This is a genomic window from Aeromonas sp. QDB39 (assembly GCF_027707585.1).
Lineage (GTDB): Bacteria > Pseudomonadota > Gammaproteobacteria > Enterobacterales > Aeromonadaceae > Aeromonas > Aeromonas hydrophila.
The window spans coordinates 1-41696 of record NZ_JAPCIV010000041.1; the positions used below are offsets into that span (position 1 = coordinate 1).

The 41696-nt window shown below is 63.0% G+C and carries 39 protein-coding genes, 1 pseudogene and 1 riboswitch; of the genes and pseudogenes, 26 read left to right on the top strand and 14 right to left on the bottom strand.

Annotated features, from left to right (window positions below; genetic code table 11):
* Positions 1-171: 171 nt before the first annotated feature.
* Together PG899_RS19890 and PG899_RS19895 are read right to left on the bottom strand one after the other, a co-directional pair.
* Positions 172-933 carry a COG4705 family protein gene (locus PG899_RS19890; protein WP_077096215.1) on the bottom strand — a complete coding sequence of 254 codons (762 nt, stop codon included), beginning with the start codon at positions 931-933 and terminating at the stop codon, positions 172-174.
* 132 nt (positions 934-1065) lie between these two features.
* Positions 1066-1965, bottom strand: a complete 900-nt coding sequence (locus PG899_RS19895) for a DMT family transporter (protein ID WP_017408562.1) — start codon at positions 1963-1965, stop codon at positions 1066-1068.
* Positions 1966-2068: 103 nt separating this feature from the next.
* On the opposite strand from PG899_RS19895, the gene PG899_RS19900 reads away from it, so the two are divergent.
* The gene (locus tag PG899_RS19900) at positions 2069-2890 is read left to right on the top strand and encodes an AraC family transcriptional regulator (protein WP_077096214.1); all 822 of its coding nucleotides are present in this window, start codon (positions 2069-2071) and stop codon (positions 2888-2890) included.
* Positions 2891-2938: 48 nt separating this feature from the next.
* On the opposite strand, the gene exaC is transcribed toward PG899_RS19900, so the two are convergent.
* Positions 2939-4456: an acetaldehyde dehydrogenase ExaC gene (gene exaC, locus PG899_RS19905; protein WP_077096213.1), complete on the bottom strand. Its 1518-nt coding sequence runs from the start codon at positions 4454-4456 to the stop codon at positions 2939-2941.
* Positions 4457-4692: 236 nt separating this feature from the next.
* On the opposite strand from exaC, the gene PG899_RS19910 reads away from it, so the two are divergent.
* From PG899_RS19910 to PG899_RS19985, 16 genes and pseudogenes are all read left to right on the top strand, one after another.
* Entirely contained in the window at positions 4693-6369 is a 1677-nt protein-coding gene (locus PG899_RS19910) for a sigma-54-dependent Fis family transcriptional regulator (protein ID WP_077096212.1), read from the top strand.
* An 86-nt stretch (positions 6370-6455) separates the two neighbouring features.
* The gene (locus PG899_RS19915) at positions 6456-7631 is read left to right on the top strand and encodes an acyl-CoA dehydrogenase (protein WP_077096211.1); all 1176 of its coding nucleotides are present in this window, start codon (positions 6456-6458) and stop codon (positions 7629-7631) included.
* The gene (locus PG899_RS19920) at positions 7631-8785 is read left to right on the top strand and encodes a CaiB/BaiF CoA transferase family protein (RefSeq protein ID WP_077096210.1); all 1155 of its coding nucleotides are present in this window, start codon (positions 7631-7633) and stop codon (positions 8783-8785) included. The genes PG899_RS19915 and PG899_RS19920 overlap by 1 nt, the downstream gene beginning before the upstream one ends.
* Positions 8786-8911: 126 nt before the next feature.
* On the top strand, positions 8912-9322 hold the full coding sequence (locus tag PG899_RS19925) for a VOC family protein (protein WP_179101406.1): 411 nt from the start codon (positions 8912-8914) through the stop codon (positions 9320-9322).
* 102 nt (positions 9323-9424) lie between these two features.
* The gene (gene phoB, locus PG899_RS19930) at positions 9425-10114 is read left to right on the top strand and encodes a phosphate regulon transcriptional regulator PhoB (RefSeq protein WP_005298527.1); all 690 of its coding nucleotides are present in this window, start codon (positions 9425-9427) and stop codon (positions 10112-10114) included.
* Between the two features lie 8 nt (positions 10115-10122).
* Positions 10123-11418: a phosphate regulon sensor histidine kinase PhoR gene (gene phoR, locus PG899_RS19935; RefSeq protein ID WP_077096208.1), complete on the top strand. Its 1296-nt coding sequence runs from the start codon at positions 10123-10125 to the stop codon at positions 11416-11418.
* A 376-nt stretch (positions 11419-11794) separates the two neighbouring features.
* Complete coding sequence (locus PG899_RS19940; RefSeq protein ID WP_017408555.1) at positions 11795-12769, top strand: PstS family phosphate ABC transporter substrate-binding protein; 975 nt, start codon at positions 11795-11797, stop codon at positions 12767-12769.
* A gap of 163 nt (positions 12770-12932) precedes the next feature.
* Complete coding sequence (locus tag PG899_RS19945; RefSeq protein WP_077096207.1) at positions 12933-13739, top strand: M48 family metallopeptidase; 807 nt, start codon at positions 12933-12935, stop codon at positions 13737-13739.
* Positions 13727-14233 carry a GNAT family N-acetyltransferase gene (locus tag PG899_RS19950; protein ID WP_011705172.1) on the top strand — a complete coding sequence of 169 codons (507 nt, stop codon included), beginning with the start codon at positions 13727-13729 and terminating at the stop codon, positions 14231-14233. Before PG899_RS19945 ends, PG899_RS19950 begins: the two co-directional genes overlap by 13 nt.
* A 109-nt stretch (positions 14234-14342) precedes the next feature.
* Positions 14343-15245, top strand: coding sequence for an ROK family protein (locus PG899_RS19955; RefSeq protein WP_017408554.1), 903 nt, complete (start codon positions 14343-14345; stop codon positions 15243-15245).
* 42 nt (positions 15246-15287) lie between these two features.
* Positions 15288-16013: a copper homeostasis protein CutC gene (locus tag PG899_RS19960; RefSeq protein WP_016349927.1), complete on the top strand. Its 726-nt coding sequence runs from the start codon at positions 15288-15290 to the stop codon at positions 16011-16013.
* Positions 16014-16042: 29 nt separating this feature from the next.
* Positions 16043-16141, top strand: a pseudogene (locus tag PG899_RS19965) (copper homeostasis protein CutC); the annotation flags it as partial.
* 200 nt (positions 16142-16341) lie between these two features.
* Complete coding sequence (locus PG899_RS19970; protein ID WP_005298548.1) at positions 16342-16953, top strand: FKBP-type peptidyl-prolyl cis-trans isomerase; 612 nt, start codon at positions 16342-16344, stop codon at positions 16951-16953.
* 129 nt (positions 16954-17082) lie between these two features.
* Positions 17083-17964 carry an ABC transporter ATP-binding protein gene (locus PG899_RS19975; RefSeq protein ID WP_077096205.1) on the top strand — a complete coding sequence of 294 codons (882 nt, stop codon included), beginning with the start codon at positions 17083-17085 and terminating at the stop codon, positions 17962-17964.
* 73 nt (positions 17965-18037) lie between these two features.
* Positions 18038-19051 carry an ABC transporter permease gene (locus tag PG899_RS19980; RefSeq protein WP_077096204.1) on the top strand — a complete coding sequence of 338 codons (1014 nt, stop codon included), beginning with the start codon at positions 18038-18040 and terminating at the stop codon, positions 19049-19051.
* A complete protein-coding gene (locus tag PG899_RS19985; RefSeq protein ID WP_029303666.1) occupies positions 19036-19362 on the top strand; it encodes a DUF2845 domain-containing protein in 327 nt (108 codons plus the stop codon). Before PG899_RS19980 ends, PG899_RS19985 begins: the two co-directional genes overlap by 16 nt.
* Positions 19363-19418: 56 nt before the next feature.
* Here the strand turns inward: PG899_RS19985 and PG899_RS19990 are convergent, their stop codons facing one another.
* A complete protein-coding gene (locus tag PG899_RS19990; protein ID WP_143238988.1) occupies positions 19419-19634 on the bottom strand; it encodes a DUF1107 domain-containing protein in 216 nt (71 codons plus the stop codon).
* A 188-nt stretch (positions 19635-19822) separates the two neighbouring features.
* On the opposite strand from PG899_RS19990, the gene yfcD reads away from it, so the two are divergent.
* The gene (gene yfcD / locus PG899_RS19995) at positions 19823-20326 is read left to right on the top strand and encodes an NUDIX hydrolase YfcD (protein WP_016349932.1); all 504 of its coding nucleotides are present in this window, start codon (positions 19823-19825) and stop codon (positions 20324-20326) included.
* Between the two features lie 62 nt (positions 20327-20388).
* Here yfcD and PG899_RS20000 read toward each other — a convergent pair whose 3' ends face one another.
* The gene (locus tag PG899_RS20000; protein ID WP_029301530.1) at positions 20389-21315 is read right to left on the bottom strand and encodes a phenylacetate--CoA ligase family protein; all 927 of its coding nucleotides are present in this window, start codon (positions 21313-21315) and stop codon (positions 20389-20391) included.
* A 126-nt stretch (positions 21316-21441) separates the two neighbouring features.
* On the opposite strand from PG899_RS20000, the gene PG899_RS20005 reads away from it, so the two are divergent.
* Positions 21442-21915 carry a peroxiredoxin gene (locus PG899_RS20005; protein ID WP_077096202.1) on the top strand — a complete coding sequence of 158 codons (474 nt, stop codon included), beginning with the start codon at positions 21442-21444 and terminating at the stop codon, positions 21913-21915.
* A 124-nt stretch (positions 21916-22039) separates the two neighbouring features.
* Positions 22040-23008 carry a calcium/sodium antiporter gene (locus tag PG899_RS20010; RefSeq protein ID WP_039216106.1) on the top strand — a complete coding sequence of 323 codons (969 nt, stop codon included), beginning with the start codon at positions 22040-22042 and terminating at the stop codon, positions 23006-23008.
* 66 nt (positions 23009-23074) lie between these two features.
* On the opposite strand, the gene PG899_RS20015 is transcribed toward PG899_RS20010, so the two are convergent.
* Positions 23075-24226, bottom strand: coding sequence for a type III PLP-dependent enzyme (locus PG899_RS20015; RefSeq protein ID WP_011705184.1), 1152 nt, complete (start codon positions 24224-24226; stop codon positions 23075-23077).
* 497 nt (positions 24227-24723) lie between these two features.
* Positions 24724-24834: riboswitch (glycine riboswitch) on the top strand.
* 249 nt (positions 24835-25083) lie between these two features.
* On the opposite strand from PG899_RS20015, the gene PG899_RS20020 reads away from it, so the two are divergent.
* On the top strand, positions 25084-26460 hold the full coding sequence (locus tag PG899_RS20020) for an alanine/glycine:cation symporter family protein (RefSeq protein ID WP_077096201.1): 1377 nt from the start codon (positions 25084-25086) through the stop codon (positions 26458-26460).
* A 108-nt stretch (positions 26461-26568) separates the two neighbouring features.
* On the opposite strand, the gene PG899_RS20025 is transcribed toward PG899_RS20020, so the two are convergent.
* Complete coding sequence (locus tag PG899_RS20025) at positions 26569-27270, bottom strand: lipoyl protein ligase domain-containing protein (protein WP_077096200.1); 702 nt, start codon at positions 27268-27270, stop codon at positions 26569-26571.
* A 99-nt stretch (positions 27271-27369) separates the two neighbouring features.
* A complete protein-coding gene (locus PG899_RS20030; protein WP_077096199.1) occupies positions 27370-28767 on the bottom strand; it encodes a nucleobase:cation symporter-2 family protein in 1398 nt (465 codons plus the stop codon).
* A 246-nt stretch (positions 28768-29013) separates the two neighbouring features.
* Between PG899_RS20030 and PG899_RS20035 the strand changes: the two genes are divergently transcribed.
* A complete protein-coding gene (locus PG899_RS20035) occupies positions 29014-30153 on the top strand; it encodes a GGDEF domain-containing protein (RefSeq protein WP_077096198.1) in 1140 nt (379 codons plus the stop codon).
* 34 nt (positions 30154-30187) lie between these two features.
* Here PG899_RS20035 and PG899_RS20040 read toward each other — a convergent pair whose 3' ends face one another.
* Both PG899_RS20040 and PG899_RS20045 read right to left on the bottom strand, forming a co-directional pair.
* Positions 30188-30436, bottom strand: a complete 249-nt coding sequence (locus tag PG899_RS20040; protein ID WP_077096197.1) for a YciN family protein — start codon at positions 30434-30436, stop codon at positions 30188-30190.
* A 150-nt stretch (positions 30437-30586) separates the two neighbouring features.
* Positions 30587-31966: an MATE family efflux transporter gene (locus tag PG899_RS20045; RefSeq protein ID WP_039215328.1), complete on the bottom strand. Its 1380-nt coding sequence runs from the start codon at positions 31964-31966 to the stop codon at positions 30587-30589.
* A gap of 120 nt (positions 31967-32086) precedes the next feature.
* Between PG899_RS20045 and PG899_RS20050 the strand changes: the two genes are divergently transcribed.
* On the top strand, positions 32087-32944 hold the full coding sequence (locus tag PG899_RS20050; RefSeq protein ID WP_179101405.1) for a helix-turn-helix transcriptional regulator: 858 nt from the start codon (positions 32087-32089) through the stop codon (positions 32942-32944).
* A gap of 68 nt (positions 32945-33012) precedes the next feature.
* The gene (locus PG899_RS20055; protein WP_011705191.1) at positions 33013-34707 is read left to right on the top strand and encodes an NAD-dependent malic enzyme; all 1695 of its coding nucleotides are present in this window, start codon (positions 33013-33015) and stop codon (positions 34705-34707) included.
* A 140-nt stretch (positions 34708-34847) separates the two neighbouring features.
* Here the strand turns inward: PG899_RS20055 and PG899_RS20060 are convergent, their stop codons facing one another.
* The 4 genes from PG899_RS20060 to PG899_RS20075 all read right to left on the bottom strand — a co-directional run bounded on the left by PG899_RS20060 (position 34848) and on the right by PG899_RS20075 (position 39475).
* A complete protein-coding gene (locus PG899_RS20060; protein WP_270697597.1) occupies positions 34848-35903 on the bottom strand; it encodes an OmpA family protein in 1056 nt (351 codons plus the stop codon).
* Positions 35904-36114: 211 nt separating this feature from the next.
* The gene (gene ompA / locus PG899_RS20065; protein WP_016349943.1) at positions 36115-37116 is read right to left on the bottom strand and encodes a porin OmpA; all 1002 of its coding nucleotides are present in this window, start codon (positions 37114-37116) and stop codon (positions 36115-36117) included.
* 431 nt (positions 37117-37547) lie between these two features.
* Positions 37548-38570, bottom strand: a complete 1023-nt coding sequence (locus PG899_RS20070; RefSeq protein ID WP_077098288.1) for an OmpA family protein — start codon at positions 38568-38570, stop codon at positions 37548-37550.
* A gap of 308 nt (positions 38571-38878) precedes the next feature.
* Positions 38879-39475, bottom strand: coding sequence for a hypothetical protein (locus tag PG899_RS20075; RefSeq protein WP_077098286.1), 597 nt, complete (start codon positions 39473-39475; stop codon positions 38879-38881).
* Between the two features lie 258 nt (positions 39476-39733).
* Here PG899_RS20075 and PG899_RS20080 point away from each other — a divergent pair, with 258 nt between their 5' ends.
* Both PG899_RS20080 and PG899_RS20085 read left to right on the top strand, forming a co-directional pair.
* A complete protein-coding gene (locus tag PG899_RS20080; RefSeq protein ID WP_005298604.1) occupies positions 39734-40000 on the top strand; it encodes a helix-turn-helix domain-containing protein in 267 nt (88 codons plus the stop codon).
* Between the two features lie 205 nt (positions 40001-40205).
* A complete protein-coding gene (locus PG899_RS20085; RefSeq protein WP_011705197.1) occupies positions 40206-41567 on the top strand; it encodes a sodium-dependent transporter in 1362 nt (453 codons plus the stop codon).
* Positions 41568-41696: the final 129 nt, after the last annotated feature.

The window sequence follows — 41696 nt, forward strand, 5'->3', positions numbered from 1 at the left end:
TGGGAGTCACATGGAAGATCAGATCCTGGAAAACGGGAAAAGTTCCGTTCAGACCGCTATTTGTGTATAAGAGTCAGGGCCAAAGGCCCCTGGTAGTGATGTGCTGATGGCATCCTAAAATATATTATTGATGAACTGAGTTCTGGCATGAATTTATTCACATCGTATCTTTCAACCACCTTTAGGCATTCGCTGCGGCAGTGACTGATAAATGACCAGCATGATGATGCAGGCAAAAAAAACCAAACTGGTACTAGTGACACCAAATCCTAGGCCTCCATGCTTTTCAGATTGTGATAGCCAGTCACCTATTGAAGCACCAAGTGGACGAGTCAGTACATAAACGATCCAAAATGCTAACACGGTATTCATTCTGAACCAATAATGAGCGATTGCGATGACTGCGATCAGCGATCCGAAAAGCAATGTGGCATTCATATACCCCATGTTCAGTCCCTCTGATACCCAGTCGCCTGCAGCTGTACCCAATGCGAAGGTTACGAGAATGGCTGCCCAGTAAAATAGTTCGCGTTTGCGGGTATCGATAGAACGGATGGACAAGGTTTTTTCTTGTGCATACCAAACCCGGAAGGTGGCCAATAGCACAACCGTAAACACACTGGTAGATATTGCCAATGGTACTCCAACCTGGTCGGTCAGATTATCCGTCACCAAGGTGCCGAAAATACTCACGAGCACAACAGCTAGCCAATATTTCCAGGGGGCATAGCCGGTTGCTCGAACTTGTATCAAGAGTGTCACGATGAGGAGGACCCCCATCAGCAAGGAGGTAACCGTTAAACCCAGGTGCAGGTTAAAGATCAAGAAGTCTGCAGCAGTCTCCCCAACAGTCGTCGACATCATTTTGATCAACCAGAATGTCAAGGTGACCTCTGGCACTTTGTTGAGCAAGTTGACGGTGTTTGTACCCATAAAGCACCTGCTGATGGTTAAGTGTCCGTTTATTGTTCTTGAATCTACTTCGGTATCCTTAAGATACAGTTAAGGGAGCTTGCGCTCCCTTTTTGTTGCCATTTGAGTTCAAAATCCGGTGCTGCCGGCCGCTCAGGCCTCTTCCAGTAGGGCCGGGCGGGCCTTCGGTTTGAACTGGGAGAGCATGACCCCTGCCAGGATGAGACCACCCCCCAGCAGGTGATAGCCGTGAATGGGTTCCCCCAGGCTGATGACGGCGATCAGCGCCGTGCACAGCGGCATCAGGTTCATGAACACCGAGGTGCGCTCCGCCCCCATGCAGGCGAGACCGCGCATCCAGCAGTAGGCGGCGAAGAGGGAGGAGGCGATGCCGGCAAACAGCACCAGGCCCCAGCCTTCGGCCGGCACCGCCAGCGACTCGGCGCAGAGGGCCACCGGGACCAGCAGCAAGACCGCCAGCAGGATCTGCAGGTAGAGATTGAGCCAGGGGCCGAACGGCAGCTGCCAGCGGCGGATCAACAGGCCATAGAGGGCGTAGCTGGCGGAGCCGAGCAGCATCAGGCCGTCGCCCTGATTGATGCCGTCGTGCAGCAGCGCCAGCGGCTGACCCAGGCTCAGCAGCCAGAATACCCCGAACAGGGAGATACTCATGCCGAGCAGCGCCTGTTTGCCCGGCCGCTGACCGAAGAAGAGCGCGCTCTGCAGCAGGGTCAGCAGCGGGATGAGCGAGCCGATGACCCCCATGTTGGTGGCCGAGGTGGTGTGGGCGGCGTAGTAGGCGAGGCACTGGTAGAGCACCATGCCAAGGGCCGCCAGCACCAGCAGTTTGCCGAGCCAGGGGCGGATCTCGCCACGGCGGCGCCACAGCTGCGGCAGGCAGAAGGGGGTCAGTGCCAGTGCGGCGATCACCCAGCGGTAGAAGGAGATGGCCGCGGGATCCAGCACATCGGCGGCGGCCTTGGACACCACGGTATTGGTGGCCCAGATCAGCACGGCGAGCAGCGGAAACATCAGCGGGTAGAAGATACGCATCAAAGACTCCTTATTATCGAGGTGACCAGTCTACCCTTGTCTTTCTGATATCAAGTAACGTAAAACTGACAAATCATCCCGCGCAAAGGACAATCCGCTCGCCATGGCCATACGTCACTACCATCCGACGGACCTGCATCTGCCAGAGCCCAATCCGCTCTATCTGCGCTACCAGCAGATCCAGGCCGAGAGCGCATGTGCACCCCACAGCCATCCCTGGGGCCAGCTCAGCCTCATCAGTCTGGGGGTGATGGAGATAGTGCTGGACGATCACCGGCTGGTGGCGCCGGCCGATTACCTCATCTGGGTGCCGGCGGATCTGGAACACGCCTCCTACAACCAGCAGGCCCTCGACTACACCTCCATCTACGTCAATCACGCCCTGGCGGCGCGGCTGCCGGCCGAGCCCAGGCTGCTGCAGATGACCCCGTTGATCCGCGCCATCCTGGCCGATTTTTGCGATCGCAAGCTGGGCCACATGGCGGATGAGTGGGACGTGCGTCAGGCCGAGCTGCTGGTGGAGAAGCTGACCCGCACCCGCTGCCAGGACAGCTACCTGCCCATGAGCCAGGACAAGCTGCTGGCCCCCATGCTGGCGGCGCTCTACAGCGACCCTGCCGACCCGCGCACCCTGGCCCAGTGGGCCGAGCAGCTGCACACCACCGAGCGCACCCTGGCCAGGCGCTGTGTGCGGGAATTGGGGATGAACTTCGGCCAGTGGCGGGCCCGCCTCAAGCTGCTCAAGGCGCTGGCCTGGCTCAAGGGAGAGCTGCCAGTGCAGGAGATTGGCTGGCGGCTCGGTTACGGCTCCACCTCGGCCTTCATCGCCATGTTCAACCGGGAGCTGGGCTGCTCGCCCCAGCGCTATCGCCAGCAGCTGGGCATCGGCGCCGGGCAGGCGGCGCTCTTGCTGCGACCACTCTAAGCAATGAAAAGGGCGCCTGCAGGCGCCCTTGTTGATCATGGGAGGGGCTTAGAAGAAGCCGAGCGGGTTGATGTCGTGGCTCACCAGCAGGTTCTTGGTGTTCTGGTAGTGGTCCAGCATCATCTTGTGGGTCTCACGGCCGATCCCTGACTTCTTGTAGCCGCCAAAGGCCGCGTGCGCCGGGTAGGCGTGGTAGCAGTTGACCCAGACCCGGCCGGCCTGGATGCCGCGTCCCATGCGCCAGGCCAGGTTGCTGTCGCGGGTCCACAGGCCCGCCCCCAGCCCGTACTGGGTGTCGTTGGCAATCGCCAGCGCCTCCGCCTCGTCCTTGAAGGTGGTGACCCCGAGCGCCGGCCCGAAGATCTCCTCCTGGAACACCCGCATCTTGTTCTGACCCGAGAAGATGGTGGGCTGGATGTAGAAGCCCCCCTCCAGCCCGCTCACCCTGGCCGGGCCACCGCCGATCAGCATCTTGGCCCCTTCGCCGCGACCTATCTCCATGTAGCTCAAGATCTTGTCGAATTGCTCGCGCGACGCCTGGGCACCGACCTGGGTGGCGGTGTCGAGGGGGTTGCCCTGGACGATGGTGCGGGCGCGGGCCAGCACCTTGTCCATGAAGTCGTCATAGATGCTGGCCTGCACCAGGGCGCGGGAGGGGCAGGTGCACACCTCGCCCTGGTTGAAGAAGGTCATCAGCATCCCTTCCACCGCCTTGTCGATGTAGCTGCTCTCGTGCTGCATCACGTCGGCGAAGTAGATGTTGGGGGACTTGCCGCCCAGCTCCACGGTGGAGGGGATCAGCTTGTCGGCGGCGCAGCGCAGTATATGGGCGCCCACCTCGGTGGAGCCGGTGAAGGCGAGCTTCTGGATCCGGTCGCTGGTGGCGAGCGCCTGGCCCGCCTCGGCGCCGAAGCCGTTGACCACGTTGACCACCCCGGCAGGCAGGATGTCCTTGATGAGATCCATCATCAGCATGATGGTGACCGGGGTCTGCTCGGCGGGCTTGAGCACGCTGCAGCAGCCGGCCGCCAGCACCGGGGCCAGCTTCCAGGCCGCCATCAGCAGCGGGAAGTTCCACGGAATGATCTGGCCGACCACCCCGATGGGCTCCTTGAAGTGGTAGCTGACGGTGTTCTGGTCCAGCTCAGCGGCCGAGCCCTCCTGGGCGCGGATGCAGCCGGCGAAGTAGCGGAAGTGATCCACCACCAGCGGCAAGTCGGCGGCCAGGGTCTCGCGCACCGCCTTGCCGTTCTCCCAGGTCTCGGCGATGGCGAGCACCTCGATGTTCTGTTCGATGCGATCGGCGATGCGCAGCAGCAGGTTGCTGCGCTCGGTGACGCTGGTCTTGCTCCAGCTGGCGAACGCCTTGTGGGCGGCGTCCAGCGCCAGCTCGATGTCGGCGGCGTCGGAGCGGGCCACTTCGCAGAACACCTTGCCGTCCACCGGCGAGATGTTTTCAAAGTAGCGGCCGGCGCGCGGCGCCACCCACTCGCCACCGATGAAGTTGTCGTAACGGGACTTGAAGCTGACCAGGGCACCTGCCTGACCGGGAGCGGTATAAATCATCTCATCATCCTTTATGTGTGTGGTCCTGACCGGGCTGGCGGGCAACCCGGTTGCTGCTGTGTATCGCAAGGGACGTGCCAGAGGGTCTGACCAGCACAGGAAAAGTTACAAAAACGTTATCAAACGGGGTGCGGCAGCGTATCTTGGTTAACCAATGACCAGGGCGAAGGTGAGGAAACTGTGCCGATTCTGGACAGTGACCGTGACAGTCGTGCCGTTTGTGAACAGGAGGCGTGATGAGCGAATTATCTCAATCCAGTGCCAGCCCGATCGAGCGTTCCTGGCAGCGCTGCCTGCATCAGGGGTTGAGCCGCCGGCAGAGCGCCGAGCTGGACTTGCTGCCCCAGGGGGAGCTGTCGGCCCGCCAGGAGCAGCACAGGGTGCTGATCGCCAGCTTCCAGCGCTTTGTGTTGCCGCTGTTTGGCCAGTTGCTGGCAGGGCGCCCCTGTCGGTTGCTGCTGTGCGACGGCGAGGGCGCCATCCTGGCCGCCAGCGGTGACGACGGCTTCGCCCGCCACGCCGAGCGCATTTTTTTGCGCAGCGGTGCCCGCTGGGGGGAGGCGAGCAAGGGCACCAACGCCATCGGCACTGCGCTGGCCGAGCAGAGCGAGGTACAGGTGCTCGGCAATCAGCACTTCTTCGCCCAGCACAGCTTTCTCAGCTGCAGCGCCTGCCCGTTGCTCGGGCCAGACGGGCAACTGCTCGGGGTGCTCGACATCTCCACCGATGCGGCCCATCACGATGGCGACATGCTGGGCACGGTGCGGCTGTTGGCCATGACCCTGGAAAACGCGCTGCTGGCGCGCCAGCCGGGCTGGCTGGTGGATCTCGAGCCCCAGAGTCTCTGGTCCGCCCGCCTGCTGCTGGGGGAGGAGGGCGAGCTGCTCGGGGCCAACCGGGCCGGTCGGCTCTGGCTCGGCCAGCACCCCTTCGACGGCAAGCAACTGCTGCGGGATCGGCGCGGCTTGCGGCTGGTACCGGAAGCTCATCCCGTGGCGACCCAGCCCGGCTTGCCGGCCGATGCCGGCGGCTCGCACGGCCAGCAGGTGCCGCTCAAGATGCTGGAGCGCGGCATCTCGCTGCTCATCGAGGGGGAGACCGGCAGCGGCAAGGAACATCTGGTGCGCGAACTGCACGGGCAGTCGAGCCGGCGGGCGCAACCGCTGGTGTGCGTCAACTGCGGCGCCCTGCCGGCGGAGCTGGTAGAGGCCGAGCTGTTCGGTTACATCGGAGGGGCCTTCAGCGGTGCTCGCAGCCAGGGCAGCCAGGGGTATCTGCGCGCCGCCCACGGCGGCATCCTGATGCTGGACGAGATCGGCGAGCTGCCGCTGCAGGCCCAGACCCGGTTGCTCAGAGTGCTGCAGGAGCGCGCCGTCACCCCGGTCGGCAGCCACAGACCTGAGGCGGTGGATTTCTGGCTGGTCAGCGCCAGCCATCGGGATCTGGCGGCCATGGTGGCGTCCGGCACCTTTCGTGAGGATCTCTACTACCGCATCTGCGGCTGGCGCCAGCAGCTGGCGCCGCTGCGCGACTGGCCGACCCGCGAGCGGCAGGCGCTGGTTCGGCGGCTGCTGGCCGAGATGGATCCTGCCCTGCACCTGACCGATGAGGCCGAGCGCCAACTGCTGGCCCACCCGCTGCCCGGCAACGTGCGCCAGCTCAAGCAGGCACTGGAAGTGGCCTGCGTGTTGGCGGAAGGGCAGGGCTGGATTGAGCCTGCCCACCTGCATCTGCCGATCGTGGCCGTGGCGCCGGCCGCTACCACGGCGGTGGCGGGCAGCACATTGCGCCAGCAGAACCGGCAACGGGTGCAGCAGACCCTGACGGAGTGCGATGGCAACGTGAGCGAGGCGGCGCGCCGCCTCGGCATCAGCCGTACCACCCTCTATCGGGCGCTGCGGGAGGCAGGCTGAGGTGTTTGTTACCCGAGCTTTTTCGTGGTTAAGATGGGCCCACAAGAGACCCTTTGATGATTCTTTTGCATGGCATGGAGTGCTTTATGACGCGTACCCGATTTGATTGGCAAGACCCCTTCTTTCTCGACAGCCAGCTCGGCGAAGAGGAGCGGCTCATCCGCGACGCCACCCGCGATTACTGTCAGGCGCGGCTGATGCCCCGTGTGCTGGAGGCCAACCGCCGCGAGCAGTTTGACCGCATCATCATGAACGAGCTGGGGGAGCTGGGGCTGCTCGGCGCCACCCTGCCGGAGCAGTACGGCTGCGCCGGGGTCAATCACGTGGCCTACGGCCTCATCGCCCGGGAGGTGGAGCGGGTCGACAGTGGCTATCGCTCGGCCATGAGCGTGCAGTCGTCCCTGGTGATGCACCCGATCCACGCCTATGGCGACGAGGCGCAGCGCCAGCGCTGGCTGCCGGGGCTGGCCCGGGGCGAACTGGTGGGCTGCTTCGGCCTCACCGAGCCGGACGCGGGCTCGGACCCTGGCTCCATGAAGAGCCGCGCCGAGCGGGTCGACGGCGGCTATTTGCTGACCGGCAACAAGATGTGGATCACCAACTCCCCCATCGCCGATCTGTTCGTGGTATGGGCCAAGCTGGATGGCGAGATCACCGGCTTCGTGCTGGAGAAGGGGATGGCCGGGCTCTCCGCCCCCAAGATCGAGGGCAAGTTCTCCCTGCGCGCCTCCGTCACCGGCGAGATAGTGATGGAGCGGGTCTTCGTGCCGGAAGCGAACCGGCTGGCGGGGGTGAGCGGCCTCAAGGGGCCGTTCGGCTGCCTCAACAAGGCGCGCTACGGCATCGCCTGGGGGGCGCTCGGCGCCGCCGAGTTCTGCTGGCACGCCGCCCGCCAGTACGGCCTGGATCGCCAGCAGTTCGGCCGCCCGCTGGCGGCCACCCAGCTGTTTCAGCTCAAGCTGGCCAACATGCAGACCGAGATTGCCCTCGGCCTGCAGGGCTGCCTGCAGGCCGGGCGCCTGATGGACGAGGGGCGCTGCCCGGTGGAGCTGGTGTCGCTCATCAAGCGCAACAGCTGCGGCAAGGCGCTGGAGATAGCCCGGGTCGCCCGCGACATGCACGGCGGCAACGGCATCAGCGACGAGTTTCACGTCATTCGTCACGTGATGAACCTGGAGGCGGTCAACACCTACGAGGGGACCCACGACATCCACGCCCTGATCCTGGGGCGGGCTCAGACCGACCTGCAGGCGTTTGAGTGATGGGGCCCCTTGCCGGCGTGCGCGTGCTGGATCTCAGCCGCGTGCTGGCCGGCCCCTGGGCCAGCCAGCTGCTTGCCGATCTCGGCGCCGACGTGGTCAAGGTGGAGGCCCCCGGGCGCGGTGACGACACCCGCCACTGGGGCCCGCCCGAGCTGGTGGCGGGGGAGGCGGCCTACTTTCATGCCGCCAACCGGGGCAAGCGCTCCATCGCCCTCGATCTGGCCCGCGATCGCGAAACCCTGCTGGCCCTGGTGGATCGGGCCGACGTGGTGATCGAGAACTTCAAGGTGGGGGGGCTGGCGCGCTACGGCCTGGATTACCCGAGCCTCAAGGCCCGCCGCCCGGCGCTCATCTACTGCTCCATCACCGGTTTCGGCCAGGACGGTCCCTGGGCCCAGCGACCCGGTTACGATCTGCTGATCCAGGGGCTGGGCGGCTTGATGAGCATCACCGGCCAGCCGGACGAAGCCCCCGGTGGCGGGCCGGTCAAGGTGGGGGTGGCGCTTGTCGACATCCTCACCGGCCTCTACGCCACCATCGGCATCCAGGCGGCCCTGCGCCACCGGGAGCAGACCGGAGAGGGGCAGCAGATCGATCTGGCCCTGCTCGACGTGTCGGTGGCGGTGCTGGCCAACCAGGCGATGAACTATCTCGCCACCGGTCAGGCGCCCGGGCGCCTTGGCAACGGCCACCCCAATATCGTCCCCTACGACGTCTATCCCACCCGGGATGGTCATCTGATCCTCGCGGTGGGCAACGACGGCCAGTTTGCCGCGCTGGCGGCCCTGCTGGGGGAACCCGGCTGGGCGACGGACCCGGATTTTGCCAGCAACAGCGCCCGGGTGCGTCAGCGCCATCGGCTCAATGCCCTGATTGCCGAGCGGCTGCTGGTGCGCAGCAGCGCCGAGTGGAGTGCCATGCTGGAGGCGGCTGGGGTGCCGGGCGGCCCCATCCTCACCCTGGATGCCCTGTTCGCCCTCGAGCAGGGGGCGGTGCGTGGCTGGGTGCAGCAGGTGCAGCGCGGTGAGCAGCCCTTGCCCACCCTGGCCAATCCGCTGCATCTGTCGGCCACCCCGGTGCGCTACGGGCGCGCCTCGCCGGCGCTGGACGGGGACCGGGATAGCGTGCTGCGCGACTGGCTCGGGCAGGGCTGACCCGGTTGCTTTAGGCGGGATGCTCCCCCCTTCTACCCTTTGTCCTCTCATCTGCCCCGGTGCTGGAGCCCGGGGCCATCCCCCGTTATGATGCGCCCCGTCCATTCATCTGTTGAGGAACTTCCCATGGCACAACACATTGGCGCCCTGGCCCTGCTGGTGGCCGATTACGACCAGGCCATCGCCTTCTTTACCCAGGGACTGGGGTTCGAGCTGCTGGAAGACACGCCCCTCGACGAGCCGGGCAAACCGGGCAAGCGCTGGGTGCGGGTTGCCCCCAAGGGGGCCCCGGGTTCCGCCCTGTTGCTGGCGCGGGCCGCCACCCCGGAGCAGCGGGCCGCCATCGGCCAGCAGGGGGGCGGTCGGGTCTTCCTGTTCCTCGAAACCGACGACTTCTGGGGCGATTACCAGCGCATGCAGGCGTACGGTGTCCACTTTTGTGAACAGCCGCGTAGCGAGGCTTACGGCACCGTGGTGGTGTTCGAGGACATCAGTGGCAACCGCTGGGATCTGCTGCAACTCGCTGCTGCCAACTGAATCTGAAAACGTTTATCATCCCGCCTGTCATAAAGTCATAAAAGTGTCACAGAAAGTTCTAATAATTGGCGCACCCATCTTCACAGAGGAGAGAGAAGGGATATGGCTAAGCGAATTCTGGTGGTCGAGGACGAAGCACCGATCCGCGAAATGCTCTGCTTCGTGCTCGAGCAGAAGGGATATGAAACAGTAGAAGCTGAAGATTTTGCCGACGGATTGGCGAAGGTGCGCGAACCCTACCCCGAACTCATCGTGCTGGACTGGATGATGCCGGGCGGCAGCGGCATCCAGTTCATCAAGCAGCTCAAGCAGGATGAGGTGACCCGCCAGATCCCGGTGGTGATGCTGACTGCCCGCGGCGAGGAAGAGGACAAGGTGCGCGGGCTGGAGGCGGGGGCCGATGATTACATCACCAAGCCGTTCTCGCCCAAGGAGCTCACTGCCCGTCTGCATGCGGTGATGCGTCGCGTCTCCCCCACCTCGGTGGACGAGGTGATCGAGGTGCAGGGGCTCAAGCTGGACCCCGTCTCCCACCGGGTCAGCGCCGAGGAGAAGGCGCTCGACATGGGGCCGACCGAATTCAAGCTGCTGCACTTCTTCATGACCCACCCGGAGCGGGTCTACAGCCGCGAGCAGCTGCTCAACAATGTCTGGGGTACCAATGTGTACGTCGAGGACAGAACCGTGGATGTGCACATCCGTCGCCTGCGCAAGGCCATTGAAGAGACGGGGCACGATCGCTTGATCCAGACGGTGCGCGGCGCAGGCTATCGCTTCTCAACCCGTCTGTAGAGGAAGTTATGTTGCAACCTTATGCCTGGCGGCGCCAGTTGTGGCGAATGGCGTTCTTCTATGCGCCCTTCGCCTTGGTCGGCTGGTTGACGAATACCCTCGCCCTCTGCCTGCTGGCGGCCACCGTGCTGCACCTGGGCTGGCACTATCGCTTCCAGAAGCGGCTGTCAGACTGGCTGTGGCACGATCGCAGCCTGGTGCCCCCCAACGGCAGCGGCAGCTGGGAGTACATCTTCAACGGCATCTACAAGTTGCAGCAGCGCCATCGGGCCCGCCGCCGCGAGCTGGCGGGCCTCATCCGCCGCTTTCGGGAAGGGGCGGAAGCTCTGCCCGATGCGGCCGTGGTGTTTCGCACCGACGGCAGCATCCTCTGGTGCAACCGGCTGGCCGAGCAGCTGCTTGGTTTTCGCTGGCCGGAAGATGCCGGTCAGCATATCGGCAACCTCATTCGCAATCCCGCCTTCAGCGCCTACCTCGGCAAGGGGCAGTATGACGAACCGTTCGAGATGACCTCGCCCATCAACGAGGAGAAGTTTCTCGAGTTTCGCATCATGCCCTACGCCGAGGATCAGGCCATGCTGGTGGTGCGGGACGTGACCCGGCTGCGCAGCCTGGAGAAGACCCGCAAGCACTTCGTCTCCAACGTCTCCCATGAGCTGCGCACGCCGCTGACTGTGCTCAAGGGCTATCTGGAGATGACCGAGGAGCCGCCGCCGCCCGCCATGTGGGCCAAGGCGCACAAGGTGATGATGGAGCAGACTATCCGTATGGACAACCTGGTCAATCAGCTGCTCACCCTGTCGCGCATCGAGGCGGCGCCGACCGTGGATCTCTCCCACCTGGTGGACATGCCCGCCATGCTGGGACTGCTGGAGCAGGAGGCGCGGGCGCTCTCCGGCGAGCGGGCCCACCAGATCGAGTTCATGGTGCAGCCCAATCTGTTGGTGCGTGGCGATCAGGATCAGCTGCGCAGCGCCGTCTCCAACCTGGTCTACAACGCCATCCACTACACCCCGGCGGGGCGCAAGATCACGGTGGAGTGGCGCAAGCAGGGGGCGATGGCACTGTTTGCGGTGCAGGACGAGGGGGAGGGGATCCCGCCCGAGCACCTGGCGCGGCTCACCGAGCGCTTCTATCGGGTCGACAAGGCCCGCTCCCGCCATACCGGCGGCTCGGGGCTCGGGCTTGCCATCGTCAAGCATGCCCTGAGTCACCACGACTGCCAGCTCGACATCGAGAGCCGGGTTGGCCTCGGCAGCCGCTTCAGCTTTCTCATCCCCGGCCGTATGGTGGTGGTGAAATAGTCTTTTCCGGCAAGGGGTTGGCATCAAAAGAGGGCGGTGATGGCGGCCCTTTTTTCATTTGTTAAACAAGCCCGCCATGTCATTAAAGTGTCACATTAAATCCATAAATTTGTCACTGCCAGGTCAGATACTGGCGCCGTCTTGAGAACGGACCTGTCGCCGGTTTGGCGCAGGGAGAGTACGAAACGCGACCGGCCGATCGCAGTGCTCGGGATGTGACCACTTTCGGCCTCAGATTGACGCTTGCCTTCTGCCACCACAGGACTGGGGGAAGAGGGCAGGAAATGACACTCAGCGCATCGTCCGGCGTGGCCGACGGTGAGCCAAGTTAACCCGTGTTTTGATGGACTGCGTTCTGCAACCTTGGAGAGATTGGATGAAACTCAACAAACTGGCTGGTGTAATCGGATTCACCGCAGCTACCCTGTTTTCCGTCAGCACCCTGGCTGCCGGTGTGGATAAAAACCTGCCGGATTACACTCCGACCAGCGGCATCTCGGGCAACCTGTCCTCTGTCGGCTCGGATACCCTGGCCAACATGATGACCCTGTGGGCCGAAGAATTTAAGCGCATGTACCCCAACGTCAACGTGCAGATCCAGGCCGCCGGTTCCTCCACCGCGCCGACCGCACTGACCGAAGGCGTTGCCCAGTTCGGCCCCATGAGCCGCGCCATGAAATCCGGCGAGGAAGAGGCATTCGAGAAGCGCTACGGTTACAAGCCGACCGCCATCCGCGTCGCGGTCGATGCCCTGGCGGTGTTCGTCAACAAGGACAACCCCATCAAGGGGCTGACCATGCCGCAACTGGATGCCATCTTCTCCAGCACCCTCAAGTGCGGCGAAGCCAAGGCGGCCACCAAGTGGGCTGATCTGGGTCTGGACGGCAACTGGTCCTCCAAGGATCTGCAACTGTTCGGTCGCAACTCGGTGTCCGGTACCTACGGTTACTTCAAGGAACACGCCCTGTGCAACGGTGACTTCAAGAGCGGCGTGAACGAGCAGCCGGGTTCTGCTTCCGTGGTGCAGTCCGTCTCCTCCTCCCTGAACGGTATCGGCTACTCCGGCATCGGTTACGTCACCTCTGGTGTGCGCGCCGTACCGCTCTCCAAGGATGGCAAGACCTTCATCGAGGCCAGCGCCGACAACGCCATCACCGGCAAGTACCCGCTGTCGCGCTTCCTGTACGTTTACGTGAACAAGCACCCGAACAAGCCGCTCTCTCCGATGGAGCAAGAGTTCCTGAAGATGGTGCTCTCCAAGGCGGGCCAGAACATCGTTGCCAAAGATGGCTACGTACCGGTACCGGCCAAGGTGGTCGAAGCCGACCTGAAGAAACTGGGCATCATGTAAGCCGGTTTCCTTTGCCAGACGGGCCCTGCGGGGCCCGTTTTGTTTTTTGGTCGTAGTCCGATTGCGGTATGTGACCGCTTTCGCCAGACCGGGTGATTTGTCGACTTGCACCGGACGCCCGCATTTCCGAAAATAGGGCATCTTTATGGTGAAGGACACCTCCATGACATCTCCCCTGTTCAAGCTTGGCCTGGCGGCACTCTGTTCCACCCTGCTCGCCAGCTGTGCCCAGTCTCCCACCGGCCGCAGCCAGATGCTGCTGTTCTCGCCCCAGCAGATGAGCAAGCTGGGGGCCGACTCCTTCGAAGAGATGAAGCAGCAGGAGAAGGTGAGCACGGATGCGAAGATGAACGCCTATGTCTCCTGCGTCGCCAAGGCGGTGACCGCCCAGGTGCCGAGCCAGTACGGCATCACCAGCTGGGAGGTGGTGGTGTTTGACTCCAAGCAGGTCAACGCCTTCGCCCTGCCCGGCGGCAAGATCGGGGTCTACAGCGGCCTGCTCAAGGTGGCCAAGAACCAGGATCAGCTCGCCACCGTCATCGGCCACGAGCTGACCCACGTGCTGGCCCAACACTCCAACGAACGGCTCTCCCGCAGCCAGCTGACCGGCCTTGGGCTGGCGGCGGCCGATATCGCCATGGGCAGCAGCGAATATCGCGGTGCCACCATGGCGGCGCTGGGACTCGGGGTGGAGGTCGGCGTCATGCTGCCCTATGGCCGCGAGCAGGAGAGCGAGGCGGACCGGCTGGGTCTGGATCTGATGGCCCGCGCCGGTTTCAATCCGGCCGAAGCGATTCCGCTGTGGCAGAACATGAGTGCGGCCGCGGGTGGCAATGCGCCGCCCCAGCTGCTCTCCACCCACCCCAGCAACGAGAACCGGATCGCCGAGCTGCAGGCCCAGCAGGCTGAAGCCGTGCCGCTCTACGAGCAGGCCCGCGCCTCCGGGCTGGTACCCCAATGCAAGGCATAAGCCTGCGCATGGCGCGGCCCGATGACGCCGCCGCCATGACGGTGATGCAGCGGGCCAGCTGGCTCGCCGCATACGGCGGCGTGCTCGGTGCCGACATGCTGGCCCAGCTGGCGGTGACCGAGCATCTGCAGATCTGGCAGCGCCGGCTGGCGGAGACAGGCCCCAGGCCCATGCTGCTGTGTCAGGACGAAGTGGTCATCGGCCTGCTCTACTGGCAGCCGGAGACGACGGGGGAGTACCCCACCGCCTGGATCCGCGCCTTCTACCTGCATCCCGACCACTGGCGCCAGGGCCACGGCAAGCGGCTGTGGCAGGCGGTGGCGATGCAGATGCGGCGCGCCGGCTGTGAAGGCGTCAGATTGTGGCTGCTCGATGGCAACCACATCGGCGAGGGGTTCTACCTGCGCCGCGGCTTCATGTTTGATGGTCAGGAGCGCACCCTGATGAGCCTCGGCCAGCCCTGCCTGCAGCGACAAATGTTTCGTTTGCTTTGATCTCTCTCCCGTTTTTCGCCTCCGGTCACTTTATTTTTTTTGCGAATTAATACAATGTCCCCCTCTGGACAGGCTGAGGTGAGGCGACTCATCGACAAGGGAGTGTGGCATGTATTACGGCTTTGATATTGGTGGCACCAAGATAGCGTTCGCTGTGTATGACGGCGCCTTGAATCTCTGTCACGAGGAGCGCATGAGCACTCCCGGCAATGATTACGAAGGGTTGCAGCAGCTGATCCGCGCGCGGGTCGAACAGGCTGATGCCCGTTTCGGCGCCCGTGGTGCGGTGGGCATCGGCTTTCCCGGCATTCTCAACCGGCACGACCACAGCATAGTGGCGGCCAATCTGCCCTCCATCAATGGTCGCCATCTGGGCGCCGATCTGGCCGAATTGCTGGAGCGCCCGGTCAAGGTGGACAACGATGCCAACTGCTTCCTCTGGTCCGAGGTACATCAGGGAGCGGCGGCGGGGGCCGACAGTGCCCTCGGCGTCACCATCGGCACCGGCATCGGTGGCGCCGTCTATCTGGCGGGCAAGCTGATCCAGGGCCGCAACTGGCTGGCGGGGGAGATAGGCCACTACCCGCTGCCGGCCACCATGCTGATGAAGTACCCCGACCTGCCTCGCCCCCGTTGCGGCTGCGGTCGTCTGGTCTGTTTTGAAACCTATGCCTCCGGCACCGGGCTGGAGCGGCTCTACCATCACTTCCACGGTCAGCGTGCCAGCGGCCATCAGATAGTGGGGCGCTTCGAGGCGCACGAACCCCATGCGGTGGCCACGGTCGACTGCTGGCTCGAAATCATGGCCGCCGGGCTGGCCACCGCCATCTCGGTGGTCGACCCCGACGTGGTGGTACTGGGGGGCGGCCTGAGCGGTCTGCCCGCGCTCTACGAACAGCTGCCGCTGCGCCTGCCTGGCCATCTGCTACCCGGGGTCGCCCTGCCCGAGATCCGCGAGGCCCGCTTCGGTGGCGCCGGCGGGGTGCGCGGGGCCGCCTTGCTCAATTTATGAGATCAGATCCGGGGTCTGATCTCCCCAATAAAGGAGTCCATCATGACCTCTCTTGAAATCTGTATCGACAATCTGGAATCCCTGTTTACCGCCCAGGAGGCTGGCGCGAATCGCATCGAGCTCTGCTCTGCGCTGGGGCTGGGCGGCCTGACTCCCTCCTATGGCTTCATGCAGCTGGCGGCGCGCCATGCCACCGTTCCCGTCTACGCCATGATCCGGCCCCGGGCCGGTGACTTCTGCTTTGGCGACGGGGAGTTCGAGATGATGCTGCAGGATATCGCGGCGGCCCGCGCCGCCGGTCTGCAGGGGGTAGTGGTCGGTCTGCTGGACGAGCAGGGACGGGTGCCTGCCGCCAAGCTCACCCAGCTGGTGGAGGCGGCAGGGCCTCTTGGCGTTACCTTCCACCGCGCCATCGACCTCTCCTCCGACTGGCGCCTCGACTTGGAGACCATAGTCGCCGCCGGCTGCGAGCGCATTCTGAGCTCTGGCCACGCGCCGACCGCGCTGGCGGGGCTGGAGACCCTGCAGGCGATGCAGCAGGCGCTGGCGGGGCGGGCCAGCCTGATGCCGGGCGCCGGGGTCAATGCCGACAACGTGCGCACCATAGTGGAGTTCACCGGGGTGAACGAGGTGCACATGTCCGGCATGGGCTGGCGCGGCGGCATGGTGCCCCATGGCGTCAACATGGGCACCTCGGACGATGGCCGGGTCAATATCACCGACGGCGCCAAAGTTGCAGCGGTACGGGCTCTGCTGGACAGGGCCTGATACGGGCCGCGCGGCGACATGGTGTCTCGTCATGGGGCGTCAACATGGGCACCTCGGACGACGGCCGGGTCAATATTACCGACGGCGCCAAAGTTGCAGCGATGCGGGCTCTGCTGGACAGGGCCTGATACGGCTTGAATGTGAGCTGGGGTGATGGTGCTCTGTTTTCCCTCCCTTCTCCCCTTGTGGGAGAAGGGGTGGGGATGAGGGGGCTGATGTGAGACACCTCCCACCTAGTGGCAAAACCGGGGACGGGCCGGCAGCACCTGGCGCAAAAGTCTGATATTATCCCGTCTCTTTTACCCTCAGGACCCGGAGCAACTTCTCAATGTCCCAATACGACTCTATCGAACAGAAGGCCAGCTATGGCATCGGCCGCAACATGGGTGATCAACTGGCGCAGCAAGCCTTCGCCGGTCTGGATATCCCGGCCCTGCAGCAAGGTCTGGCAGATGCCCTGAATGGTCTGGAGTTCGCGGTCAGCCGTGACGATATCAACGATGCCTTCCAGGTCATCACCGCCCGCATGCAGGAAGAGCAGGAAGCCGTCGCCAAGGCTGCCGCCGCCGAAGGCGAAGCCTTCCTGGCCGACAACGCCAAGCGCGCCGAAGTGAAGACCACCGAGTCAGGTCTGCAGTACGAAGTGCTGGTGGAAGGCAACGGTGCCGTACCGGTAGCCGGTCAGTCCGTCCGCGTGCACTACCACGGTACTTTCACCCACGGTGGCGTGTTCGACAGCTCCGTCGCCCGCGGCCAGCCGGCTGAATTCCCGGTCACTGGCGTGATCGCCGGCTGGGTAGAAGCGCTGCAACTGATGCCGGTTGGCTCCAAGTGGAAGCTCTACATTCCGCAGGATCTGGCCTACGGCGCACGCGGTGCAGGTTCCATCCCGCCGTACTCCGCCCTGGTATTCGAAGTGGAGCTGCTGGACATCCTGTGATCCGGCTGGCTTGATTGATACAGACGGCGACCCTCGGGTCGCCGTCTGTTTTTTTGCGCCGCGCGCGGCGGGGCATGGGCAGCGCCTGCGCTTTTGGATATAGTCATGGCTCCTGCTGGGAGAGCGCCCATGGCTGCCATCATTGAAGTCGTCGATCTCGTGAAGCACTTCCCCGGCGTCAAGGCGGTGGACGGGCTCAGCTTTGCCATTCCCGCTGGCAGCTGTTTCGGCCTGCTCGGCCCGAACGGGGCGGGCAAGACCACCACCATCGAACTGCTGGAGGGGATCCTCACCCCGGACAGCGGCCAGATCCTGTTCCACGGTGCCCCGCGCGGCCCCGATTACCGCTCTCGCATCGGCATCCAGTTTCAGCACACGGCGCTGCAGGATTTCCTGACGGTGCGCGATACCCTGAGGCTGTTCGCCAGCCTCTACCCGGCCCCCTTGCCCCAGGCCCAGCTCATCGAGCTGTGTGCGCTGGGAGAATTTATCGATCGGGACAGCCGCAAGCTCTCCGGCGGTCAGCGGCAACGGCTGCTGCTGGCGCTGGCGCTGCTTGGCGACCCCGAGCTGCTGTTTCTGGACGAGCCCACCACGGGTCTCGATCCCCAGGCCCGTCACCACTTCTGGCAGCGCATCGAGGCGATCAAGGCGCAGGGCAAGACGGTGGTGCTTACGACCCATTACATGGACGAGGCCCAGCAGCTGTGCGATCAGATTGCCATCGTCGATCACGGCCATCTGCTCAGCCTGGATACCCCGGTCGCCCTGCTGGCCCAGCATTTTGACGGTGTGCTGGTGCGCCTTGCGGCTCACCCGGCCCTCGCCAGTCTCGGCTATTCCCTGCGCCCGCTGGGCGAGCAGGTGGAGCTGAGCTGTCCTGACGTGGCGGACTTGCTGCCACGGCTGCTGAGCCTGGGCGTGCCGCTGACCGGCATGCAGGTGCGATCCCCCAATCTGGAGGATCTCTTCCTCCACCTGACCGGCCATAGCCTGCGGAGCGGCGCATGAAGGCGGCCCCGTGGTACCCCGCAGCGGTATCTGCCTGCATGTCGCCCCAGCCTGCCAGCCCAAGGAGCACCAGATGACCGGATCCCTCAAGCGCATCGGGGCACTCTTCTATGCCCGCAACCTAGAGTTTGTGCGGGATCGGGCGGCGCTTGTCTGGAACCTGGCCTTTCCGCTGCTGCTGGTGCTGGGGTTCACCCTCATCTTCTCCGGCCCACCCAAGCCGCTGGTGCAGATGGGCGTGGTGGGGGAGCTGCCCGCAGCCTATGCCCCGCTGCGCGCCGTGCCGCTGCTCAAGCTCATCCCCTATGACGAGGAGGAGAAGGGCCGGCTCAAGGTGCGCCACCATCAGCTGGATCTGCTGCTCTCGCCCGGCACGGGCCGTTACTGGATCAACCCGGACGCCCCCCAGGGAGCCATGGCCGAGTACCTGCTGCGCCAGGCCGTGCCGGCGCAGCTCACGCGAGAGACCCTGAGCGGGCGCGCCATTCGCTACGGTGACTGGCTGCTGCCCGGGGTGATCGGCATGAACCTGATGTTCTCCGGCCTGTTCGGGGTGGGCTTCGTCATCGTCCGCTACCGCAAGAACGGGGTGCTCAAGCGGCTGCGGGCCACCCCACTCTCGGCCGCCGAGTTTCTCTGCGCCCAGCTGCTGTCGCGCATCCTGATCACCCTGGTGGTGAGCCTGCTGGTATTTCTGGTGGCTTACTTCTTGCTCGGGGTACCGCTGCTGGGCTCGGGCTGGCTGCTGCTGTTGATCGCCCTGCTGGGCGGGGCGTCCATGGCGTCCCTCGGTCTGCTGGTGGCGGCCCGCATCCAGAACGAGGAGCTGGCGAGCGGGCTGCTCAACGTCATCAGCATGCCGATGATGTTTCTCTCCGGCGTCTGGTTCTCGCTGGAAGGGGCCCCCGCCTGGCTGCAGCAGTTGGCGGCCTGGCTGCCGCTCAGCCAGATCATCGCGGCGGCCCGCGCCGTCATGCTGGAAGGGGCAGGCTGGGCCGAGGTGGCGGCGCCACTGGGCTGGGTCCTGCTGTTTACGCTCTGCTGCATTACCCTGGGCAGCGCCCTGTTCAAATGGAGTCACCGATGAAGTCACTACCGCTGGTTGGCGGGGCCCTGCTGGCCCTGCTGTTGAGTCTGCCGGCCAGTGCCGGCGCCATGCGCTGCAAGAATGCGCTGATCACCGAAGGAGACAGTACCGCCGAGATGCTGCTCAAGTGCGGCGAACCCATGCTGCGCGAGGAGCTGACCCGCAACGAGGAGAATCAGTTCGGCAACCTGATGCAGGTGAAGTATGGGGAGCGCTGGACCTACAACTTCGGCAAGAACGAGTTCATGCGCTTCGTCACCGTGCGCAACGGGGTGATCACCGACATCGAAAACGGCCCGCGCGGCGAGTAGCCGGCGGGCAAAGACGTGCATGGACGCAGACTACAAAACAGAAAGGACTATGGAAGTTACCCCAACAGCAGGGTGGTGTGACGCAGGCCGCGAACCTCCAGATTGATCTGCCGGGCCAGACTCAGGGTCTGACGGCAGGTCAGGCTCTCCAGATTGATCTCGCCGCCGCTGAACTCGAACCGCCCGTGGGCCTCCACCATGAAGCTACCGTGATGGAAGCTCTTGATGTAGTGGGCAATCTGGCGGGGAGACAAGTTCTTGAACACCTTCATCACAAAACACCTGTTGCGTGGACAGGGCACACTATGGCGTTGCCAGGTGACACGGATGTGACAGTTTGTGGAGGTTTGTATGAATCCGGTTTTTCTTCTGCCCGCATTGGTCATCCATCTGGGGCGGGAGTGAAAAAAGGCTGCCATGACAAGCCGTTGCCCCGATATACTGCGGGCAGTTTAACGCCATGAACAAGAAGGGTCTGCGTGTGGAATGGGTGGATGTGGTGGATGGAAACAATCAGGTGGTCGGGGTTGCCGAGCGTGCCAAGGTACGGCGGGAGAACCTCTGCCACCGCGCCAGCTATATCCTGGTGCTCGACGAGGCTGACCGCATCCTGGTGCAGCGCCGCACCCTCAGCAAGGACTTCTGCCCCGGCATGCTGGATGCCTGCGCCGGTGGCGTGGTCACCACGGGCGAGCTGATGGAGCCCTCCGCCCGCCGCGAGCTGGCCGAGGAGCTGGGGATCCGCGATGTGCCGCTGCAGGCATTCGGTGACTTCTATGCCGAAGGGGAGGGGTATCGGGTGTGGGGCGGTCTCTTCAGTTGCCGCTATCAGGGGCCGTTGCAACTGCAGGCCGAAGAGGTGAGCGAGGTGTGCTGGATGAGCCAGGCGGAGATCGCCGCGCGGGCCGCCGAATTTACCCCCGACTCCCTGCTCGCCATCGCCACCTGGCAGGCGCGGCGCTGACGCGTACCCTGCATGCAAAACGGGCAGCCACTGGCTGCCCGTTTTGTTTCGTGGCGGGGGGGTTAGATCAGCCTGAGTCGGCGGTTGGTGCGCCCGCACGGACTGGCACCGGCGAGCCAATGGCCCTGCCACTCGGTGACCAGACGCAGCAGCGGGTATTCCAGATCGAGCCGGGTCACCACCAGCTGGCCGACGCCATCGCCGATGACCGGCTCGCCGCTGGCCAGATCGATGATCTCGATGAGGCAGCTTTCGTTGACGATGAAGCCTTGGCCAGGCTGGCTCTCATAGGCGATTACCCCCGCATCCTGCAGCAGCAGGCAGTTGAGCGCCCGGATACCGTGCACCGCCTGCAACGGCCGGGTATCGGGGTGGGAGGATTCGCACAGCAGGGCGCAGCGCAGGCTGTCGCTCGGTACGTCGGCTCGCTCTGCCGCCTCCAGCAGATCCAGCAGCACCGCCAGCGGCCCGACGAACCCGGTCGGCTCATAGCGCTGCAGCGCCTCCAGCTGGCGCCCGGTATCGTGGGGGCCACAGGGCACCACGGGTGCACCCAGCTGGCGGGCGCCGTTGTCGAAGATGAAGGCGGTGGGGCTGATGTGGTAGTCGTGGCCGTTGAGCAATACCTCCCCGGCCTTGAAACCGGCAGCGAACAGGGCGCGTGCCGCCCCCCACCAGTCGGCGCCGGCGTACTCGGGAATGGCCAGCTGGCCCGGACAGGCGAAGACCCGCAGCGCCTGGCTGGCGGGGCGGCCGGTGAGGCCGGCAAAGGGCGGGTGAGCCTGCTGGGCGGCGAACAGTTCGCTGGCGTTGAGCAGGGGCAGGCTGGTCAGCTCGCCCAGATCCTGCAGGCGACGCTGGCGGTAGGCACTGGAATAACCGGCGCAATACTGGCCGACATGGGTAAGCAGGTGATTGAGTTGATCCAGTTGTTGCTGCTCTCGCAAGGCGGAGGGGCGAATTTCCAGTCCATCGTAATAGTGCTGCATGAGGCCTCCTTGGTCGGCTGATCCTGCTCAAGGTTAGTCCAAAAGGCGGACGGGATCGGGGTCTGTGTCACATGACGGGAGTGGGGTAGACTGGAGCCCCTGCCATCCAGTTGAGGACGAGAGATCATGATAGCGATTGGCCAAGCCCTGCCCGCGGGCGAATTCACCTTCATCACCGCCGAGGGCAAGCAGCAGCGGGATAGCCAAAGCCTGTTTGTCGGCAAGCGGGTGGTGCTGTTTGCGGTGCCCGGTGCCTTTACCCCCACCTGTTCCAACGCCCACCTGCCCGGCTATGTGGTGCTGGCGGACAAGTTCAAGGATAAGGGGGTCGATGCCATCTGCTGTCTGTCGGTCAACGACGCCTTCGTGATGAAGGCGTGGCAGGATGCCCAGAACGCCGAGGCCATCACCATGCTGGCCGACGGCGACGGCAGCTGGACCCGGGCACTGGGTCTGGCCAAGGAGACCGGGGCCTTTGGTGGCGTGCGTGCCCAGCGTTTTGCCCTCATCGCCAACGATGGCGTGGTCGAGCAGCTGTTCGTGGAGGCCCCCGGCAAGTTCGAGGTGTCGGATGCCCAGAGCCTGCTGGCGGCGCTGTAAAATATCAATCGTCGTTTGATTTTTCCTTGAAATGGAAAGTCGGCCCGCTACACTGGGCCCACTTCTGCAAAGAGCCGGGCCATCGCCTGGCTCTTGCGTTTGCTGGCGATGGAATGGAGATGTTATGACCCTGGCTTTTGTTGCCCTGATTGCCGGACTGGCGCTGCTGGTCTGGAGTGCGGACAAGTTTGTCGATGGCGCCGCCGCCACCGCCCGTTATGCCGGCATGCCGCCGCTGCTGATCGGCATGGTGATCATCGGCTTTGGCACCTCGGCCCCCGAGATGGTGGTCTCCGCGCTGGCGGCCTCCCAGGGCAACCCCGGCCTTGCGCTCGGCAACGCCTATGGCTCCAACATCACCAATATCGCCCTGATCCTGGGGTTGACCGCCCTGATCAGCCCCATCGCGGTGGCCTCTCAGGTGGTGCGCAAGGAGATCCCCATCCTGCTCGGCATCACCCTGCTCTCCGGCGCCCTGCTGCTGGATGGTCATCTGGACCGTACGGACGCCGTCATCCTCGGCGTGGTGTTCGTCGGCCTGATGGGCTGGTCGATCCGGGCCGGCATGCGCGGCAAGGGGGATGCGCTGGATGCGGAAACCGAGGAGAGCATCGACAGCGAGGGGATGTCTCTCAAGGCGGCCATCGGCTGGCTCATCGTGGGGCTGGTGCTGCTGATTGCGGCCTCCCGCCTGCTGGTATGGGGGGCGGTGACCATCGCCCAGGCGCTCGGCATCAGCGATCTGGTGATTGGCCTCACCATCGTCGCCGTCGGCACCTCGCTGCCGGAGCTCGCCTCTTCGCTTATCGCCATTCGCAAGAACGAGCACGATCTGGCCCTTGGCAACGTGCTCGGCTCCAACCTGTTCAACACCCTGGCGGTGGTGGGGATCGCGGCGGGGATCCACCCGCTCGACGTGGCACCGGAAGTGCTCTCTCGCGATTGGAGCGTGATGATGGGGCTGACTCTGTTGCTGCTGGTGATGTGCCTGGGCCGCAAGGGGCAGGGGCGGATCAACCGGCTGGAGGGGGGCCTGCTGCTCGCCTGCTTCGTCGGCTACACCGGCTGGTTGCTGGCCAGCCAGTTCATCTAGCCGTTTGAGCTGGATGAAACGAAAGAGGGGAAGCCATGGCTTCCCCTCTTTGCATTCGGCCTGTTGTCAGGCGACTGCCACCAGCTTCTGTCCCTTCTGGCTGCTGTCCAGAATCAGGATGCTCGCCTTGGGGAAGAAGTTGAAGGTGGAGGCCGAGGCCCAGGTGTAGGCCCCCATCACCCGGCCCACCACCAGCTCGCCGATGGCCAGATCCGGCAGCATGATGCCGTCACGGATCACGTCCACGCTGTCGCAGGTGGGGCCGGAGAGCACCGAGTTGTGCAGCTCGCCGCGAGCCAGCGGAGTGCTCACCGGGTAGGTGACGTGATCGTAGAGCTGGCCGTTGTAGCTGCCGTAGAGGCCGTCATCCAGGTAGTACCAGATCTTGTCGCCGCGATGGGCCTTGCCCATCACGCTGGAAACCGAGGTCATGGCCGGCGCGCTGATGAAACGGCCCGGCTCGGCAATCTTCTGTACCGTGGCCGGCAGCTTGGCCAGCGCCTCGCGGATCGGCGCGCAGAAGCCGTCGATGTCGAACTCGCCGCCCTCATAATCCACCGGGAAGCCACCGCCGATATCCAGTACCCAGGGCTTGAGACCGAGTTCCCAGGCCTGCTCCATGATCTCGCGGCAGGCATCGATGGCCTGCACGTGGCGACGGGCGTGGGGCACCTGGGAGCCGACGTGGAACGACAGCCCCATCACCTTGATCCCCTTGGCGTGGGCCAGCTGCAGCAGCGGCAGCGCCTGCTCCGGGGTGCAGCCGAACTTCTTGGAAAGGTCGACCTTGGTCTCGGGGTTGGGGAAGCTGACTCGCAGCAGCAGTTTCACTTCGTCCTTGTAGGGAATGAACTTCTCCAGCTCCAGCGGGTTGTCATAGACAAACACGGTGCAGCCGTACTCCAGCGCATAGCGGATATCGCTGTCGCGCTTGATGGGATGGGTATGAATGCAGCGTCCCGGGCGGACACCCTGACTGCGCACCAGATCCACTTCGCCATTGGTGGCCAGGTCGAAACAGGCCCCCTCTTCCTTCAAGACAGAGACCACTGCCTCGTGGGGCAGGGGCTTGAGTGCATAGTGCAATCGTACATCGGGCAGGGCGGCCGCCAGGGCCCGATACTGTTTGCGGACGGCTGCCTTGTCGAGCAGCAGCAGGGGGGAGCCGAACTGTTCAACCAGCTGACGGTAATCTTGTGCTACCAGGGTCTCGTTCATTCTCTTTTGGTCATCCTTAGGGGGCGTGATATGCCCAAGCCATATGGGGTTGAACCGGCGACGGCCGGCTCAGGCGAGCGGTCCGGAGGGACCAACCAGACACATTGCATAACTCCATTGCAAAGTGCTTAGTTATGCGCGGGATTATCGGCTTATTGCGTTTGTGTGCAACCCTTTTGATTGGATATGTCGGCAAGTTTTTCTGGTCGAGACGAAATATCATCTTGATATGGTGGCCGTATCGGCTAGTGAAGCGGGGCCATCTGTGGCAAGTGGGAATAACTTATTGATAGTTAACGAACAAATAACAGATGGTTCGGTGCGAAAAAAAACGGCGGCCGGGGTGGCCGAGTGGGAGACAGCTCACACTTTTTGGATTACCATGCCCGCTTCCTAATCCAAACTAGTTCGGATGAAGGTAGCAGGAGAGCGATGGGCGACCATCCACCGAAGAAGTGAATCTTTCAGGTACCGGGCAACCGGTGTGGACTGCTACTGGACGATACTCTGGAGAGACCCGTTGAATCGGGCGCCGAAGGAGCAAGGCACCGTGATTGCATCGCAATCTGGCGCCGGAAACTCTCAGGCAAAAGGACAGAGGGGATGGGATGGTTGTACCTGAGCTTGGAACTGTTCACGATCGGTAACGAGAGGTCGTCAGCAAGGCAAAGAGCAGCGCAGGAACCGGAGCGTATAGACATACGTGAGGATTCCGAGTCGCGCATGAGCCTTGATCACGGCCTCGCAGTAAGAGTGTGAACACGTTCTTGGCCTGCATCCGATCGCCTTTGGGGATCGCGACACCTATGGGAAGATCATCCTTCTCCTCCTTAATTTTTGTTTCTTAAGGAGGATGCATGTCATCAATTCAATCGGCGCTCGCCGCCATCGATAGCTTTATCTGGGGTCCACCCCTGCTGATCCTGCTGGTCGGGACCGGTATCTACCTTACCCTGCGTCTGGGTCTGCTTCAGGTGGTGCGCTTGCCGCTTGCCCTGCGGCTGGTCTTTGGCCGCGACCAGGGTCAGGGCAAGCAGGGGGATGTCTCCAGCTTCGGCGCGCTCTGCACCGCTCTCTCCGCCACCATCGGTACCGGCAACATCGTCGGGGTGGCCACCGCCATCAAGCTGGGGGGCCCTGGCGCCCTGTTCTGGATGTGGATGGCAGCCCTGTTCGGCATGGCCACCAAGTACGCCGAGTGCCTGCTGGCGGTCAAATATCGTCAGCAGGATGCCAACGGTCAGATGGCGGGCGGCCCCATGTACTATCTGGAGAAGGGGCTCGGCTCCAGGCCGCTGGCCAAGATGTTCGCCCTGTTCGGCATCGGCGTCGCCTTTTTCGGCATCGGCACCTTCCCGCAGGTGAACGCCATCAGTGACGCCATGAGCCTCTCCTTTTCGGTACCCCGTGAAGTGACCGCCGTAGTGCTGACCTTGATCGTGGCGCTGGTGACCCTGGGGGGCATCCAGTCCATCTCCAGCGTGTCGAGCAAGGTGGTGCCCTTCATGGCCATCTTCTACATCGTTGCTTGCCTCGGTGTACTGGTGAACAATGCCGCCGCCCTGCCGGAGGCGATCGCCCTGGTGATCGGGAGTGCCTTCACCGGCCATGCGGCCACTGGCGGCTTCGTCGGCGCCGGCATCATGCTGGCGATCCAGTCCGGGGTGGCGCGCGGGGTCTTCTCCAACGAGTCGGGACTGGGTTCAGCCCCCATTGCGGCTGCGGCAGCCAAGACAGATTCGTGCGTGGAGCAGGGGCTGGTCTCCATGACCGGCACCTTCATCGACACCATCATCATCTGCACCATGACCGGCCTGACTCTGGTGGTGACCGGGGTGTGGAGCGGCGATGTGAGCGGCGCGGCCATGACCAGTCTGGCCTTTGCCCAGGGGCTCGATGCCCATGTCGGCCAGTATCTGGTGAGCATCGGCCTGTTGTTCTTCGCCTTTACCACCATCCTTGGCTGGAACTACTACGGCGAGCGCTGCACCGAGTACCTGTTCGGGGTGAAGGCGATCAAACCCTACCGCCTCATCTATCTGGTGCTGGTGGCGAGCGGTGCCTTCCTCCATCTGGACCTGATCTGGCTGTTGGCCGACATCGTCAACGGCCTGATGGCGGTGCCCAACCTCATCGGCCTCATCGGCCTGCGCCACGTGGTGATCGCCGAGACCCGCGCTTACTTCAGCCGGGACCGGGATACGGAGTCCGAGCCCGAGCCGCAGACGGCCTGACGCCGCGACCACCCATCCAAACGAAAAGCCACGACCCGGGTCGTGGCTTTTTTTATGGGCGTTTTTGATGAGGGGCAGGTTGTGGTGCCCGGCAGCAGGGCGTTGGGCTCACTCCTGGGTCAGCAGCGCGGTGAGTCGGGTTCGCACCCTCTCCACCAGCTCGTCCTCGCTCTCTTGCCAAGCGATGGCTTGCGCGATGGTGGTGGAGGTGCTGGGGAGAAAGCGCAGCTCGCCGCCCGCCAGCTCGTAGAAGCGGCTCGCCATCCGGGTGCCTTCGTCCACGTTGCCGGCCACCAGCAGCATGGCCTGGGCCAGTACGGCACCACTGTGATCCTGGCCCGGTGCCAGCCAGCGCTGGGCAGTGCCGGTCACCTTGCGACCCCCGATCACCAGATTGTACTGGCCATCGCAAAACGAGCCGGGCACGAAGTCATAGCTGCCCTCAAGACCATATTCCCCCAGCAGGGCGAGCAGCGGCGCCCCCAGCAGCCGGTAGTAGTGAGCCAGATCCGTGGTGGTGCGAGGCAGCATGAGCGACAGATTGAGGATGCCGGCGCCGTGGGGCACGGCGGTGCCGCCGCTGTCGCGCACATGCACGGGCCAGCCCTCGGCGGCCAGCTGCTCGCAGGCGGCCTGGTAGCGGGGCAAACGGGTGTCCTTGCGGGTGACGATGAGGCATTGGGGAGCCTGCCAGAGGTGGGCGCGGGGCTGGCGGTCATGGGCGCATTCTCGCAGCCAGCGCTGCTCCTCGGCCAGGATCTGATCCGGGGTGTGGCTGCTGGGCAGGGGGGGAAGCAGGGTATAGGGCATGAAAGGCATCCTGAGCAGAGGCTGCCCAGCACACTACCCGTGGCAGCGAAGGAGGTAAAGCCCCGCATGGCGGGGCTTTGGTGCAAGGATGGCGGTGTGTCAGGCCTGTGCGGCGGCGCGTTTGGGCAGCAGCAGGTTCATGATGATGGCGGTGAGGCCGCCGGTGGCGACGCCGTAGGAGAGCACGCTCTTGGCCAGATCCGGCAGGTGCTGCAGCACTTCCGGCACCTGTGCCACCCCGAGGCCCATGGCTAGCGATACCGCCAGGATCATCAGGGCGCGGCGATCGAGCTCCTCGCGGGAGATGATGCGCACGCCGGCGGCGGCGATGGTGCCGAACATGACGATGGTGGCGCCCCCCAACACGGGCTCGGGGATCTGCTGCACCAGGCTGGCCACCGCCGGGAACAGGCCGAGCAGCGCGAGCATGGCGGCGATGAAGAGACCGACGTGACGGCTGGCCACCCCGGTCAGTTGGATGACGCCGTTGTTCTGGGCGAAGGTGGACATGGGGAAGGTGGAGAACACCGCCGCCAGCATGGAGTTGGCGCCATCGGCCAGCACGCCGCCCTTGATCCGCGCCATGTAGACCGGTCCTTCCAGCGGCTCGCCGGAGATGTCGGAGGTGGCGGTCATGTCGCCGATGGCCTCGAGCGCCGTCACCACGAAGATAATGGCGAGCGGCACGAACAGCTGCCAGTCAAAGCCGAGGCCGTAGTGGAGCGGGATCGGCACCATCAGCAGCGGGCCGTCGAAGGTGGGGACGTTGACCTTGCCCAGCAGCAGCGCCACCGCATAGCCCACCAGCATGGCGATCATGATGGCGGAGAGGCGCAGCCAGGGATTGCGGCTGCGCTGCAGCAGCACGATGAGACCGAGCACCAGCAGGGAGAGGAAGAGGTTGGTGTGGCTGGCGAAGCTGCCATCCGCCAGGGCGCCGTAGCCGCCCCCCATGCTGATGAGGCCCACCTTGATGAGGGTCAGGCCGATGAGCAGCACCACGATGCCGGTGACCAGCGGGGTGATGATCCGTTTGACCAGGTGCAGGAAGCGGCTCATCACCACGATGGTCAGGGCTGCTGCCAGCATGGTGCCGAACAGGGTGCCCAGCAGATCCTCGGTGGGCATGGCCGCCTGCTTGAGGGCGAGGCCGGAGGCGATGATGGGGCCGAGGAAGTTGAAGCTGGTGCCCTGTACCGAGAGCAGGCCGGAACCGAGGGGGCCGAAGCGGCGGGTCTGGATGAAGGAGGCGATGCCGGACATGACCAGCGACATGGAGACGATATAGCGGGTGTCGGCGGCAGGGAGGCCGAGGGCGTTGGCAATGATGAGAGGGGGAGTGATGATGGCGACAAACATGGCGAGCATATGCTGCAGGGCGGCGAACAGGGTCTGGGGCAGGGGCGGGACATCCTCTATGCCGTAGACCAGTTCGCTGTGGGCTCGCCTGGGTGGATGGGCCTCTCGGGTTGCGCGTACGGCGGCAGCCTGTTCCATAAATACCTCGAATGTGTGGGGGAGGGGGCAGAAAATTGGGCGCTATTTTAGTGATTGAGAACGGGCTGACCAGCGCTAATTCGGGTTGCAACGGGTTTATTTTTTGATGAGTTGAAACGTTTGCGCGTGGCGATTATGATCCGCCGGTTTGTGTGGCGGCGCTCGCTCGGAAATGGGACCGGTTGCATAGGATTTTGCCGCCGCACGGCGTAGAATGAGCCCTCTGTTGCGATTTGGAGGCTCTGGATGCTGAAGCTGTCGGAGTTCTGGAGTGCCCGTGCCCACTCCGAAGATTTTACCCTGACCCGCATGGGCTTTATGACGGTGCGTCTTCGGCTGCTCACCTGTCTGTTGATGGTGGGCCTGCCCGCCTGGGCGGTGGTGGACTGGCTGACCTTGCCCTCCGCCCAGTTCGATGAACTGCTTCAGGCCCGGATCTTCTGTCTGCTCGCCCTCTCCCCGCTCATCCCCTTCTCCTACCTCATCCATTTCAGACGCGAACGCATGAAGCTGGCGCTCGGCTACCTGATGGCGGTGATGATGCTCTTCTCCCTCATCTGCCTGCACAGCTTCGGCGCGGATCAGGAGCTGCAGGCGGGCTACATGGCGTTCCCCTACTTGCTCATCAGCCTGTTCGCCATCTTCCCCATTCCGCTCTCCCTCGGCCTGCAGCTGGCGGGGGGCATTCTGGTCACCATGCTGGCCGGCAACTGGCTGCTGGTGGGGCAGCCGCTCTGGAGCGTGCAGACCCTCAACCAGATCTGGCTGCTGGGGCTGTTTGCCCTGGCCAGCAGCTGGGTGCAGTGCGGCCAGCTCAACATGCTGCTGCAGCTCTACCGGGAGTCCACCACCGACGAGCTGACCGGCATGATGAACCGCCGCCTGCTGATGAAACAGCTGGAGAAGGCGAGGATGAGCATGATCCGCAAGCAGGCGCCGTTCGCGGTGCTGCTGCTGGATCTGGACCGCTTCAAGCGCATTAACGACACCTTCGGCCATCTGGCGGGGGATGCGGTGCTCAAGGAGGTAGCGGCGACCCTGGCGGAGCAGCTGGAGCCCGGCATGGTGCTGGGCCGCTACGGCGGCGAGGAGTTTGCCATCCTGCTGCCCAACTGCGCCGAGCTGGCCCAGGCCAAGCGGGTGGCCGAACGGCTGCGGGTGGCGGTGGAAGCGCGGCTGGTGAAGAGCCCCACCTCCGACGAACTGCTGGAGGTGACGGTGAGTATCGGCCTGACCCTGGCCCTGCGCGGCGAGGGGGTGGAGGATCTGCTCAACCGGGCCGACGAGTGCCTCTACATGGCCAAGATGGCCGGGCGCAACTGCGTGGTGGGGGAGCTGGGTGGCAAGCAGGCTCTGCCTGCCGTCATACAGACAGATGCCGCCTGAGGGCGGCATCTTGCTTGAGCGGGGTTGAGCGGGCTCAGCCCAGTTGGTACTTGCCGGAGAGCTGCTGGGCCAGCAGCTTGAACATGTTGAACACCGCCATGGTCTTGCCGGTCGGGGTGCCATCTTCGGCCAGGAAGAACTCCCCCTTGAACACCAGGATCTCCCCCTTCTGCTCCACCGAATCGGCACGCATGCCGTGGATGAAGTCTTCGTGTTCCTTGATGATCTTGTTGGCTATCTCCAGCAGGGCAGTCTCGGTGATCAGCTCTTTTTGTGGTTGCATGCTCGTCTCCTTAAACGACTACTGGGCAGGGGCATAATGTCGCTGCACGCGGTGCGCCCTGCCTCTGATTGAAGAGGGGGCCAGCATACTGCAAACGGGGATTTTCTGTCATTGATATGACCCCGCATTTTCCTGCTTTGCTCTCTTCCCTTATCCCAGCACCAGATTTCTGAGCCAGCGGCGCTGGCGAATACGGCGCTGCACCAGCAACACCTTGCTGAGCTCTTCCAGCAACACCACCGCCACCACCCAGGAGAGGGGCCAGCCGAGCAGGTTGACGGCGCCCCAGGCGAGCGGCAGGCCGATGCACCACATGCCGACGATGTCGATGAAGATGCTGTAATTCACATCCCCGCCCGAGCGCAGCACCCCTATGATGCCCACCATGTTGAACACCTTGAGCAGCATGCCCAGACACATGATGGCGAGCACCTGGCCGGCCTCCGTCATCAGCTCGCCCGGCAGGTTGCCGACCCACTGCAGCAGGTGGGTCTGCAGCAGCCAGACCGCGATCCCCACCAGCAGGGCTCCGATGGGGGCGAGCAGCAGGAAGAGCTGGGAGTGCTGCCAGGCAACCTCGTACTCTTCCGCCCCGAGCCGGTGGCCGAGCAGGGTGGAGCAGGCCACCGCCAGCCCGAAGAAGAGGGAGATGAGGATGCTCTCCAGCGTGCCGAGGGTGGTCATGATGGCCAGCGAGTCGGTGCCAAGGTGGGCGTAAAGAAAGCCGTAGAGCAGCATGCCGAAGGCCCAGAGCCCGTCGTGGAACAGGAGCGGCAGGGCGATCAGGGTGAAGCGCACCACCTCCTTGCGCTTGAAGGCGGCCAGCCAGTCATCTTTTCGCGGGATCAGGCGCGCCTCGTAGCGTCTCACGTAGAGCAGCAGCAGGGTCGTTTGCAGCAGCCGGGAAAGGGTGGTGCCCCAGGCCGAGCCGGCCACCCCCATCGCCTCGAAGCCGAAATGGCCGAAGATGAGGGCGTAATTGAGGATGACGTTGGCGATGATGGCGATGATGCCGATGCGGGTGGGGGCGGCGGCATTGCCGACCGAGCGCAGCGCCGACTCCAGCGGCACCACCACGGCGGTGCAGAGGATGGTGGCGCCGGTGATCATCAGAAACTGATCGGCCAGCTCGCGCAGCGCGGGCTCCTGGCTGGCAAAGCCGAGCACGCTGCCCGGTGAGAGCACGTAGACCAGGGCAAACGGCAGGCTCACCAGCAGGGCCCCCACCAGCGCCAGCGCCAGCGAGCGGCGCACCCCGGCCATCTCGCCGCGACCGTAATATTGTGCCGCCAACACCGAGACCCCGCCCGAGAGTCCCGCTATCACCAGCAGATTGAAGAAGAAGACCCGGTTACCCAAGCCGACCGCCGCCACAGCCGTGGTGCCAAGCTGGCTCACCATCATGATGTCGATGAGGCCGAGCAGGGAGAACATCATGGATTGCAGCGAGACCGGCAGGGCCAGCCGCCACAATCGGGTCATGAACTCACGATCAGTGGTTTGTTTTAAAATCGCTTGCCAATAATTCATTTATGTTAACCGGGTAGATAAAAAGCAAGGTTTGTCATGGGTATGATAGGGGGAGTAACGGGCGGCTTCACTGTGAGCCTCTCTCGGCTTTCTTGTGTAAAACTATCCTGTTGAGGTGTTATGCCGTTTGTCAGCGAGTGTCTGGAAATTGCCCCGGCCTGTGAGGAGCGGATGCTGGGGCGCGAAGGGTTGCCGCTGCTCGGCGAGGCGGGCATCTTCCTGACCGGGCTCTCGAGCATCCGCGACCACTACCTGATCCGTCGCAACCGGCCGGAGTTTCACATCCTGATGGTGAGTCACGATGAGGGGGGCGCCCTGCTCACCGATGGCGGCGAGCAGCCCATCCAGGCCGGTTCGCTCATCTTCCTGCCGGCGGCAGTGCCCGGTGGTCTCAAGCTGGTGGGGGCGCAGTGGCGCACCAGCTGGATCTTGCTGGATGACGTGCCGCGCTGGCAGCACCTGCACCGGCTCGGCCACCGCATCTGGCAGGGGGAGGAAGGGGAGCAGCTCTATCACCTGCTCAGCCTGATGCAGGGGGAGGGCACTCGTTCACCGCTGCAGCCCCAGTTGTTGAGCCTGCTGCTGGCGCTCCTGGAGCGCACTCTGCAGGGGGAGGTGCGCGGCACGCCTGAGCTCAGGCTGCAGGCGCTGTTTCGCCGGGTGGAGGCACGCCTCGACGAGCCCTGGAGCGTGGCGTTGCTGGCCGACCAGATGGCCTGCTCGGTGCCCCATCTGCATCGGCTCTGCCAGCAGGCGTTCGGCATGGGGCCCATGGCGAAGGTGACCGAACTCAGGATGAGCAAGGCGCGCCAGCTGCTGCTCTACACCAACTGGCCCCTCGGCGAGCTGGCCGGCCGGGTCGGTTACAGCGACGGTGCCAACTTTGCCAACCGCTTTCGCCGGCTCACTGGTCTGACCCCGGGCGCCTTTCGTCGCCTGGGTCGCAAACCTTTTGCAACGGATGTGCAAACTCTTTGAAATTAATGGCGCAAGCCCATAGGATCGGCGGACTCCTTCGTCCAGGTCATCGTTTAGGTACCCGATCCATGTTTGAAGATAATAACCAGAAACGTCCCCTCTACATCCCCTATGCCGGTCCGGCCCTGCTGGAGACTCCGCTGCTCAACAAGGGCAGCGCCTTCACCAGCGAAGAGCGCAGCAACTTCAACCTCGAAGGCCTGCTGCCCCAGAATATCGAGACCATCGAAGAGCAGGCCGAGCGGGCCTACCGTCAGTTCATGGCGTTCGGCAACGACATGGACAAGCACATCTACCTGCGCAACATCCAGGACACCAACGAGACGCTGTTCTACCGGCTGCTGACCAACCACCTGACCGAGATGTTGCCGGTCATCTACACCCCGACGGTCGGCAAGGCGTGCGAGGAGTTCTCCAACATCTATCGTCGCGCCCGTGGCCTGTTCATCTCCTATCCGGACAAGGACAGGATCGATGACATGCTGCAAAACGCCACCAAGCAGAACGTCAAGGTGATCGTGGTCACCGACGGTGAGCGGATCCTGGGCCTCGGCGATCAGGGCATTGGCGGCATGGGCATTCCCATCGGCAAGCTGTCGCTCTACACCGCCTGCGGCGGCATCTCGCCGGCCTACTGCCTGCCGGTGGTGCTGGACGTGGGTACCAACAACCAACAGCTGCTCAATGACCCCTTCTACATGGGCTGGCGCAATCCGCGCATCTCGGGCGAAGAGTATGCCGAGTTCGTCGACGCCTTCATTCAGGCGGTCAAGCGCCGCTGGCCCGATATCCTGCTGCAGTTCGAGGACTTCGCCCAGAACAACGCCATGCCGCTGCTCAATCGCTACAAGAACGAGCTCTGCTGCTTCAACGACGACATTCAGGGCACCGCCGCCGTGACCCTGGGCAGCCTCATCGCCGCCTGCAAGGCCTCCGGCGCCAAGCTCTCCGAGAAGCGGGTCGCTTTCCTCGGTGCGGGCAGCGCCGGTTGTGGCATTGCCGAACAGATCGTGGCGCAGATGAAAGCCGAGGGGCTGACCGATGCCCAGGCTCGCAGCCGGGTCTTCATGGTGGACAGATTCGGCCTCATCACCGACAAGATCCCCAACCAGCTCGACTTTCAGCGCCGCCTCTCCCAGCCGGTGGAGCGCATCGCCGACTGGCCGGTGGGGGACAACATCTCCCTGCTGGAGGTGATGGAGCACGGTCGCCCGGACATCCTGATCGGGGTCTCCGGCCAGCCGGGGCTGTTCACCGAAGAGGTGGTCAAGACCATGCACAAGCACTGTGCCCGCCCCATCATCTTCCCGCTCTCCAACCCCACCTCCCGAGTCGAGGCGACACCGGCAGATCTGATCCGCTGGACCGATGGCCAGGCGCTGGTGGCCACCGGCAGCCCGTTTGCACCGGTGGAGTACAAGGGCAAGCGCTACGTCATCGCCCAGTGCAACAACTCCTTCATCTTCCCGGGGATCGGCCTTGGCGTGATCGCCGCCGGTGCCACCCGGGTGACCGATGCCATGCTGATGTCGGCCAGCCGCGCGCTGGCAGAGTGCTCGCCGCTGGTGAAAGGGGAGGAGGGCTCCTTGCTGCCGGATCTGGCGGACATTCACCAGGTCTCCCGCTACATCGCCAAGATGGTGGCCAAGACCGCCATGCTGCAGGGCAAGGCGGTGCAGACCCCGGACGAGGTGATCGATCAATCCATCGAGGCCAACTTCTGGCGCCCCGAGTATCGTCGCTATCGCCGTACCTCCTTCTGATTTCTGCGGGAAGGCGCAAAGCAAAAGGGATGCCTCGGCATCCCTTTTTTGTGCATCGCGTTGTGGGTGGGCTTGCTCTCCACCTGTTGTTATCTGCACCTCTTCACACGTCTGGCACTGTGCTCTCTTGGTGGCTGGGCTTACTGCTCGGCCGGGGCGGCGGCTGCCTCGGGGGCACCCTGAGTGCCGGTGACCCTGACTTCTACCCGGCGATCCGGTGCCAGGCAGTCGATGAGGGCGGCCTTGGCCTTGATGGCATCACACTGGCTGCCGGTGACCGGGTTGCTCTCGCCATTGCCCTGGATGCTCACCTTGTCGGCGGGCAGCCCCTTGCCGATCAGGAAGTTGGCGACCGTGCTGGCGCGGGCCTCCGACAGCGCCTGGTTGTTGGCATCCGACCCGATGCGGTCGGTGTAGCCCATCACCACGGCGTTGCCATCCTTGGGCTTGACGTCGGCTATCTGCTGATAGAGCGACTCCAGTGCCTGCATCCCCTCCGGTTTCAGCTCCGCCTTGCCGAACGCAAACAGCACGTCCGAACTCAGGTTGAAGGTCTGATCCACCGGCTCGGGAGCGGGTGGTGGCGGGGGAACGACCATGGGGGCGGGGGCCGGCTCGACCGGTTTGCTGTGGTTGGGGTGGATCACCAGCTCCAGGGTGGCGGTGCTGATGTCGCTGACCCAGCGCTGGGTGCCGCTGCCCACCTTGTCATTGTCGGGATCGTCGCCGACCCGGACCATGTAGCGGTAGCGGGCCTGGATGTCGACCCAGTCGTGTAGCTTGGCGGTGAGGCCGAGGCCGGCCAGCGGAGCCAGGTTGTTGTCGCCGCCGTTGATGGACTTGACGTGGTAGACATAACCGCCGCCCTCGGCGAACACCGAGAAGATATCCCCCAGCGGCAGTCGACCAATCACCGACAGGGTGGCGCCCTGGCTGCTGAAATCGTTGCCCTGCACGTCCCAGTCACCGGTCGACAGGTAGCCGAGCTCGGCCCCCAGATTCTCGGTGAAGTTGTAGCCGCCGAACAGAGAGAGCGCGGTGGCGTCCTTGCTCGCATCCTTGCCAAAGTCACCCAGATCGTGAGCGATGGCCCAGCCACCTCCCACCCCGGCGTACCAGTCGTTGTCCGGCGCCGCCTGTGCGCCCGTGGCTGCCAGTGCCAATGCAATCCAAACAGGTTTTACTCTTATGTTCATCGCGTATCCTCGTCGATGTCTGGTGTAGTAGGGCGCAAGCCCTGTTGTGTACAACCACCACTATTTATAGGCGATGCAGGGTTTTTAACCACTTAGGTGGTATCGAGGATGGCAATGAGCAGGGATCTGCGGGTCAGCCGAGGTACTCAGGGTGAGCGTCAGGCAATAAAAAAGGAGGCCGGATGGCCTCCTTTTCGGTCACCAAGGTGACTTACTGGGTGACTTGCTGTACGCCGGTGACGCGCACTTCTACGCGACGATCCGGGGCCAGGCAGGCGATCAGCTGGGCCTTGGCCTTGATGCCGTTGCACTGGGTGCCAGTGACCGGGTTGGCTTCGCCACGACCTTCGATGGCTACCTTGCCGGCAGGCAGACCCTTGCCGACCAGGAAGTCGGCCACGGTGCGGGCACGGGCTTCAGACAGCTTCAGGTTGTAGGCATCGGAGCCGATGCGGTCGGTGTAACCAACGACCACGGCGCTGCCATCTTTCGGCTGTACGTCGACGATCTGCTGATACAGGGTGTTCAGGGCGGCAACGCCTTCCGGTTTCAGGGTGGATTTGCCGAAGGCAAACAGCACGTCTGAACTCAGGGCGAAGTTCTTGTCGACCACGACCGGCTCAGGAACCGGCTCGGGAGCAGGTGCCGCTACCGGTGCCACGTAAGTGGAGCGGTTCGGGTGCATCACCAGTTCCAGGGTGGCCACGCTCATGTTGGTTTCCCAGGTCTTCTGCTCGTCACCCAAGTTCCACATGTAGCGGTAACGGGCTTGCAGATCGATCAGGTCAGAGAGCTTGGCGGTCACGCCCAGACCGGCCAGCGGCGCGGTGCCGTTGTCGCTGCTGCCGTTGCCGTTGACGTGGTTGAAGTAGGCGCCGCCTTCTGCAAACACGGAGAAGATGTCGCCGAGCGGCAGACGAGCCAGACCGGACAGGGTTGCGCCCTGGGTCTTGAAGTCAACGCCATCGACGCCACCCTTGCCGGCGTAGAGATAACCCAGCTCGGCGCCGAAGTTATCGTTGAAGTTGTAGCCGCCAAACAGGGAAAGCGCGGTGGCATCCTTGTCGGCATCTTTGCCAAAGTCGTTCAGGTCGTGGCCATAAGCCCAACCAGCACCGATACCTGTGTACCAGTCGTTGGCAGCCTGAGCGGTGGAAGTCCCCATGGCCGCGATGGCCAGAGCAATCAGGGCGGGTGCCATTTTCATTTTCATCGTTTTATCCTCGTTGAGTTTGCCGTGCTAGGGCGTACTGCGCACTCTTCAGTTATACCGGTCACAAGTGACAATTCAGCTGCGACCGCCATGGTGAACCACGGTTGGCCTGAATGAAAAAAGAGATGGTTCCTGGATACTCACGAAGCCTTGGCTCCATGGACAACTAACCGGGCCGGAAGCACTTTTAATAGTTCATCCAATGCCTTACAAGCGGAGTTACTGTATTCTTTTGACTCGCGTTGATCAAGTTTCTGTACAGATATCCAGCGCTGGCGCGGCTCTGCACGGGGTGCTAGAAAACTGGCGGAGGGAAACGATTTGACAGAAAGTGACGCGCCTTGCTGTGTTTTTGGTCAGTTGGCGGTGGGGAGACAAACAAAAGGGGATGCCGTGGCATCCCCTTTTCGCATCATCTGAACGGAGTCAGATTACTTCTGAACTTCTTGTACGCCGGATACGCGAACTTCAACGCGACGGTCCGGAGCCAGGCAGGAGATCAGCTGAGCTTTGGCTTTCACGCCGTTGCACTTGGTACCGGTAACCGGGTTGGCTTTGCCACGACCTTCAACAGCAACCTTGCTGGCGGCCATGCCTTTGCTGACCAGGAAGTTGGCAACAGTGCGAGCGCGGGCTTCGGACAGCTTCTGGTTGTAAGCGTCGGAACCGATGCGGTCGGTGTAACCAACGACAACAGCGTTGCCATCTTTCGGCTGGAATTCAACGATTTGCTGGTACAGACCGTTCAGGGCAGCAACGCCTTCCGGCTTCAGGCTGTCTTTGCCAAAGGCAAACAGCACGTCGGAGTTCAGGGCGAAGTTCTTCTCGACAACCTGCGGAGCCGGGGCCGGCGCTTCTTCAACAACCGGGGCCGGAGCCGGGGCTACGTAGGAAGTGCGGAACGGGTGGTATACGGCTTCCAGGGTTGCAACGCTCTGGTTGGACTTGTAACGGTCACCATTGTCAGCGTGCAGGTCAGCCACGTCCCACATGTAGCGGTAGCGAGCTTGCAGATCCAGTGCGTCGTTAACCTTGTAGGTCACGCCCAGGCCAGCCAGCGGGGACACTTTGGTGTCACTTACGCCCAGACCATCGGTGTGAGCCCAGTAGGCGCCGCCTTCAGCGAAGGCAGAGAAGTCGCCGCCCAGCGGCAGACGAGCGATACCGGACAGGGTGGCACCCTGGTTCTCGTAACGGTTGCCGTCGGTGTTGCCACGACCAGCGTACTGGTAGCCGAACTCGGTACCGAAGTTTTCGGTGAAGTTGTAACCGACGAAGGCGTTGGCTGCAGCTGCGTCTTCTTCACCAACGTTGGTGCTTTCGATCTTGTTCAGACCGTTGAAGTGAGCAGCACCGACACCGGCACCGAAGTAGATGTCGTCAGCGGCGTGAGCTGCAGTTGCACCCATGGCAGCCATGGCGATGGCGATCAGGGAAGGAGCCATTTTCATCATAAAAAAATCCTCGTTGAGATGGCACGTTGTTCACGTGCTTCGCACTTTTTAATTTATGTAAGCTGCAGGCTCTGCCGAACAACAGCGTTGAGTCTGGCAGGGATCCCGGATCCATCCGGGAGGCACACATTCCTGGTGCACAAGCGAGCGGGTGGCAGCGTAAGCAATGCCTTCAACCCTTCACGAACAGCCGATGTCATTCCGATGACGTGGCGCACTCTATGCCGATTTCAAAACATGATCAAGCTCACACATAATCCATATGGCAAATTGTGTCGTGTGGATAACTGGCTGTTTATCCAAATTAATTAGTGATCCAAATAGGCTCGGTGCAGTCTCTTCTCGAGTTTCATATAGGCCTGAACCCAGTCAGATTGCGCCATGGCGGGAAATTCCCTCGCCTGGAACACGGCCAGGTAATCGGCCTCGGTTGCTTCGCACAGTAAGGGTGTAAAACTGCACAAAAAATGACGGGCCAGGTAGGGGTCGAGCGGCCAGATGTTGAGGATGGCCCGCGCCACAGGCTGTACTGCAGCTGAACAGCAAAAATGCAGGTGGCCTGCTTCGAGCCAGTTTGCCATCTCGGCCAGCCCGTTGACGGGGACCAGGCCGCCATCGCCCGGCTCTTTGGCCAGCGCCAGATGCTGGCCATTACCAAGCAGCAGGGTTCCATCTTCCTGCATGACGCCGTCGTGACTGCGCAATGGCAGCCCGGTTGCGGGCTGCTCAAGAAACAGGCTGCTCTTGTCATCGAGCGCAGCCAAAACTGCTGCCGCCTGATCGTGCAGCGCGGCGGGCAACCAGAAGGCCTCGGCACGAGTCTGCTGGCCTTGCTGCAGTTGACGAGCGAGTTCTGCGGGGGTGGTGACTGGGTGTAAACAGGAGATTATGCCGGGAAGCGCCATGAGTTCTTACTCTTAAGGGATAGCCGGCGAATTATACGAGTTATTCCTGTGGCAACAATAAAGGTTTCTTTTCGAGACTGTTTACCTGAGGCGGTTGAGCGATTACCATCCCCGATGTTTGCAAGGGTTGTCGTCGAAAGACGCTGATTAAAGATAGAGGCTCGACCATAACGAGTCCGTTCAAAACTGATACACTTGACTACGAGTCGTCGCGAAAAATAAAGGTGGAGTCAATCCGCCGTACGGAGTATGGAACACATGAATTCAAATATCGTAACTGTTGGCAAGAAGATCCGTCAGATCCGTGAAGCGGTCGGCCTGAGCCGTCCCAAGTTTGCAGATCTGCTGGGCGTTCCCCCGACCACCCTGAAGAACTACGAACTGGGTTATCGTGAAGTTGGTGGCGCCTTCCTGGTGGCACTGGCTCATCACCCGGAACTGCACAAGTTCACCCTCTGGCTGCTGGCTGACAAAAAAGTCGCCGAAATCGGTCAGATCGGCCCGGACGATATTGCCAAGGCTTGATTTGATTGAGCTTTGACAAAAATGCCGCCATCGAGGCGGCATTTTTTTATCCATCAAATAATCCATGAAATTAATTAAATTTGGCTAATTGTGCTCTCACCAAGGCTTTTCACGAAAATACCTTGGCAAGCCGGATTAATCCTCAGAAAATTCTGACCGCTAAAATTAGCGGTATCCCTCGCATGATGCGCACAGTGAGACAAGCATGAGTCAAATCACCCCCAAGGCCAGAGATGGCTTTACCAGCAAATTCGGCGTCCTTGCCGCCACCCTGGGCTCAGCCGTCGGGCTGGGAAATATCTGGAAGTTTCCCTACCTGACGGGCGAAAACGGCGGCGCCGGTTTCCTGCTGGTCTATGTCATCGCGACGCTGCTGGTCGGTTTGCCGGTGATGATCTCCGAGATCATGCTGGGGCGCAAAGGCAAGTCCGATGCCGTCACCACCCTCAGCAAGCTGGCCCCCAAGGGGCAGCCCTGGTGGTTGATTGCGGCCATGGGGGTGCTGGCTGCCTTCCTTATCATGTCTTTTTATTCCGAGGTGGCAGCCTGGGTCTTTGCCTACATCTTCAAGGCCGTTGACGGCTCCATCCTGTCGACCGATCCCAAGGTGACCGGGGCGGCCTTCGGGGCGCTGATCAGCGACCCGCTGCAGAGTCTGCTCTGGCAGTGGCTGGTGCTGGCTCTGATGGGCGGCATCCTGCTGATGGGGGTCTCCAAGGGGATCGAGGCGGTGACCAAGAAGCTGATGCCGGTGCTCTTCATTCTGCTGCTCGTTATCGGCATCCGCAGCCTGACCCTGCCGGGTGCGAGCCAGGGGCTGCACTTTCTGTTCTCACCGGATTTTTCCAAGATAACGGCCGGGGTAGTGCTGACCGCCATGGGGCTGGCCTTCTTCAAGCTCTCCATCGGCATGGGTTGCATGATGACCTATGGCAGCTACTTTCGGGATGATCAGAACATCCCGCTGACCACCTTCCGGGTGATGTGCGCCGACCTGTTCGTCTCCATGCTGGCCGGCATCGCCATCTTCCCGGCGGTATTCGCCTTCGGTTTTGAGCCCACCGCCGGTCCCTCCCTGCTGTTCATCACCATTCCGGCGGTCTTTGCCAGCATTCCGTTTGGCCACCTGTTCATGGTGCTGTTCTTCGTGCTCTCCGCCATCGCCGCCACCGGCGCCATGCTCTCCATTCTGGAAGTGCCGGTCTCGGTGGTGTCAGAGCGATTTGGCATGAGCCGCCCCAAGGCGACCCTGCTCAACCTGCTGGTGCTGGGGGCGGTGGGGTCGACCTGCGCGCTCTCCAACAGCTCGCTGGCGGACGTTCATATCGCCGGCAAGACCTTCTTCGACCTGTTCGATTTCGTCTCCTCCAACGTATTGATGCCTCTTGGCGGCATCTTCCTCTGCCTGTTCGTGGGCTGGGTGTGGGGCTTCGAGCGAATGAAGGAGGCGCTGACCAACGGCGGCGAGCTGGAGCTGGCGATCCTCAAGCCGCTGTTCTTCATCATTCGTTACGTGTCGCCGCTGCTGATCCTGATCGTCATGCTCAAGGGGCTGGGGCTGTTCTGATGGCTTGCTGTCGCAAGAACGCAAAAAGAGCGCCGTTGGCGCTCTTTTTTTAGGTTCATCGCGGCTTTCCGGGGAAGGCCGCCTTGATTTTCAGAAAAAAGTATTCTGAGTCCCTAAATCCATATGCCA

What these genes read in the sequence shown, in the direction of transcription:
- PG899_RS19890 (WP_077096215.1), bottom strand. Translation starts at nt 933, where the DNA reads ATGGGTACAAACACCGTCAACTTGCTCAACAAAGTGCCAGAGGTCACC.
- PG899_RS19895 (WP_017408562.1), bottom strand. Translation starts at nt 1,965, where the DNA reads ATGCGTATCTTCTACCCGCTGATGTTTCCGCTGCTCGCCGTGCTGATC.
- PG899_RS19900 (WP_077096214.1), top strand. Translation starts at nt 2,069, where the DNA reads ATGGCCATACGTCACTACCATCCGACGGACCTGCATCTGCCAGAGCCC.
- exaC (WP_077096213.1), bottom strand. Translation starts at nt 4,456, where the DNA reads ATGATTTATACCGCTCCCGGTCAGGCAGGTGCCCTGGTCAGCTTCAAG.
- PG899_RS19910 (WP_077096212.1), top strand. Translation starts at nt 4,693, where the DNA reads ATGAGCGAATTATCTCAATCCAGTGCCAGCCCGATCGAGCGTTCCTGG.
- PG899_RS19915 (WP_077096211.1), top strand. Translation starts at nt 6,456, where the DNA reads ATGACGCGTACCCGATTTGATTGGCAAGACCCCTTCTTTCTCGACAGC.
- PG899_RS19920 (WP_077096210.1), top strand. Translation starts at nt 7,631, where the DNA reads ATGGGGCCCCTTGCCGGCGTGCGCGTGCTGGATCTCAGCCGCGTGCTG.
- PG899_RS19925 (WP_179101406.1), top strand. Translation starts at nt 8,912, where the DNA reads ATGGCACAACACATTGGCGCCCTGGCCCTGCTGGTGGCCGATTACGAC.
- phoB (WP_005298527.1), top strand. Translation starts at nt 9,425, where the DNA reads ATGGCTAAGCGAATTCTGGTGGTCGAGGACGAAGCACCGATCCGCGAA.
- phoR (WP_077096208.1), top strand. Translation starts at nt 10,123, where the DNA reads ATGTTGCAACCTTATGCCTGGCGGCGCCAGTTGTGGCGAATGGCGTTC.
- PG899_RS19940 (WP_017408555.1), top strand. Translation starts at nt 11,795, where the DNA reads ATGAAACTCAACAAACTGGCTGGTGTAATCGGATTCACCGCAGCTACC.
- PG899_RS19945 (WP_077096207.1), top strand. Translation starts at nt 12,933, where the DNA reads ATGACATCTCCCCTGTTCAAGCTTGGCCTGGCGGCACTCTGTTCCACC.
- PG899_RS19950 (WP_011705172.1), top strand. Translation starts at nt 13,727, where the DNA reads ATGCAAGGCATAAGCCTGCGCATGGCGCGGCCCGATGACGCCGCCGCC.
- PG899_RS19955 (WP_017408554.1), top strand. Translation starts at nt 14,343, where the DNA reads ATGTATTACGGCTTTGATATTGGTGGCACCAAGATAGCGTTCGCTGTG.
- PG899_RS19960 (WP_016349927.1), top strand. Translation starts at nt 15,288, where the DNA reads ATGACCTCTCTTGAAATCTGTATCGACAATCTGGAATCCCTGTTTACC.
- PG899_RS19970 (WP_005298548.1), top strand. Translation starts at nt 16,342, where the DNA reads ATGTCCCAATACGACTCTATCGAACAGAAGGCCAGCTATGGCATCGGC.
- PG899_RS19975 (WP_077096205.1), top strand. Translation starts at nt 17,083, where the DNA reads ATGGCTGCCATCATTGAAGTCGTCGATCTCGTGAAGCACTTCCCCGGC.
- PG899_RS19980 (WP_077096204.1), top strand. Translation starts at nt 18,038, where the DNA reads ATGACCGGATCCCTCAAGCGCATCGGGGCACTCTTCTATGCCCGCAAC.
- PG899_RS19985 (WP_029303666.1), top strand. Translation starts at nt 19,036, where the DNA reads ATGGAGTCACCGATGAAGTCACTACCGCTGGTTGGCGGGGCCCTGCTG.
- PG899_RS19990 (WP_143238988.1), bottom strand. Translation starts at nt 19,634, where the DNA reads ATGAAGGTGTTCAAGAACTTGTCTCCCCGCCAGATTGCCCACTACATC.
- yfcD (WP_016349932.1), top strand. Translation starts at nt 19,823, where the DNA reads ATGAACAAGAAGGGTCTGCGTGTGGAATGGGTGGATGTGGTGGATGGA.
- PG899_RS20000 (WP_029301530.1), bottom strand. Translation starts at nt 21,315, where the DNA reads ATGCAGCACTATTACGATGGACTGGAAATTCGCCCCTCCGCCTTGCGA.
- PG899_RS20005 (WP_077096202.1), top strand. Translation starts at nt 21,442, where the DNA reads ATGATAGCGATTGGCCAAGCCCTGCCCGCGGGCGAATTCACCTTCATC.
- PG899_RS20010 (WP_039216106.1), top strand. Translation starts at nt 22,040, where the DNA reads ATGACCCTGGCTTTTGTTGCCCTGATTGCCGGACTGGCGCTGCTGGTC.
- PG899_RS20015 (WP_011705184.1), bottom strand. Translation starts at nt 24,226, where the DNA reads ATGAACGAGACCCTGGTAGCACAAGATTACCGTCAGCTGGTTGAACAG.
- PG899_RS20020 (WP_077096201.1), top strand. Translation starts at nt 25,084, where the DNA reads ATGTCATCAATTCAATCGGCGCTCGCCGCCATCGATAGCTTTATCTGG.
- PG899_RS20025 (WP_077096200.1), bottom strand. Translation starts at nt 27,270, where the DNA reads ATGCCCTATACCCTGCTTCCCCCCCTGCCCAGCAGCCACACCCCGGAT.
- PG899_RS20030 (WP_077096199.1), bottom strand. Translation starts at nt 28,767, where the DNA reads ATGGAACAGGCTGCCGCCGTACGCGCAACCCGAGAGGCCCATCCACCC.
- PG899_RS20035 (WP_077096198.1), top strand. Translation starts at nt 29,014, where the DNA reads ATGCTGAAGCTGTCGGAGTTCTGGAGTGCCCGTGCCCACTCCGAAGAT.
- PG899_RS20040 (WP_077096197.1), bottom strand. Translation starts at nt 30,436, where the DNA reads ATGCAACCACAAAAAGAGCTGATCACCGAGACTGCCCTGCTGGAGATA.
- PG899_RS20045 (WP_039215328.1), bottom strand. Translation starts at nt 31,966, where the DNA reads ATGAATTATTGGCAAGCGATTTTAAAACAAACCACTGATCGTGAGTTC.
- PG899_RS20050 (WP_179101405.1), top strand. Translation starts at nt 32,087, where the DNA reads ATGCCGTTTGTCAGCGAGTGTCTGGAAATTGCCCCGGCCTGTGAGGAG.
- PG899_RS20055 (WP_011705191.1), top strand. Translation starts at nt 33,013, where the DNA reads ATGTTTGAAGATAATAACCAGAAACGTCCCCTCTACATCCCCTATGCC.
- PG899_RS20060 (WP_270697597.1), bottom strand. Translation starts at nt 35,903, where the DNA reads ATGAACATAAGAGTAAAACCTGTTTGGATTGCATTGGCACTGGCAGCC.
- ompA (WP_016349943.1), bottom strand. Translation starts at nt 37,116, where the DNA reads ATGAAAATGAAAATGGCACCCGCCCTGATTGCTCTGGCCATCGCGGCC.
- PG899_RS20070 (WP_077098288.1), bottom strand. Translation starts at nt 38,570, where the DNA reads ATGATGAAAATGGCTCCTTCCCTGATCGCCATCGCCATGGCTGCCATG.
- PG899_RS20075 (WP_077098286.1), bottom strand. Translation starts at nt 39,475, where the DNA reads ATGGCGCTTCCCGGCATAATCTCCTGTTTACACCCAGTCACCACCCCC.
- PG899_RS20080 (WP_005298604.1), top strand. Translation starts at nt 39,734, where the DNA reads ATGAATTCAAATATCGTAACTGTTGGCAAGAAGATCCGTCAGATCCGT.
- PG899_RS20085 (WP_011705197.1), top strand. Translation starts at nt 40,206, where the DNA reads ATGAGTCAAATCACCCCCAAGGCCAGAGATGGCTTTACCAGCAAATTC.